At 64.6% G+C, this 55,914-nt stretch carries 50 protein-coding genes and 1 pseudogene (2 of these 51 cut by a window edge); 29 read left to right on the top strand and 22 right to left on the bottom strand.

Annotated elements, in window-relative coordinates; all coding sequences use genetic code 11:
- The 4 genes from LDZ26_RS18880 to LDZ26_RS18865 form a co-directional block, all read right to left on the bottom strand.
- Positions 1 to 641: the beginning of a PAS domain-containing methyl-accepting chemotaxis protein gene (locus LDZ26_RS18880; protein WP_244849655.1), read on the bottom strand. It extends 937 nt beyond the left edge of the window; the window shows 641 of its 1,578 coding nt (coding positions 1-641); the start codon lies at positions 639 to 641; its stop codon lies off the left edge, out of view.
- Between the two features lie 139 nt (positions 642 to 780).
- Positions 781 to 1,572 (bottom strand): 3-hydroxybutyrate dehydrogenase, encoded by a 792-nt coding sequence (locus LDZ26_RS18875; protein ID WP_244849654.1) that lies wholly within the window; start codon positions 1,570 to 1,572, stop codon positions 781 to 783.
- Positions 1,573 to 1,638: 66 nt separating this feature from the next.
- Positions 1,639 to 2,649: a GNAT family N-acetyltransferase gene (locus LDZ26_RS18870; RefSeq protein ID WP_244849653.1), complete on the bottom strand. Its 1,011-nt coding sequence runs from the start codon at positions 2,647 to 2,649 to the stop codon at positions 1,639 to 1,641.
- A 415-nt stretch (positions 2,650 to 3,064) separates the two neighbouring features.
- Positions 3,065 to 4,465: a GntP family permease gene (locus LDZ26_RS18865; RefSeq protein ID WP_244849652.1), complete on the bottom strand. Its 1,401-nt coding sequence runs from the start codon at positions 4,463 to 4,465 to the stop codon at positions 3,065 to 3,067.
- A gap of 275 nt (positions 4,466 to 4,740) precedes the next feature.
- Here LDZ26_RS18865 and LDZ26_RS18860 point away from each other — a divergent pair, with 275 nt between their 5' ends.
- Both LDZ26_RS18860 and LDZ26_RS18855 read left to right on the top strand, forming a co-directional pair.
- Complete coding sequence (locus tag LDZ26_RS18860; RefSeq protein WP_244849651.1) at positions 4,741 to 6,174, top strand: sigma-54-dependent Fis family transcriptional regulator; 1,434 nt, start codon at positions 4,741 to 4,743, stop codon at positions 6,172 to 6,174.
- A gap of 97 nt (positions 6,175 to 6,271) precedes the next feature.
- Positions 6,272 to 6,526 carry a hypothetical protein gene (locus tag LDZ26_RS18855; RefSeq protein ID WP_175940781.1) on the top strand — a complete coding sequence of 85 codons (255 nt, stop codon included), beginning with the start codon at positions 6,272 to 6,274 and terminating at the stop codon, positions 6,524 to 6,526.
- Between the two features lie 12 nt (positions 6,527 to 6,538).
- Here LDZ26_RS18855 and LDZ26_RS18850 read toward each other — a convergent pair whose 3' ends face one another.
- Positions 6,539 to 7,108, bottom strand: a complete 570-nt coding sequence (locus tag LDZ26_RS18850) for a lipocalin family protein (protein WP_244849650.1) — start codon at positions 7,106 to 7,108, stop codon at positions 6,539 to 6,541.
- Positions 7,109 to 7,570: 462 nt separating this feature from the next.
- On the opposite strand from LDZ26_RS18850, the gene LDZ26_RS18845 reads away from it, so the two are divergent.
- Complete coding sequence (locus LDZ26_RS18845) at positions 7,571 to 8,446, top strand: AEC family transporter (protein ID WP_244849649.1); 876 nt, start codon at positions 7,571 to 7,573, stop codon at positions 8,444 to 8,446.
- Positions 8,447 to 9,003: 557 nt separating this feature from the next.
- The gene (locus LDZ26_RS18840; protein WP_244849648.1) at positions 9,004 to 9,555 is read left to right on the top strand and encodes an NADPH-dependent FMN reductase; all 552 of its coding nucleotides are present in this window, start codon (positions 9,004 to 9,006) and stop codon (positions 9,553 to 9,555) included.
- A 71-nt stretch (positions 9,556 to 9,626) separates the two neighbouring features.
- Here the strand turns inward: LDZ26_RS18840 and LDZ26_RS18835 are convergent, their stop codons facing one another.
- Both LDZ26_RS18835 and LDZ26_RS18830 read right to left on the bottom strand, forming a co-directional pair.
- A complete protein-coding gene (locus LDZ26_RS18835; protein ID WP_244849647.1) occupies positions 9,627 to 11,000 on the bottom strand; it encodes a hypothetical protein in 1,374 nt (457 codons plus the stop codon).
- A gap of 92 nt (positions 11,001 to 11,092) precedes the next feature.
- The gene (locus LDZ26_RS18830; protein WP_244849646.1) at positions 11,093 to 13,342 is read right to left on the bottom strand and encodes a hybrid sensor histidine kinase/response regulator; all 2,250 of its coding nucleotides are present in this window, start codon (positions 13,340 to 13,342) and stop codon (positions 11,093 to 11,095) included.
- A 702-nt stretch (positions 13,343 to 14,044) separates the two neighbouring features.
- Here LDZ26_RS18830 and LDZ26_RS18825 point away from each other — a divergent pair.
- The 8 genes from LDZ26_RS18825 (at position 14,045) to LDZ26_RS18790 (ending at position 21,641) form a co-directional block, all read left to right on the top strand.
- Positions 14,045 to 14,413 carry a response regulator gene (locus LDZ26_RS18825; protein WP_244849645.1) on the top strand — a complete coding sequence of 123 codons (369 nt, stop codon included), beginning with the start codon at positions 14,045 to 14,047 and terminating at the stop codon, positions 14,411 to 14,413.
- Positions 14,406 to 15,029, top strand: coding sequence for a chemotaxis protein CheC (locus tag LDZ26_RS18820; protein ID WP_244849644.1), 624 nt, complete (start codon positions 14,406 to 14,408; stop codon positions 15,027 to 15,029). The genes LDZ26_RS18825 and LDZ26_RS18820 overlap by 8 nt, the downstream gene beginning before the upstream one ends.
- A gap of 12 nt (positions 15,030 to 15,041) precedes the next feature.
- A complete protein-coding gene (locus LDZ26_RS18815) occupies positions 15,042 to 15,983 on the top strand; it encodes a GGDEF domain-containing protein (protein ID WP_244849643.1) in 942 nt (313 codons plus the stop codon).
- A gap of 213 nt (positions 15,984 to 16,196) precedes the next feature.
- The gene (gene hpnD / locus LDZ26_RS18810; protein WP_175940772.1) at positions 16,197 to 17,045 is read left to right on the top strand and encodes a presqualene diphosphate synthase HpnD; all 849 of its coding nucleotides are present in this window, start codon (positions 16,197 to 16,199) and stop codon (positions 17,043 to 17,045) included.
- On the top strand, positions 17,045 to 18,340 hold the full coding sequence (gene hpnE / locus LDZ26_RS18805) for a hydroxysqualene dehydroxylase HpnE (protein WP_244849642.1): 1,296 nt from the start codon (positions 17,045 to 17,047) through the stop codon (positions 18,338 to 18,340). Before hpnD ends, hpnE begins: the two co-directional genes overlap by 1 nt.
- Positions 18,340 to 20,319 carry a squalene--hopene cyclase gene (shc, locus tag LDZ26_RS18800; RefSeq protein ID WP_244849641.1) on the top strand — a complete coding sequence of 660 codons (1,980 nt, stop codon included), beginning with the start codon at positions 18,340 to 18,342 and terminating at the stop codon, positions 20,317 to 20,319. Before hpnE ends, shc begins: the two co-directional genes overlap by 1 nt.
- Positions 20,320 to 20,357: 38 nt before the next feature.
- Positions 20,358 to 21,047 carry a phosphorylase gene (locus LDZ26_RS18795; protein WP_244850331.1) on the top strand — a complete coding sequence of 230 codons (690 nt, stop codon included), beginning with the start codon at positions 20,358 to 20,360 and terminating at the stop codon, positions 21,045 to 21,047.
- A gap of 120 nt (positions 21,048 to 21,167) precedes the next feature.
- Positions 21,168 to 21,641 (top strand): acyl-CoA thioesterase, encoded by a 474-nt coding sequence (locus LDZ26_RS18790; RefSeq protein ID WP_244849640.1) that lies wholly within the window; start codon positions 21,168 to 21,170, stop codon positions 21,639 to 21,641.
- A 55-nt stretch (positions 21,642 to 21,696) separates the two neighbouring features.
- Here the strand turns inward: LDZ26_RS18790 and LDZ26_RS18785 are convergent, their stop codons facing one another.
- Both LDZ26_RS18785 and LDZ26_RS18780 read right to left on the bottom strand, forming a co-directional pair.
- Positions 21,697 to 22,656: a VacJ family lipoprotein gene (locus LDZ26_RS18785; protein WP_370650709.1), complete on the bottom strand. Its 960-nt coding sequence runs from the start codon at positions 22,654 to 22,656 to the stop codon at positions 21,697 to 21,699.
- Positions 22,653 to 25,310: an MMPL family transporter gene (locus LDZ26_RS18780; RefSeq protein ID WP_244849639.1), complete on the bottom strand. Its 2,658-nt coding sequence runs from the start codon at positions 25,308 to 25,310 to the stop codon at positions 22,653 to 22,655. Before LDZ26_RS18780 ends, LDZ26_RS18785 begins: the two co-directional genes overlap by 4 nt.
- A 263-nt stretch (positions 25,311 to 25,573) precedes the next feature.
- On the opposite strand from LDZ26_RS18780, the gene LDZ26_RS18775 reads away from it, so the two are divergent.
- Positions 25,574 to 26,191, top strand: a complete 618-nt coding sequence (locus tag LDZ26_RS18775) for a phospholipid-binding protein MlaC (RefSeq protein WP_244849638.1) — start codon at positions 25,574 to 25,576, stop codon at positions 26,189 to 26,191.
- A 1-nt stretch (position 26,192) separates the two neighbouring features.
- Here the strand turns inward: LDZ26_RS18775 and LDZ26_RS18770 are convergent, their stop codons facing one another.
- Positions 26,193 to 26,831 (bottom strand): response regulator transcription factor, encoded by a 639-nt coding sequence (locus LDZ26_RS18770; RefSeq protein WP_244849637.1) that lies wholly within the window; start codon positions 26,829 to 26,831, stop codon positions 26,193 to 26,195.
- Entirely contained in the window at positions 26,821 to 28,233 is a 1,413-nt protein-coding gene (locus tag LDZ26_RS18765) for a cache domain-containing protein (protein ID WP_244849636.1), read from the bottom strand. The genes LDZ26_RS18770 and LDZ26_RS18765 overlap by 11 nt, the downstream gene beginning before the upstream one ends.
- 160 nt (positions 28,234 to 28,393) lie before the next feature.
- Here LDZ26_RS18765 and LDZ26_RS18760 point away from each other — a divergent pair, with 160 nt between their 5' ends.
- The 4 genes from LDZ26_RS18760 to LDZ26_RS18745 all read left to right on the top strand — a co-directional run bounded on the left by LDZ26_RS18760 (position 28,394) and on the right by LDZ26_RS18745 (position 31,472).
- Positions 28,394 to 30,478, top strand: a complete 2,085-nt coding sequence (locus LDZ26_RS18760) for a carbon starvation CstA family protein (protein WP_244849635.1) — start codon at positions 28,394 to 28,396, stop codon at positions 30,476 to 30,478.
- Positions 30,479 to 30,502: 24 nt separating this feature from the next.
- Complete coding sequence (locus LDZ26_RS18755; protein WP_086967065.1) at positions 30,503 to 30,697, top strand: YbdD/YjiX family protein; 195 nt, start codon at positions 30,503 to 30,505, stop codon at positions 30,695 to 30,697.
- Between the two features lie 143 nt (positions 30,698 to 30,840).
- A complete protein-coding gene (locus LDZ26_RS18750; RefSeq protein WP_244850326.1) occupies positions 30,841 to 31,080 on the top strand; it encodes a type II toxin-antitoxin system Phd/YefM family antitoxin in 240 nt (79 codons plus the stop codon).
- Complete coding sequence (locus tag LDZ26_RS18745; protein ID WP_244850324.1) at positions 31,077 to 31,472, top strand: type II toxin-antitoxin system VapC family toxin; 396 nt, start codon at positions 31,077 to 31,079, stop codon at positions 31,470 to 31,472. The genes LDZ26_RS18750 and LDZ26_RS18745 overlap by 4 nt, the downstream gene beginning before the upstream one ends.
- Positions 31,473 to 31,537: 65 nt before the next feature.
- Here the strand turns inward: LDZ26_RS18745 and hpnH are convergent, their stop codons facing one another.
- Both hpnH and ispH read right to left on the bottom strand, forming a co-directional pair.
- Positions 31,538 to 32,692: an adenosyl-hopene transferase HpnH gene (hpnH, locus tag LDZ26_RS18740; RefSeq protein ID WP_175940761.1), complete on the bottom strand. Its 1,155-nt coding sequence runs from the start codon at positions 32,690 to 32,692 to the stop codon at positions 31,538 to 31,540.
- Between the two features lie 13 nt (positions 32,693 to 32,705).
- Positions 32,706 to 33,677 carry a 4-hydroxy-3-methylbut-2-enyl diphosphate reductase gene (gene ispH, locus LDZ26_RS18735; protein WP_244849634.1) on the bottom strand — a complete coding sequence of 324 codons (972 nt, stop codon included), beginning with the start codon at positions 33,675 to 33,677 and terminating at the stop codon, positions 32,706 to 32,708.
- A 455-nt stretch (positions 33,678 to 34,132) separates the two neighbouring features.
- Here ispH and LDZ26_RS18730 point away from each other — a divergent pair, with 455 nt between their 5' ends.
- Positions 34,133 to 35,335, top strand: coding sequence for a glycosyltransferase (locus tag LDZ26_RS18730; RefSeq protein ID WP_244849633.1), 1,203 nt, complete (start codon positions 34,133 to 34,135; stop codon positions 35,333 to 35,335).
- Between the two features lie 19 nt (positions 35,336 to 35,354).
- Here the strand turns inward: LDZ26_RS18730 and LDZ26_RS18725 are convergent, their stop codons facing one another.
- From LDZ26_RS18725 to hpnA, 3 genes are all read right to left on the bottom strand, one after another.
- A complete protein-coding gene (locus LDZ26_RS18725) occupies positions 35,355 to 35,939 on the bottom strand; it encodes a hypothetical protein (RefSeq protein WP_244849632.1) in 585 nt (194 codons plus the stop codon).
- A gap of 221 nt (positions 35,940 to 36,160) precedes the next feature.
- The gene (locus LDZ26_RS18720) at positions 36,161 to 38,407 is read right to left on the bottom strand and encodes an NADP-dependent isocitrate dehydrogenase (RefSeq protein WP_244849631.1); all 2,247 of its coding nucleotides are present in this window, start codon (positions 38,405 to 38,407) and stop codon (positions 36,161 to 36,163) included.
- 275 nt (positions 38,408 to 38,682) lie between these two features.
- Positions 38,683 to 39,693 carry a hopanoid-associated sugar epimerase gene (hpnA, locus tag LDZ26_RS18715; RefSeq protein WP_244849630.1) on the bottom strand — a complete coding sequence of 337 codons (1,011 nt, stop codon included), beginning with the start codon at positions 39,691 to 39,693 and terminating at the stop codon, positions 38,683 to 38,685.
- A gap of 173 nt (positions 39,694 to 39,866) precedes the next feature.
- Here hpnA and LDZ26_RS18710 point away from each other — a divergent pair, with 173 nt between their 5' ends.
- The 5 genes from LDZ26_RS18710 to LDZ26_RS18690 all read left to right on the top strand — a co-directional run bounded on the left by LDZ26_RS18710 (position 39,867) and on the right by LDZ26_RS18690 (position 46,043).
- Complete coding sequence (locus tag LDZ26_RS18710) at positions 39,867 to 43,013, top strand: response regulator (protein WP_244849629.1); 3,147 nt, start codon at positions 39,867 to 39,869, stop codon at positions 43,011 to 43,013.
- Between the two features lie 16 nt (positions 43,014 to 43,029).
- Positions 43,030 to 43,866, top strand: coding sequence for a protein-glutamate O-methyltransferase CheR (locus LDZ26_RS18705; RefSeq protein ID WP_244849628.1), 837 nt, complete (start codon positions 43,030 to 43,032; stop codon positions 43,864 to 43,866).
- Between the two features lie 2 nt (positions 43,867 to 43,868).
- Entirely contained in the window at positions 43,869 to 44,468 is a 600-nt protein-coding gene (locus LDZ26_RS18700; RefSeq protein WP_244849627.1) for a chemotaxis protein CheB, read from the top strand.
- A gap of 39 nt (positions 44,469 to 44,507) precedes the next feature.
- On the top strand, positions 44,508 to 45,647 hold the full coding sequence (locus tag LDZ26_RS18695) for a hybrid sensor histidine kinase/response regulator (RefSeq protein ID WP_244849626.1): 1,140 nt from the start codon (positions 44,508 to 44,510) through the stop codon (positions 45,645 to 45,647).
- Between the two features lie 99 nt (positions 45,648 to 45,746).
- Complete coding sequence (locus LDZ26_RS18690) at positions 45,747 to 46,043, top strand: acylphosphatase (RefSeq protein ID WP_175942315.1); 297 nt, start codon at positions 45,747 to 45,749, stop codon at positions 46,041 to 46,043.
- Positions 46,044 to 46,063: 20 nt separating this feature from the next.
- On the opposite strand, the gene egtD is transcribed toward LDZ26_RS18690, so the two are convergent.
- On the bottom strand, positions 46,064 to 47,032 hold the full coding sequence (egtD, locus tag LDZ26_RS18685; protein ID WP_244849625.1) for an L-histidine N(alpha)-methyltransferase: 969 nt from the start codon (positions 47,030 to 47,032) through the stop codon (positions 46,064 to 46,066).
- Positions 47,033 to 47,318: 286 nt separating this feature from the next.
- Here egtD and rarD point away from each other — a divergent pair, with 286 nt between their 5' ends.
- Entirely contained in the window at positions 47,319 to 48,287 is a 969-nt protein-coding gene (gene rarD, locus LDZ26_RS18680; RefSeq protein WP_244849624.1) for an EamA family transporter RarD, read from the top strand.
- A 23-nt stretch (positions 48,288 to 48,310) separates the two neighbouring features.
- On the opposite strand, the gene LDZ26_RS18675 is transcribed toward rarD, so the two are convergent.
- Positions 48,311 to 49,228 carry a LysR substrate-binding domain-containing protein gene (locus LDZ26_RS18675; RefSeq protein ID WP_244849623.1) on the bottom strand — a complete coding sequence of 306 codons (918 nt, stop codon included), beginning with the start codon at positions 49,226 to 49,228 and terminating at the stop codon, positions 48,311 to 48,313.
- A 149-nt stretch (positions 49,229 to 49,377) separates the two neighbouring features.
- Between LDZ26_RS18675 and LDZ26_RS18670 the strand changes: the two genes are divergently transcribed.
- Both LDZ26_RS18670 and LDZ26_RS18665 read left to right on the top strand, forming a co-directional pair.
- On the top strand, positions 49,378 to 49,620 hold the full coding sequence (locus LDZ26_RS18670) for a hypothetical protein (protein ID WP_244850337.1): 243 nt from the start codon (positions 49,378 to 49,380) through the stop codon (positions 49,618 to 49,620).
- Positions 49,617 to 50,567 (top strand): LysR substrate-binding domain-containing protein, encoded by a 951-nt coding sequence (locus LDZ26_RS18665; RefSeq protein WP_244850323.1) that lies wholly within the window; start codon positions 49,617 to 49,619, stop codon positions 50,565 to 50,567. Before LDZ26_RS18670 ends, LDZ26_RS18665 begins: the two co-directional genes overlap by 4 nt.
- Before the next feature lie 6 nt (positions 50,568 to 50,573).
- Here LDZ26_RS18665 and LDZ26_RS18660 read toward each other — a convergent pair whose 3' ends face one another.
- Both LDZ26_RS18660 and LDZ26_RS18655 read right to left on the bottom strand, forming a co-directional pair.
- Positions 50,574 to 50,933, bottom strand: coding sequence for a hypothetical protein (locus LDZ26_RS18660; protein ID WP_244849622.1), 360 nt, complete (start codon positions 50,931 to 50,933; stop codon positions 50,574 to 50,576).
- Between the two features lie 208 nt (positions 50,934 to 51,141).
- Entirely contained in the window at positions 51,142 to 51,615 is a 474-nt protein-coding gene (locus LDZ26_RS18655; RefSeq protein ID WP_244849621.1) for a hypothetical protein, read from the bottom strand.
- A 360-nt stretch (positions 51,616 to 51,975) separates the two neighbouring features.
- Between LDZ26_RS18655 and LDZ26_RS18650 the strand changes: the two genes are divergently transcribed.
- Entirely contained in the window at positions 51,976 to 52,341 is a 366-nt protein-coding gene (locus LDZ26_RS18650; protein WP_244849620.1) for a hypothetical protein, read from the top strand.
- A 105-nt stretch (positions 52,342 to 52,446) separates the two neighbouring features.
- Positions 52,447 to 52,851 (top strand): hypothetical protein, encoded by a 405-nt coding sequence (locus LDZ26_RS18645; protein ID WP_244849619.1) that lies wholly within the window; start codon positions 52,447 to 52,449, stop codon positions 52,849 to 52,851.
- A 120-nt stretch (positions 52,852 to 52,971) separates the two neighbouring features.
- Here the strand turns inward: LDZ26_RS18645 and LDZ26_RS18640 are convergent, their stop codons facing one another.
- Both LDZ26_RS18640 and LDZ26_RS18635 read right to left on the bottom strand, forming a co-directional pair.
- Positions 52,972 to 53,538, bottom strand: coding sequence for a transglycosylase SLT domain-containing protein (locus tag LDZ26_RS18640; protein ID WP_244849618.1), 567 nt, complete (start codon positions 53,536 to 53,538; stop codon positions 52,972 to 52,974).
- A gap of 104 nt (positions 53,539 to 53,642) precedes the next feature.
- A pseudogene (locus tag LDZ26_RS18635) lies at positions 53,643 to 55,038 on the bottom strand (DHA2 family efflux MFS transporter permease subunit).
- Positions 55,039 to 55,523: 485 nt separating this feature from the next.
- Here LDZ26_RS18635 and LDZ26_RS18630 point away from each other — a divergent pair.
- On the top strand, positions 55,524 to 55,914 hold the 5' portion of the coding sequence (locus tag LDZ26_RS18630) for a type VI secretion system tube protein Hcp (RefSeq protein ID WP_244849616.1). Its footprint extends 98 nt past the window's final position; the window shows 391 of its 489 coding nt (coding positions 1-391); its start codon is at positions 55,524 to 55,526; its stop codon lies beyond the right edge, outside the window.

Here is a 55,914-nt window from a genome sequence, read left to right as displayed (position 1 = left end):
GAAAGCGCGAGCCATCCCGCGAAGCTCGCCGCCGCGCCCGCGCCGAGCGCGATCCAGAACGGCAGCGGCGGCGCGCCACGCCAGGCGACGAGCGCCGCGATAAGCGCAGCGACGGGCGCAGCCGCGAAACCCGCCGCGACGCGCATCGTCACCGGCACGCGCCCGAGCGCCGCCAGCTTGCCCGCGATGCCGCGCCTGATGAGCGCGCCGCGTTCGAGCCGGTATGGCGCATTGCCGGCGCGCATCGTCGCGTACAGAGCTTCCGCTTCTTTGACTTCGGCGCGGCCCGGCTTCACGCGCACGCTCAGATAGCCGATCGCCTTGCCGTGCTCCATCACGGGCGTGACGTTGGCGCGCACCCAGTAGTGGTCGCCGTTCTTGCGGCGGTTCTTGACGAGCGCGGTCCACGAACGGCCGGCACGCACGGTCGACCACAAGTCCGCGAAGGCTTCGCGCGGCATGTCCGGATGCCGGATGATGTTGTGCGGCTGGCCGATCAGTTCTTCCCGCGTGAATCCCGACACGTCGACGAAAGCCGGATTGCAGTACTGAATGTTGCCGGAGAGATCCGTGGCGGAGACCAGCATTTCTGCTGCGGGGAAATCGAATTCTCGCTGGGTGACGGGCTGGTTGTCGCGCATGATGTCCTTTCTGGTTTGCTTCGCGAGGCGCGTTCCGACGTCGAACGCCACCTCGCATTACAAGGACATAACGGCTAATAGCCCTACCGACTTGAGGGATACCGGCGCCGCGCGGATGCGGCGCATTGTCGCTGGATGCTTACTGCGCGCTCCATCCCCCGTCGATCTGCAACGCCGAGCCGCGCATCTCGCTCGCGGCGTCCGAGCACAGAAACACGGCCATGTCGCCGATCTGCTGCGGCGTCACGAACTGCGCGGACGGCTGTTTTTCGCCGAGCAGTTTCGCGCGGGCGGCGTCGGGCGAGAGCGATTCCCGGGCGGCGAGATCGTCGATCTGCTTTTGCACGAGCGGCGTCAGCACGAAGCCGGGGCAAATGGCGTTGACGGTGACGCCCGTGCGCGCGTTTTCGAGCGCCGCCACTTTCGTGAGTCCGAGAATGCCGTGCTTGGCCGCGACATACGCCGACTTGCCCGCAGAGCCGACGAGCCCATGCACCGACGCGATGTTGATGACACGGCCCCAGCCGCGCTCGCGCATGCCGGGCAGCGCGACGCGCATGGTATGGAACGCGGAACTCAGGTTGATCGCGATGATCGCGTCCCAGCGTTCGACCGGAAATTCGTCGATGGTCGCGACGTGCTGGATGCCTGCGTTGTTCACGAGAATGTCCAGCGCGCCGAAGCGTTCAGCCGCGAACGCGATCATGGCTTCGATCTCGGCGGGTTTGGTCATGTCGGCCGCGTGATGCACGGCCTTGGCGCCGGTTGCCTCGATCTGCGCGAGCGCGCCGCTCACGTCGCCGAAGCCGTTCAGCACGAGGTTGGCCCCCGCTTGCGCGAGCGCCGTGGCAATGCCGAGGCCGATACCGCTCGTCGAGCCGGTCACGAGCGCGGTCTTGCCGGCCAGGTTGTTCGATGCGGATTGAGTCATGAGCGGTTTCCTTTTCCTGTAGCGCTGCGGGTACGACTATCTTCGATATTAATCAAAACGGGACAGCTAATCGCTTTCAGGCGTCGCCTGCGCGACCGATTTTCGCACGACGCGATTTACGACGCGCATGGCGCGTTCGCGTGTCTGTTTGACGAATTGCTTCGTCATATAACCGGTTTGTCCCCACGGCGTGGCGAGCACCATGAACGAGGACATCGGATACGACTCGCCGCCGCTCCACGACGTTTTATAGCGTTGCTCGCCGGGACCGAAGTCGAAGTCGAGATGATGTTCGAAAGCCCATTTCACGCACTCATCGACGAGAATGGTGCCCGGTGAGAATTTCTTCAGGTTCATATCGTAAGTAATCGCGATGAGATAGAAGGTATTGCTATTCATCGAAACGATATTCGCCGCGACCGGTTCGCCATTGAAGGTCATGACGAAGAGCCTGAAGATTCCGGAGGCAGCGGCCGGACCGGAAAGAAGCGCTTTCCAGAACTTCAGGCTGGCATCGGAGAATGTCCATAGACTTTCCCCGATTTTCTCGGTCGCCCATTTTCGCTTTTGAACCACGAACCATTCGATAAACGATTCGAGGCGCGGGTCCGAAGGCTCGATCAATTCGACTTTGAACTGTCCTTCCTTCGCGAGCCGCCGTTTGAGGTACTCCGGCTTGGTTTTCTCTCGTCCGGACCGCGAGCGGCTGAAGGCATTCCAGTCCTGAATGCCGCGTAAGGCTGCGTGAGGCGTGAGGTCTTCTTCTTCGCGGCGAATTACCGCCTGGCGCTTCGCGCACGCATAAAGCGGCGAAGTCTTGCGAATGCGCCATAACTCGAAAACGTCGGCGCGCGTGGCTCGCACGGTCTCTTTGTACAGCGCTTCGACGATTTGCTGCGCGTCCTTTTCCGGAGCGACGAGAATATCGCTCGGCGAACGGTTTTGCGGTGTCAGCGGTTCAGCGAATTTCCAGCAATTGCGATAAGACACGAGCAACGGCCACACGGCCACCATCTTTCCGTTGCGCCTCGCGACGACACAATGCGGTTTGCGCCGCGTGCCGACGTGTTCGCTCATCAGGCTGCTATAGCAATATTCGAATGATTGAAAATATTCGCCGTCGATGAGGCGATATAATGCGGTCCATTCCGCTTCGAGAGCGCGAATGCTTTCGGGATCGCGGCAGTGCTCGAATGCCAGCGACCGGTCGGCGGACGCCGGAATAACAGCGCGAGAGACATTTTCTTTTTCAGGAGTCAGATTCACGTAAAAGCCCGCGATTAGATGTTCCAGATTAAGCGTGAGCACATGCTTACGCTGGATGCACTGTCGTCTGGCCATTTTATCAGGCATCAGTTAATCGAGCACAAAACTGGCGCATTAGATACTAAATGACCGACTATCGGGCGGTAATGAGGGTAAACCTGCTCGTTATAATCGGACAAAGAATAGCGAATGGCCGCCGCGCTAAAGCGTGCGGCCATTCGATCCATTACACGATTCCGGTCGCGTAGTACACGCCGATGACGAAAAACACCGCCAGCGTCTTGATAACGGTGACGGCGAAAATGTCGCGATAGGACTCGCGGTGCGTCAGTCCGGTGACCGCGAGCAGCGTGATGACCGCGCCGTTGTGCGGCAGCGTGTCCATGCCGCCGCTCGCCATCGCGACCACGCGGTGCAGGACTTCCAGCGGAATATGCGCGGCTTCCGCGCCCTTGATGAAAAGGTCCGACATGGCGGCAAGCGCGATGCTCATGCCGCCCGACGCGGACCCCGTGATGCCCGCGAGCGAACTCACGGAAATCGCGGCGTTGACGAGCGGATTCGGGATGCTCTTCAGCGCGTCCGAGACGACTAGGAAGCCCGGCAGCGCCGCGATCACGCCGCCGAAGCCGTATTCCGACGCCGTGTTCATCGCGGCGAGCAGCGCCCCCGCCACGGCGGCGCGCGTGCCCGGCGCAAAACGTTCCTTCACGCGGGAAAACGCCGTCAGCAGAACCAGCAGAATGCCGAGCAGCAACGCGCCCTCGACCGCCCAGATCGCGATGACCGGCTTGATGGCCGTGGTCACCGGCGTGTGCACGCCCGGCAGCGCATTGGGCGCGACGGTATAGCTCGCGCCGTACCAAGTCGGAATCCAGCGCGTGAGCGCGAAGTTCGCGACACCGACGAGCACGAGCGGCGCGACCGCGAGCAGCGGATTCGGCATGTTGGTGGATTCGACGCGTTCAGGCTCGTTCACGAGCGAGGTGCCGTAGCCTTCGCCCTTGGCCATGGCCGAGCGCCGGCGCCACTCCAGAAACGAAAGGCCCACGACGATGATGAACACCGAGCCGATCACGCCCAGCCACGGCGCGGCCCAGCCGGTCGTCTTGAAGAACGTCGTCGGGATGATGTTCTGGATCTGCGGCGTGCCGGGCAGTGAATCCATCGTGAATGAGAACGCGCCGAGCGCGATGGCGCCGGGCATCAGCCGCTTCGGGATATTGCTCTGCCGGTACATTTCCGCCGCGAACGGATACACGGCGAACACGACCACGAAGAGCGACACGCCGCCGTAGGTGAGCAACGCGCATACGGCGACGATCACCGCATTGACCCGCGACTTGCCGATGTAGCGGATCGCAGCGGCAACGATCGACTCCGAGAAACCGGAGAGTTCGATCACCTTGCCGAACACCGCGCCGAGCAGGAACACGGGGAAGTAGAGCTTCACGAAGCCGACCATCTTCTCCATGAAGATGCCCGAGAACACCGGCGCGACGGCGGCGGGATCGGTGAGCAGGACGGCCGCGAGCGCGGCGATCGGCGCGAACAGGATGACGCTGTAGCCGCGATAGGCGGCCAGCATCAGGAACGCCAGGGCGGCGAGCACGATGAGGAACGACATTGAGTCTCCGTGAATGGTTGTTCTTTGAACTTCGTCGACGGCTCTTACGGCGGGCCGCCGGCGGCGCGCAATCATGCAGCTTCCGTGCCAATGGTCGGGAGAGCACACCGGCGCACGCGCCAAGGCGGCGCGACCTGCGGGAAGTCGCCCAATTGTCTCCGATAAGAGACGGCACAGCTATCGTCGAGCGTACTTCGGGCGTCTGACAAGGCTGTCGACTGTCTCCGATATGAGATACGCTGTCGCCAATAAGAGAAAAATGGAGACACGCGCCGATGCGCAACGACTGGATCAACGTACCCGCCGACTACAGCGACGTCATGCGGCGCGCCATGGAGTCGCTCTTCAAGACGTTCGAGAATCTGAGCGAAGGCACTTTCATCGTCGATGCGGACGCCCGCGTCGTCTGGATCAACAAGCGTTATGCGGCGCGCTTCGGCTTCTCCGATCCGACCGATGCCATCGGTCTCGACTGCGAAGCGGTCATCCCGAACAGCCTGATGCGCGAAGTCGTCGCGACTGGCAAGCCGATTTTGCTCGACGTGCTCGAGACGGACCGCGAGCCGCTCGTCGTCACGCGCCTGCCGCTGAAGGACGATCAGGGCGCGACCGTCGGCGCAATCGGCTTCGCGCTCTTCGACGAGATGAAGGCGCTCACGCCGCTCTTCGCGCATTACTCGCGCGTCCAGCAGGAATTGATCGCGACGCGGCAGTCGCTCGCGCAGGCGCGGCGGGCCAAGTACACGTTCGCGAGCTTCGTCGGCACGAGCCCGGCGAGTCTCGAAGTGAAGCGGCAGGCGCGGCGCGCGGCGCTCGTCGATTCGCCCGTGCTGCTGCTCGGCGAAACCGGCACCGGCAAGGAACTGCTCGCGCACGCGATCCACGGCGCATCGACGCGGGCGGCCAAGCCGCTCGTCACCGTCAACGTCGCGGCGATTCCGGACACGCTGCTCGAAGTGGAGTTTTTCGGCGCGGCGCCGGGCGCGTACACGGGCGCGGAACGCAAAGGGCGCGTCGGCAAATTCGAGCTGGCAGACGGCGGCACGCTGTTCCTCGACGAAATCGGCGACATGCCGCTGCCGTTGCAGGGCAAGCTCTTGCGCGTGTTGCAGGACAAGGAGTTCGAGCCGCTCGGGTCGAACCGCATCGTGCGCGCGGACGTGCGCATCATCGCGGCGACGTCGGCGGATCTGCCCGCGCTCGTTGCAGCGGGGCGCTTTCGCGCCGACCTGTTCTATCGTCTGAACGTGCTGACGATCCACGCGCCGCCTCTGCGCGAGCGGCTCGGCGATATCGAGGCACTCGCGTACGCGATCCTCGAAGACCTGTCGGGCGAAGCGCGCACGGGCCGCATCCGCCAGTTCGTGCTTCACGACGACGCGCTGCGTCTTTTGACCGCGTGCGCGTGGCCCGGCAACGTGCGCGAGTTGCGCAACACGCTCGAACGGGCGCTGATGCTCTCGGACAGCGAGCATATCGACGCACGCGCTCTCTCTGCCTTCATCGACTCGAAGCCGGCCGCGCCGCTCGAAAAGACACAGATGGAAGCGGCCGTGCCCTACGCGCAGGCGATGAACGACTTCGAGCGCCGCTTTCTCGCCGACGCATTGCGCTCGAGCGGCGGGCGCGTGGCGGAAGCAGCGCAACGCATCGGCATCGGGCGGGCGACGATGTACAAGAAGATCGCGGCACTCGGCATCGAGGTGTGACTCGCGCCGGGCATCGAAAATCGGCGCGAGAGCTGTGCGTGGCATACTCGCGGAACCACGGAATCAAGAATAACGACCTGAAAACAAGGGGTGCGGGATGAAGCTCGGCAAGGCAATCGGCCATATCGTCATGCTCGCTGCGAGCGCGTGGGCGCTCGGCGGATGCAGCAGCGCGCCGCCGCTTTTTTCCGCCGACGGCCGGCCGACGCAACTCGTCACCTGTCCAGCCTATGGCGGCTGGCGTCTGTGTACCGATAACGCGAAGGTGGCGTGTCCCGCCGGCTACGACGTGCTCGATCAGTCGAGCGACAACAACCAGAATTCGCTGCTGCTCGCCTGCAAGGCGAACTGAGCCGGACCGCGCTCAGTCGTGCTGCGTTTCGCGCAGCATCGTGGTGTCGTACCCGAGCGCGGCGGCGCGCACGAGCAGCGTGCGGCGCAATTCGGCCGAAGGGCGGGCCTCGCGCGTGAGAATCCACAGATAGCGGCCCGTCGGCTCGCCGACGATAGACCACGAATAGTCGTCGGCGTGATCGAGAATCCAGTAGTCGCCGACATAGAACGGCCCGAAGAACGAGACCTTGAGCTTCGTTCCGTTCGATCCGGGCACGACCTTCGCGCGTCCTTCCGCCGAGCGGTATCGTCCGGTGAGGCTGCCTTCGCGGCACGCGTTGATGACCGAAATGAGACCGTCCTCGCGCCGCGCATAGTTGGCGGTGACAGCTTCGCAATTGCGCTCGAAGCGGTTTTCGTAGCGGGCGAATTCGAACCAGTGGCCGAGATAGCGGTCGAGGTCCACGGCCTTCGACGGCTCCGGCACGTTCTCGTTACCGCTGCGCTTCGCGCCTTTCAGTCCATAGGCCGCGAGCGCACCGATGCCTCCTATCGCTATCAGCGCCGCGGCGCCATACGCCCAAGGTCGTCGTGATTTCATTGCGTTTGAAGTCCGTTGGAGATCAATCGGATAGCAATGAGCGTTCCGACGCGAGCGGTCCCGGAAAGTCTCACCTTTCGCGCGTGCAGCGTGGTGCGGCGGCCCGGCGGCTATGCCGAAAGACGTTGCGATCATTGGCTTTTGTCCCGCGTGCCGATCATGCGCTAGGCCGCGCTCCGCACCTCCCGAAACGTCTCACCTCAAAGCGCAGCGGCGCGGTGACAGCGAAGGTCGAGCGAGTGCGTCGCCCGCAAGGCGCAAAATCGGCGAAACCCGCGTTCTGTCTGGAATCAACGACTTGCGGCGATTAGTGAAAGCTCTGTCACGCGTGCGCCGAACCGTGAAGTGAGAGCGGTCGGCGCAGCGGTCCTCACCGTCCGGCCGCTCCCGAAACCTCTCACCTGACTATCTGCGAGTATGCTTTCGGCTCTCCCGATTCCGCCCGCGCGCCAGCGTTCTTTCATGTCATCGCCGGTTTCTTCGCCCGCTGCGTTTTTCTCGTCGCTCGTCGGTCCGCTCGTCACCATCGTCTTGCCCGTCTTCGGCCTGATCGCTGCGGGCTACGCGTGCCGCAAGCTCAACAAGCTCGGGCCCACGGCGGCGTCCGAGTTGAACCGCTTCGTCGTTTATCTCGCGCTCCCGGCGCTGCTCTTCGACATCATGGCGAAAACGCCACTGAAGACGCTCGATCAACCGGCGTTCATCGCGGCATTCGGCATCGGATCGGCGGTCGTGTTCGTGCTGACGCTCGGCGTGCGGCTGATGCAAGCCCGCCCGCTCGCCGATGCCAGCATCGACGGGCTGAACGCCGCTTATCCGAACACGGGCTTCGTGGGCTTGCCGCTCTGCCTGCTCGCGTTCGGCAAGCCGAGCCTCGCGCCTGCCGTCATCGCGACGATCATGACCGTGTGCGTGCTCTTCGGCATCGCGATCGTGCTGATCGAACTCGGCTTGCAAGCGGGAAGCGGTATCGGCGCGACGCTGTGGCGCGTGGCGAAGTCGCTCGGCAAGAATCCGCTCTTGATCGCGCCGGTCGCGCTCGGGCTCTTTCTCGGCGCGAACGGCGAAGCCCGCAACGCGCGGACGACGAGCGCACTCGTCGCGCTCAAGCTCCTGGCGCAGCCGCTTCTGACGTGGTGGCTCGCGGTCCAGGTGTTCGCGCTGCCGCCGCTGTGGGCCAAAAGCGCCGTGATTCTCAGCGCGCTGCCGACCGGCACCGGCCCGTTCATGCTCGCCGAGTTCTACCGGCGCGAGGGCAGCGTGACGTCGAGCACGATCCTTTTTTCGACCGTGCTGTCGCTCGTCACGGTCACGCTCTGTCTCGCGCTGATGGTGTGACCGCGCTCCGATTATTGCAAACGGGGCAAATATCACTTTAGTCGAAGCCGCTTTTTCCGCCGTCGTGACGCCGATAAAGTTCGCCTCATCCGATCCGACCGGTCGGTTAACGAACTTAAGCCGAGGCATTCCATGAAGCGCATTCTTTCCATTCTCGCCGCATCCATCGCTCTTTTCGCAGCAGCCGGCGCTGCCCAAGCGGCCGATTCTCAGCCGTCGACGTGTCAGGGCACGGCCGCGCAATGCAACGTCTTTTTCGGTCAATGAAAGGGCCTGCCGTCGCGTTTTGTTTCGTTCCTGAATCGAAAAGCGCGGTCCGCCAGCCGTTTCGCGTACTTATCCACAGTTTCTGTGGATAAACGTGGGGATAGCTGGCCGCAAAGCGAGTGTTCATGCGGCGCGGGCTGGACTGCCCGATTGGTTACAGAAACGGAGCCGCGGACCATTCGCGGCATCCCCGTGACGATCGCCGGGCGATGGGCCTATCATGTGCTCTCGCGTTGACTACAGATGATGTATCGGTGGTTCAATCTCATCCTTTCGACGGGGGAAATGTCATGGCGTACAAGATCGCGGTGGTCGTGGGGAGCCTGCGCAAGGATTCATTTAACCGGCAACTCGCCCACGCGCTCGAATCGCTCGCGCCGAGCGATTTCACTTTCGAGCATCTGGACATCGGCAGCCTGCCCCTCTACAGCCAGGAATACGACAGCGACTTCCCCGAAGCCGCGCGCACGCTCAAGCAGAAGATTTCCGAAGCCGACGGACTGCTTTTCGTCACGCCCGAATACAACCGCTCGATTCCCGGCGTGCTAAAGAACGCGCTCGACTGGGGCTCGCGGCCGTGGGGACAAAGCGCGTGGGGCGGCAAGCCGGGCGCGGTCATCGGCACGTCGGTCGGCGCCATCGGCACGGCGCTCGCGCAGGCGCATCTGCGCAGCGTGTGCGCGTACCTCGACGTCGCGCTGATGGGCCAGCCGGAGATGTACATCAAACACGACGAAAAGCGCATCGACGCGAACGGAAATATCGTGAGCGAAGACACGCGCAAGTTCTTGCAAACCTTCGTGGACAGATACGTCGCGTGGGTGCGGGATTTCGCCGCCTGAGGCTGAGGCGCTTTACAAACGACAACGGCCCGCGCGAGCGGGCCGTCGTCATTTAGAGCGGATATCGCCGGTCACACGTGATGGTGCCCCGTCACGCGATCCCAGCCGTGACGGATCGCCGCCTTGAAGCGATCCCACGTATCGCCTTCGGGATGGCGGCTTTCCCAGTCGCGCCGCATCTCGTACTCCATCTGGTCGTCCCACGCGCGATTGCGGAAACGCTCGTCGTTGCCGAGCGTCGCGCCGTAGCGATACGCGCGCTCATAGTCCTCGTACGGCTCGCCGGTCGTCGCGTACTTCGTGGCGTAGTCGGCGCGAAAGTCTTCTTCGTACTCCATGTACTCGTTCGGCACCGTGCGCGGACCGAGCGGAACCGCAGCCTGCGACGCCGCCGACGTGCCGATCGGATCGCCTGCCGCGCCCATCGCGGGCATCGACTGCGATTGCACCTGATTCTGCATGTTCAATTGCTGCGGCTTGGCGGGCTCGTCCAGCGTGCTCAACGGCTCGATCGTGTCGATGGAGCGCCAGTCCGTGTTCGGATCGACGTGCACGCCGGTCAGCGGATCGGTCTGCGCCTGTCCTTGCGCCTGTCCTTGCGATGCAGTCGCCGGCTTCGTTTCGACTTGTTCGTATTGCGTCGTGGAAGGCTCCGGCGTGCCGCGCTGCGGGCGCGTCGCCGGCATCAGCGGATCGTCGGCGGGGTCGGTCACGTAGTCGCGCGAGGTCAGCGTCGCGGGATCGGTGCGCGTGAAGGCTTCGGCGCCCGTTTCGCTGCCGATTCCGCCGCCCGCCGGCGTGCGCGGCTCGCCGATCGGATCGAGCAGCGGATCGCCGAGCGGGCCGGCGAGCGGGTCGATGAACGGCGGCGCGACCGGATCGGCAACCGGCGCGTCCGAGCGCGGATAAGCGCGCGCGCGCGGCACGTCCGCACGCGGCGGATTCACGGGATCGCGGCCCGGAACGCCGCTGCCGCGACCGAGACCGAGCTCGTCGAGAATGGAGTGATCGCGGTCGTCGGCGGTCGTGGGCGGCGTCGCGGCCGCGCCGTGCGAAAGCGTGGACCAGCTCGCCGCGCGTTCATCGATGTCGATGGCGCCGCAGTCGGTCAGCGTCGTGCGGGCGATGTCGGCTTGCGCCTCGCTCGGCGTATCGACGGCGACGAGCACCGCGCCCCGGCGCACCGCTTCCGAATAATGCGCGACTTCGGGCGGATGATCGCGTCCGCCGAAGAGCATGCTGAAGAACCGCTCGATGTTGGCGAGCACGCCCGGCTGCGCGTGCGTCTCGGCGTCGCTCAAGCTCGACGGCTGCGCGGCATCGTCCCGCTTCGGGTTCGCCTGAAGCTCGATATCGCCGCGCGCGAAGCCGGCCGTGACGAGCGCCGAGCGCGCATCCTCGGCCTGGGCGTAGGTATCGAATACTCCGATGACGGTGTGTCGCATGGTCGTCTCCTCTCGTTGAGCGGAATCCGCGGATCGGCAACGCCGGGTTGCCGCACATGCGTTTGCTCACGCAACAGTCATGCCGGGGTGCGTCAGCGGTCTTCGGAACGCGCGGCGTGTTTCTCGCGGATGCCGCGCAAGAGCGTATCCAGCAGCGCGATGTCGAAGGGCTTGGCGAGCACGCGCGCATCGACCTGGCGCGCGCGGTCGAGTTCTTCGGCATAGCCGGTGACGAGAATGACCGGAATGCGCGGCTCGAATCGCTGCATGCGTTCAGCGAGATCGATGCCGTTGAGTTGCCCGGGCATGTGAATGTCCGAGAGCACGACATCGAACGGGAAGCCCGAGACCGCCATGTTCTCCCGCGCCGCTTCCAGCAGCGTCATCGCGGTATCGGCGTTGAACGCGTACGTCACGCGATGGCCCATCATCGTGAGCAGCGCCTCGGTGCCGGCGGCGACTTCCTCGTTGTCTTCGACGAGCAGCACGCGCAAGCCGTCCGCCTCTTGCGCCGTCGCGGCCGCCTGTTCCGGTTCCGCGTGGGGCGCATCGGTCGCCGTCGCCTGCGGCAGATAGAGACGCACGGAGGTGCCCGCGCCGATGGCGCTGTCGATGGTGGCGAGCCCGCCCGCACGCTCGCAGAACGCGAACACCTGCGGCAGGCCGAGCCCGGTGCCCATGCCCTTCGGCTTCGTCGTGAAAAGCGGCTCGAACGCGCGGGCGAGCACGTCCGCGCTCATGCCGACACCCGTGTCTTCCAGCGAAATCTGCACGAATTCGCCGATGAGCGGAAAGCCGTCCTCGTGGCGAAAGCGCACGTTGTCCGCGCGCACGGTGAAGGTGCCGCCGTTCGGCATCGCGTCGCGCGCGTTCACGGCCACGTTGATGAGCGCGAGTTCCAGCTCGGCCGGGTCGACGCGAATCTTCCACACGTCCGCCGCGACCTCCGAGTGCAGCGCGACCTTCGCTCCGAGCGACGCGCGCAGCAGTTCGCGCTCCGTCGACACCCACTTGCCGATGGCGATGACCTCGCTGCGCAACGGCTGCTTGCGCGCGACGCCGAGCAACTGCCGCGTGAGCGACTGGCCGTTCTTCAACGCGCGCTCTATCGCGGTCAGTTCGCGATCGAGCCCGATGGGGCCGCGCCGCCGCGCAATCTGCACGTTCGTGGACACGATCATGAGCAGATTGTTGAAGTCGTGCGCGACGCTGCCGACGAGATTGCCGAGCGCCTCCATCTTGCGCGCCTGCCGGTACGCGGATTCGATGGAGCGGCGCATCGACGCCTCGGCCTGCCAGCGTTCCCACGCTTCTTCCTCTTTGGCGAGCCGCCGCAGCGACTGCCCGATCACGCCCCACAACACGATGCACGGCGCGAGGATCGACAGCGCGAGCACGGACAGATTCCGGTACCACTGCGCCCAGATCGTTTCGACGGGAAAGCCGCTCGACACATAGAGCGGATAATCGCCGACCCGCCGAAACGCGACGATCTTCAACTCGTTGTCGAGCCCCGAGACCATCTTCATCACGCCGTCGTGCGTGCCGGCGCGATACGCCTCGCGCAACGGCGAACTCGCGGCAAGCGCCATCCGGTTGGGCGGCCGCTCCGGATACCACGCGAGCACTTCGCCGTCGGCGCGGGCAAGACCGAGCGAGACGGTCGAGTTGTCGCCGAGCAGTTCGCGATAGAAGTCGTTGAAATACGACGGACGCAGCGCAATCGACACCATGCCGGCGAATTGTCCGTCCGGCGTCTTGCGCGCGACGGCCGTGTTGAACACGCGCTCGCCGGCGATCTTGCCGAGCATGAGGCGCGAGATCTGCGCAAGCCGGCTGTCGGCGCGCACCCCGGCGAAGTCCTCCCGCCCGCTCGCCGTGACATCAGGCGTCGGCCACGCGCGGCTCGTGGCGAGCAACTGGCCGTCCGGACCGAACACCGAGGCCGCAGCCACCTGATGGTAGCTGCCGATCAACTGGCTCAGGCGCGTGTGGACGACGCCGTCCTGGTGGCGAATCGCGTCCGCGTCGAGATCGTCGAGCAGATCGACGATGCGTTCGTTCAGCGTGACGTTGAGATCGAAAACCTTGAGGGCGTGCTCTTCCGCGATTCTCGCGTTGCGGGCGACTGCTTCGGAGGCGCTCGACACGCGAGCACGGTAGTCGGATATCGCGGTGATGGCGACATACACGCACGGAAGCACGACTGCGGCGACCAACAGCGCGTAGAGCGTCATGCGCTGCGCGGCGAAATTGCGTTCGGGGACGACGGGAAAAGGGGGTTCGTCCTGCCGCGGTGCTGTGGCAGGCCCAGCGTCGTGCTCCTCACGTTGCAGCGTCATTTTGGCAGCGAAGTGGAAAACTTTACTCGACCGTTGGCGCGATCGCCCGTTCGACAAATGGCGTACGGGGCGCGCGGGGCGTAATCGCGTAAAGCAAGCAGCTTTCATGCCTACTACGAAGGCGCCTCATGTCTCCCCGACGAACTAGCACGCCCGTGCGATGCTCACTTAGCGAGAATATCCGTAGCGCAAACGTGCACCGAAGCAGTGGGTATCTGATCGCGTGTTAGACGGAAAAAGGACTTCTCAGTCGCCGCATAAAACGAGAAACAGTTTCCCCGAGCGGCGCGCCGGCGAGTTGCTTTCGCGCGGATCGGGGCCGACAATGCAATCGTCCGATCAATCTGCCCTCAGAGCTGGTGTCGGATACATAGAGTTCGCTAGGCGCGCCGCGCGAGCGAGCAATAAAACAAAAAGGCCAAGGTCCGGCGCGGCTCGCCGCCCGGACGACGCACGGGGCAAGGCAACATGACGCCGAACCAGACGCTCGGGTGCGCGCTCGCCGCGTACCGTTACATCGCGCCGCAGAGCCGCGCCGCTTCGGCGCTGTCTCATTCGCTCACGCCCGCCATCAACGGCCGGGGACGAACGCGCCCCCTGTCTCCCTAAAGATCTCCGCAGCCGCGCCGTAAAAGCATACGAGAGCATGCCGTGTAGGCCGTGCTTCCCGTCAGCCACGAACGCACACCGATTCGACCGACCATGCCTTTGCCGATTGTCATTGCCGATGATTCCCTGCTCGCGCGCAAGGTGTTGACGCGCGCACTGCCTGCGGACTGGGACGTCGACATCTCCTACGCGACGAATGGGCGCGAGGCGCTCGCGTTGTATCGCGCGGGCCGCGCATCCGTCATGTTTCTCGATCTGACGATGCCGGACATGACCGGCTATCAGGTCCTCGACGCGCTTCAGCACGAAGACCTGAACACGTTCGTGATCGTCGTTTCCGCCGACGTGCAACCGCTCGCGCAGGAACGCGTGCGCGCGCTCGGCGCCATTGCGTTCCTGCCGAAGCCCGTGACGCCCGAAGCGCTGCGTCCCGTTTTGAAGGAGTACGGTCTCCATGGTTGAACCCGCCCTCAACGAAGACCAGCGCGACGCGCTGCAGGAAGTCGCCAACATGGCGATGGGTCAGGCCGCCACGCGCCTGTCGAAGCTGCTCGGCACGTTCATCGAACTGTCGGTGCCGCGCGTGCGCGTGGTGAACGTGTCGGAAGCGTCCGCCGCGTTGCGCGAGATGACCGGCATCACCGACGCCGTGACCGCCGTGCGCCAGGGCTTTCGCTCGGACATCAAGGGCGAGGCGATCGTGCTGTGCAAGAGCGGCAGCGTCGATGACCTCTGCGCGCTCGTCGACGATCCGTACACGAAGTCCACCTACGAAGCGACCACGCGCACGGAACTCGTCTTCGACGTGGCGACGGTGCTGATCGGCGCGTGCGTGTCGTGCATTCTGGACCGGCTCGGCCGCGCGCCGATTTTCTCGCCGCCCGGCATGCTCGGCGCGGAACTGGCGCTGGAAGAAGTCTTCCAGCCCGCGATGCTCGCGTGGAAAACGGCGCTTCTGCTCGAAGTCAACTTCGCGCTGGAGGATCACAGCTTCCGCGCGCATCTGGTGATGCTGATGGCCGAAGACGCCATCCAGCACGTAAACGAAGCGCTCGACGCGCTGCTTTCCAGCTTCTGACGCCGCGCCGATATGGAAGAACTGCGCCATGTGCTGAGCGAACTGGTGATCGAGCGCGTGGGCTTCGGCATCTTCGTGCTGGACCGCGATCTGAACGTGCTCATGTGGAACCGCTTCATGGCGGACCACAGCGGCAAGACGGCCGAGCAGGTCACGGGCAAGTCGATTTTCGCGAGCTTTCCCGAACTGCCGCGCGTGTGGCTCACGCGCAAGGTGGAAAGCGTGTTTCAACTCGGCAGCTTCGCGTTCAGTTCGTGGGAACAGCGGCCGTATCTCTTCAAGTTCGATCACGACCGGCCGATTACCGGCGGGGTCGACTTCATGCAGCAGGACTGCACGTTCATGCCGCTCACGCACGAGCGCGAAGTGCGCGCCGTCTGCGTGACCATTTCCGATGCCACGCACGCGAGCATGATGCAGCGCGCCCGCGACGAAGCCGTCGCCAAGCTGCAGGAGTTCGCCGACCGCGACGGCCTGACCGGCATCGCGAACCGGCGCTATTTCGAACTGCGCATTCGCGACGAATTCACGCGCTGGCAGCGCTACGGCGGCGATCTGTCGATGCTGCTGTTCGATCTCGACCACTTCAAGCGCATCAACGACGAACTCGGCCATCTGGTCGGCGACACGGTGTTGCGCGTGATGGCCGAGCGGGTCGCGGCGACCGTGCGCGTGCAGGACGTATTCGGGCGCTTCGGCGGCGAGGAATTCGCGCTGCTTCTGCCGTGCACGAACTTCGACGACGCGATGATCGTCGCGGAGAAAGTGCGCCAGTCGATCTGCGAAACGCCTATCGACGTGCAGGGTGCGCGCGTGCCGGTGACGGCGAGCGTCGGCGTGGCGTGCGCGCGGCGCGAGGTGACGTCGTCGTACGAGGCGCTCATCAACGAAGCCGACGCCGCGCTGTACGTGGCGAAGCGCGAAGGGCGCAACCGTTCGGTCGGCTTCGCCTGATCGGGGCCGCGCGCGCCGCCGCAAGGCGCAATCGGGCCGAATCATTGGTATACTCCTAGCCGCTTCCGGCGCAGTTCGCAGCCGGCGCGCGCCGGCCGTCTCCTTCGGTCATTCCCTCTTCAGCGCCACGTCGTTCCGCGCGCTCGATGGGATCGTCGGAACCGGCGCCCGATCTCTTAATTTGCCCTTGGGGGCGCCACAGCGGAGTCCGTCTTGGCCGTTTCCAATATCATCGCCGACGAATCCACCACCGAGGCCGCGAAGGCATCGTCGGGCAGTTCGTTCTATCTCGCCATGCGCATCCTTCCGGCTGCGCAGCGGGACGCGATGTACCAGATCTACGCCTTCTGCCGCGCGGTGGACGATATCGCCGACGAAGGCGCGTTGCCGCGCCGCGAACGCGCGCTCGCGCTGGAGGGCTGGCGCGAGGACATCGACGCCTGCTATCGCGGCGCGCCGAAGCGCTCCCTCGAAGCGCTCACCCGCCACATCCACGCTTTCCATCTCTCTCGCGACGACTTTCACGCCGTGATCGACGGCATGGCGATGGACGCCGCCGGCGACATCGTCGCGCCCGACGAAGCCACGCTCGACCTGTATTGCGACCGTGTCGCGAGCGCGGTCGGGCGGCTGTCGGTGAGAATCTTCGGGATGCAGGAAGACGCCGGTCGGCGGCTCGCGCATCACCTCGGGCGCGCGCTGCAACTCACCAACATCCTGCGCGATATCGACGAAGACGCCGCCATCGGCCGCGTCTATCTGCCGCGCGAACTGCTGGCGCGCGAAGGCATCGCGACGAGCAATCCGGCGGCGATCGTGGGCGATGCGCGGCTGCCGCGCGTCTGCGCGGTGCTCGCCGAGCGCGCGAAAGGCCACTACGCGCAGTCCGACGCGATCATGGCGGCATCGCCGCGCCACGAAGTGCGCGCGCCGCGCATCATGTCGGCCGCGTATCGCGCCGTGCTCGAGGCGAACCTGAAACGCGGCTTCGACCTGCCGCGCACGCGCGTGCGCACGCCGCGTGCGCGCCTGCTCTGGATCGTCGCGCGCAATCTTCTCTGATGTCCCGGACCGTACACGTCGTCGGGGCCGGGCTCGCCGGTCTCGCCGCCGCGGTGCAGGCGCAGCGGCGCGGAGCGCGCGTCGTGCTCCACGAATCGGCAGCCCGCGCCGGGGGCCGCAGCCGCTCGTACTTCGACGCGAAACTCGGCATGACGGTCGATAACGGCTGTCATCTGCTGCTCTCGGGCGATCACGCCACGCTCGGCTTTCTGCGCGCGATCAGTTCCGCGGATAACGTCGCCGGCCCGACGCAGCCCGACTATCCTTTTTTCGATGCCGCGAGCGGTCAGGCGTGGACCATCCGGATGACGCCGGGACGCTTGCCGCGCTGGATCTTCGACGCGGAGGCGCGTCTGCCCGGCACGCAGCCCGCCGACTATCTGCCCATGCTGCCGCTCTTTTTCGGCAAGCCGGGGCGCACCGTCGAGGAATCGATGCGCGCGCGCGGCCGCGTGTGGGATCGGCTCGCGCGGCCGCTCTTGCGCACGCTGCTCAACGCGGACCCGGCGGAAGCGAGCGCGACGGTCGCCTCGCATCTGCTGCGCGAAACGCTGGCGGCGGGCGGCCAGGCGTGCCGGCCGCTCATCGCGAAGAACGGCGTGGCGCATGCGTTCGTCGAGCCCGCGCTGCGGCTCTTGCAGTACGGCGGCGCGGACATCCGGCTCGGCGCGCGGGCGGCGAACATCGGCTTTTCGGGCACGGATTCGAAGGAACGGGTAAGCTCGCTCGCTTTCGAGGGCGCGGGCGAGCCTGTCGCGCTCGGGCCGGGCGATGGCGTCGTGCTCGCCGTGCCGCCCGACGCGGCGCGCGCGCTGGTGCCGGATGTCGTCGCGCCGGATGAATTCCGCGCGATCGTCACCGTCCACTTTGCGGTGGATGCGCCGATCGGTTCGATCGGTTCGATCGGCGCCGAGCGGCTGACGTTCTTCGTGAACGGCGCGGCGGACTGGCTCTGTGCAGGCGATGGCCGGCTCACGGCGACCATCGTCAGCGCGAACCGGCTGCTTTCGACGCCGCACGAGGACATCGCGGCGGCTGTCTGGCGCGACGTGGCGAAAGCCCTGCGCCTGCCGCCCGTGCCGATGCCGCCGTGGCAGGTCATCGCGGAAGAACGCGCGACCTTCGCGGCGGTGCCCTCGCAGGAAGGCTTGCGGGCCGCGACGCGCACGCGCTGGCCCAATCTCACGCTCGCGGGCGACTGGACGGCAACGGACCTCCCCGCGACGATCGAAGGCGCGATCCGCTCCGGCCAGAAGGCCGCGGACGCGCTGTTGAACCCATCGATGGAACGCTGATGAACGATTTATCCCTGTCGGCCGTGGGCGCGCCGGCGTCGCATGCCGCGCTGGACCACGCCGTCACCCACGCTACGGACGCGCTGCTCGCGGCGCAGTTTCCCGAAGGCTACTGGCTCTACGAACTCGAAGCCGACGCAACGATTCCCGCCGAATACGTGCTGCTCGTCCATTACCTCGGCGAGACGGCTGACGACAAGCTGGAAGCGAAGATCGGCCGCTATCTGCGCCGCATTCAGCGCGAAGACGGCGGCTGGCCGCTTTTCACGGACGGCGCGATGGACGTTTCCGCGACCGTGAAGGCGTACTTCGCGCTGAAGATGATCGGCGATTCGCCCGATGCCGAGCACATGCAGCGCGCGCGCCGCGCGATTCTCGCGGCGGGCGGCGCGGAGAAGGTGAACGTCTTCACGCGCATTTTGCTGGCGCTCTTCGGCGTGGTGTCGTGGCGCGCGGTGCCGATGATGCCCGTCGAAATCATGCGGCTGCCGATGTGGTTTCCGTTCCACCTGTCGAAGGTGTCGTACTGGGCGCGCACGGTGATCGTGCCGCTGCTCGTGCTGAACGCGAAGCGGCCGGTGGCGCGCAATCCGCGCGGCGTGCGCATCGACGAAGTCTTCACCGACGCGCCCGTGAACACCGGCATGCCGGAGCGCGCGGGGCATCAGAGCCGCGGCTGGTTCACCTTCTTCCGCATGGTCGATACCGTGCTGCGCGCAACCGACAGCGCCTTCCCGAAAGCCGGCCGCGAGCGCGCGATCGCCGAGGCGGTGCGCTTCGTCGACGAGCGGCTGAACGGCGAAGACGGCCTCGGCGCGATTTTCCCGGCCATGGCGAACGCCGTGATGATGTACGACGTGCTCGGCTATCCGCCCGAGCATCCGAACCGCGCGATCGCGCGCAAGTCGGTCGACAAGCTGCTCGTCATCGACGAAGCGGACGACGGCGAGGCGTACTGCCAGCCGTGTCTGTCGCCCGTTTGGGACACGTCGCTCGCTGCGCACGCGTTGCTCGAAACCGGCATGCCGAAGGCGCGCGCCGCCGTCGCACGCGGGCTCGAATGGCTGCGGCCGTTGCAGATTCTCGACGTGCGCGGCGACTGGATCTCGCGCCGTCCGAACGTGCGGCCGGGCGGCTGGGCGTTCCAGTTCGCAAACCCGCACTATCCGGATGTCGACGACACCGCCGTCGTCGCGATGGCGATGGAACGCGCGGGCCGCGAGAACGGCACCCCGATGTTCGACGAGGCGATTTCCCGCGCGCGCGAATGGGTCGTCGGCATGCAGAGCAGCGACGGCGGCTGGGGCGCGTTCGAACCGGAAAACACGCAGTATTACCTGAACAACATCCCGTTCTCGGACCACGGCGCGCTGCTCGATCCGCCGACCGTCGACGTATCCGCCCGCTGTCTTTCGATGCTCGCGCAACTCGGCGAAACGGCCGCGAACAGCGAGCCGGCGCGCCGCGCGTTCGACTACATCGTGAGAAATCAGGAGCGCGACGGAAGCTGGTACGGGCGCTGGGGCATGAACTACGTGTACGGCACGTGGTCGGCGCTTTGCGCGCTCAACGCGGCGGGCGTCGCGCCAACGGATTCGCGCATGAAGCGCGGCGCGGAATGGCTCATCGGCGTTCAGAACGCGGACGGCGGCTGGGGCGAGGACGGCGAGAGCTACAAGCTCGACTATCGCGGCTACGAACAGGCGCCGAGCACGGCGTCGCAGACGGCGTGGGCGCTGCTCGGGCTGATGGCGGCGGGGCTCGTCGAACATCCGGCGGTCGCGCGAGGCATCGAGTATCTGATCCGGACGCAGCAGGCGCACGGCCTCTGGGACGAAACGCGCTTCACCGCGACGGGCTTTCCGCGCGTGTTCTATCTGCGCTATCACGGCTATCGCAAGTTCTTCCCGTTGTGGGCGCTCGCGCGCTACCGCAACCTGACGCGCGAAGGCGAAACGCGCGTGACGGCGGGCATGTGAACGCGCGCGACGCACGCTCGGCCGCGCTTTCGCGTCCTATGGTCGGCGCGCCGGTCGTCGCGGTGACGGGCATGGCCTTCGAGGCGAAGATCGTGCGCGGGCGCGGCGTGGATGCCGTGTTCGCCGCGCGCGCCGACTGGCTCGAACGCGCGTTGTCCGATGCCGTGGCGCGCGGCTGCTCGGGCATTATCAGCTTCGGCACGGCGGGCGGGCTCGCGCCGGATCTGGAGCCCGGAACGCTGATCGTCGCAGAGAGCGTGTCGGGGCCGTTCGGCACCTTGCCGACCGATGCCGCGTGGTCCGCGCGCATCGTCGAGGCTTTCGGCGGCTCGCCGCTCGCGCGAATCACACGCTCCGGCCCGATGGCCGCCGTCGCCGCGCCGGTCACGAGCGAGTCCGACAAGCGGTCGCTGCATTCGTCGACGGGCGCGCTCGCCGTCGATATGGAGTCGCATATCGCGGGCGCCATCGCGACGGCGCGCGGCTTGCCGTTCGCGGTGTGCCGCGCGGTGGTCGATCCGGCGTGGCGCACGCTCCCGCCCGCCGCGACCGCCGGCTTGCGCGATGACGGCACGACTGCCATCGGTCCGATCCTGCGCGAACTGGCGCGTCAGCCGTCGCAGATCGGCGTGTTGCTGCGGCTCGCAGGCGATGCGCGCGCCGCCCGCGCGACGCTCGTCCACGCGCGACATGCAATGGAGAAAGCGCGGGCGCTGTCTTTCGACTAGCCGCTATCGCTCCGTCTTGCTTTCTGCGGGTTAACCCTCAGCTTGGTTATAATCAGGGAAAATCCTAGGTTGGCTGCGTGAAGTACGCGGTCATCGCAGGAACGTAAGAGGAAGCGCACCATGAATTTTCACACCCGCAAATGGGTCAAGCCCGAAGACCTCAATCCTAACGGCACGTTGTTCGGCGGCAGCCTGCTGCGCTGGATCGACGAGGAAGCCGCCATCTACGCCATCTCGCAGCTGGGCAACCAGCGCGTCGTGACCAAGTTCATGTCGGAGATCAACTTCGTCAGTTCGGCGCGGCAGGGCGACATCATTGAACTGGGCATTACGGCGACGCATTTCGGACGCACGTCGATCACGCTGCGCGCGGAAGTGCGCAACAAGATCACGCGCAAGAGCATTCTGACCGTCGAGAGGATGGTGTTCGTCAACCTGAACGAACAGGGCGAACCGGCGCCGCACGGCCGCACGCAGATTCGCTATGCGGACGAGTTGTTCGAAGCGTACGGGCGCGACCAACGCGCGGTGGAAGCGCCGAAGGCATCGACGGATGACATCGGCCGCGAAGAAGCCGCCGAAGCGGCGCACTGAGACAGAAACGGGCGCATGAGCGCCCGTTTCCTTTTGCGGCACTGGCCGCGGCGGCTTACTTGCTTTCCGCCGGGTCCTGGTACTGAGGCAGGCCCTGCGACTTGCTCGAACTCGGCGACGGCGTCGTGTTCGACTCGCCCGCGCCCGGCGCCGGCGATTTCGGCCCCACGCCACCCGCAGGCGATGCCGCCGCGCCCGGATCGACGTAATTCGGCAGACCTTGCTCCTCGCTGCTGCTGCCCGGCGCGCTCGCGCCTTCGGGCGCGCTCACGCCTTCGTCGCCGTAGTCGGGCAGCGACGCCGACGAACCGCCCGTCAGCAAATATTGGCGGCGCTGCGTGTAGGCATCGCGCACGAACGCGTATTTGTCCAGCGCGGCTTGCGACAGCAGATCGGTCGCCCCGAGCAAATCGGCGCGCGCGCTCACGAAGTTCACGCCGTACAGCGGCCAGCGAAGCTCCGAGTCCGCATAGCTGACCGGATTCACCCGCCAGTCGACGAGCCATGTCGTCGAATCGCGCACCGAACTCGGGCCGAGCAGCGGCAGCACGACATACGGCCCCGACGGCACGCCGTAATGGCCGAGCGTCAGGCCGAAGTCCTGATGATGCTTGGGCAAGCCCGCAGGCGATGCAATGTCGATCAGCCCGCCGATGCCGAACACCGAATTCATCGCGATGCGCATCAAATCCTGCGTGGCGTCCGTGATCTTCAGTTGCAGCAGGTTGTTCGCGAAGTTGCTGAAATCGCCCAGGTTCGAGAAGAAGTTGCTGACCGCCGTGCGGAACGGGCTCGGCGTCCAGTCCACGTAGAACTGCGCGACCGGACGCGCCACGTAATTGTCGACCGTGTCGTTGAACTTGAAGATGGTCCGGTTCATCGGTTCGAGCGGATCGTGCGGATTGCGGTCCGGACCCGTCGCGCACCCAGCCATCAAAAGCGCGCCCGCGACGGCGAAACTCGTCGCCAGCTTGCGGAGCGCGGCAGCGGCAGGCGCCGCTGGAGCCATTCTCATTCTTCAATTCCTCTTAGATTGTCATGCCGCTGGCTCGCGCGCAGCCTTGCGCGGTCCGCCGCGCGCACCTTGCGCGGTTTGCCCATCAACACGGGCTGAAACACCACGGCGCCGATCAGCGTGCACAGAAGCGACAGCGCCAGCAGCCGCCCCATGCTCGACGTGCCGGGGTGATGCGAGAACCAGAGACTGCCGAAAGCCGTCGCGGTGGTGGCCGCGCTGAACATCACGGCGTGCGTGAGGCTCGACTGGAGAAGGCGCGTCTGCCCTTGCCGCCACGCCATCACGAAGTAGATCTTGAACGCGACGCCGACGCCCAGCATCAGCGGCAGCGCGATGATATTCGCGAAGTTGAGCGGCATGCGGAAGACGACGCACAACTCCAGCGTCACGATCGCCGAAACGAGCAACGGTACCAAAGTTCGCAGAACGTCGCCGAAACGACGCAGCGCGAGCCACAGCAGCACCGTGATGGCGATGAGCGAATACAACGCGGCATGCTCGAACGCGGCGATGATGACCTGAGCCGAATGGCGCACGGAAATCGGTCCGCCGATGGCATTCGGCTCGACGCGCTGCACCGCGTCCGCGAAGTGCGCGAGCAGCGTGTCGTCGCTCGGATCGACGCCCGGAGGCGCTTTCGGCGACACGTTCACGAGCGCCTGACCGCCCGGCGTCACCCACGACTCGACCATCGCGGCCGGAAGCGTCGCGCGGGTGATTTCGGTCGGCTGCAACAGCGCGCGAAGCTGCGCGAGCGCGAGGCGCAGCGGCTCGGCCATCGCGTGCTCGGCGCGGTCGCGCGTGGCGGCGTCGGCTTGCGCGAGCTTCGCGAGCGTCGCCGACAAATGCTTCGCTTCGGGCGCGCCCTGGCCGGGATGCTCGTCGGCGGCGAGCGAAAGCTGATTCGATACCCGCCTGAGCGTCGCGACCCGCACCGCGTCAGTCACCGGCGACGCCACCGGTTGATTCAGCGCGGGCAGCAGTTGATCGGCGGCGGCCTGAATCAGCTTGAGCTTTGCCGGCTGATCAGCGGGAATGAGCGACGACAGCGTGGTCGCGCGTTCCACTTCGGGCAGCTTGTCGAGCTTCGCCGCGATGCGGTCCGCGTCCGCCAGCGACGGCGCGAGCACGGCGACGTCGTTCACCGCGGCTTCGGGCGAGTCCTTGAGCGAGATGAGCGTCGCCATCGACTCGGTGCGCGGGTCTTTGAGATGCAGCGGATTGAAGTCGAAGCGCAAGTGCGTGAGCAGCGGCAGCGCGCCGATCACGACGACGAGCGTGCCGATCAGCACCGGCTTGCGATTCCGGTCGAGGAATTCGTCGACCGGCGCGAGCATCGGGAAACCGGGCGCTTTCGGCTCGCCCGGCGGCGCGAACACTTTGATGAGCGCGGGCAAGAGCGTCATGTTGGTCACGTACGCGACGAACATGCCGACGCCCGCGATCAGCCCGAGTTCCGACACGCCGCGATAGGCCGTCGGCAGGAACGAGAAGAAGCTCGCGGCGGTGGCGGTCGCGGCGAGCGTGAGCGGCACGGCGACATGCCGGGCGGTTTCCGCGAGCGAGACGTCGAGCCGCTTGTGCCGATGCCGCTCCTCCCGATACTTCACGCCGAACTGAATGCCGAAGTCCACGCCGAGCCCGACGAACAGCACCATGAACGCCACCGAGATCATGTTGAGCGCATGGACCATCATGAGGCCGAGCGCCGCCGTCACCGAGAGCCCGACGAAGAGCGTGATGAACACCGCGAGGATCATGCGCTTCGAGCGCAGCGCGACCCAGAGAATCATCAGCACGACGAGGAAAGTGAGGGCGCCGTTGAGCGCCGCGCCGTCCTGCACGGAGGCGAATTCCTCGTCGGCGAGCGGTTGCGCGCCGGTCAGATGCAGCGTCGCGCCGTATCTCTTGTCGAGGCCGATCTTCGCGGCTACCGCGCGGATTTCGTCGGATGTGCCGGCCGCCGCTTTCAGCGCGCTGAAATTGAGTTGCGGCAACACGGTGATAAAGGCGCGGCCGGGCCCGTCGCCGCCCGGACTGGCGACATCGCGCCATGAAAACGCGGCGGGCTGGTTCGCCAGCACGCGGTCCAGCACGGTCGCGCTGCGGCCGAGCAGATTGGCCATTTGGCCGAGATTGACCTGACCGAGCATCAACGGCACATTGAGCGTCGTGTTCAGCGTCTGCGCGAGGCCCGTGAGCGTGGGGTCGTGCGCCAGCGTGTTGATGAGCGGGCGCGCCTGCACGAGCTGCTTCGTGACCTGATCGACCTTGTTTGTCGGCAGATAGAGCAGGCCGTTGCGCGCGAAGAATTCGCCGCCTTCCGGCTGCGAGATCGACTTGAAGCGGTCCGGCTCCTTCGCGAGCGCGGCGGCGAGTTCGTTCGCGGCGGCATCGGCGAATTCGGCGGCGGGCGCTTCGACGACGATCAGCAGCGTGGCGCCGCGCTGCGGAAAGGCTTTTTCGATGGCGTCGCCGCGCGCAGCCCATTCCGGTTCGTTTTCGATCAGCTGGCTGACGTCGGTGCTGATCTTGAAGTGGTGAACGACATAAATCGTGGAGAGGATGCCGAGCAGAATCGAAGCGGCGATAATCCACGCCGGCCGGCGAATGGCGAGCGTGACGAAGCGGGTAATGTTGGACGTCAGCATGAAGACGCTACCTGGTGTGACCTGTTATTTTCGCGGACCGCATAGTGCGAGCCGCGTGATGACGCTGCCGCGTTAGCGCGCCGGCTTTCGCTTCGGCGGCTGAACCGCGAGTCCAACGACGGCGGTGATGCCGCGCAAGTATACCGGTGGAGACGGCGCGGTCGAGACGGCGGTGAACTGTCGGCCCGCTGGTCTGTCGATATACTGGCTCGACGGCCTGACGAGTCCGCGCCGAACAATTGGATCATTAGAGAACGGGTGCCATGAAACGCTATCTGTCTGTCTGCTTCGCTTTTCTCCTCGCCACGCTGTCGTTTTCCGGCGCGGCGGTCGCCCAAACGAGCCCGGAGGCCGTCGTCAAAAGTGCTGTCGAAGGCACTGTCAACGCGATGAAGGCCGACCCGCAAGCGCGCGGCGGCGACATGGCGAAGATCACGCAACTCGTGCAAGCGCGCTTCCTGCCCGCCACGGACTTTCAGCGCACCACGCGCATTGCACTGGGCAAGGCGTGGGCCAGCGCCACGCCCGAGCAGCAAAAGCAGCTTTACGACCAGTTCCAGACGCTGCTCGTGCATACCTACGCGGCGTCGCTCGCGCAACTGCGCGACCAGGACGTGACGTTCCGCTTCGACCCGCCGAACGTCGACGCGAGCGCGAAAGACGCCGTGGTGGAATCGCACGTGGTCTCGACGGGCGGCGACAACCCGGTGCGCTATCGCCTCGGCAAGACGGCGCAGGGCTGGAAAATCTACGACATCGACATGATGGGCGCGTGGCTCATCCAGGTCTATCAGCAGCAGTTCGCCGGGCAGCTTCAGAAGGGGGGCGTGGACGGCCTCATTAAATACCTGGCCGAGCATAACGCGCGTTCGGCCGGCTGACCTAGCCGCGCCGGTTCTCCACGGCGAACTTGATCAGTTCCGCCTGTCCGTCGATGGCGAGCTTGCGCTTCAGATTCAGCCGGTGCGTCTCCACCGTGCGCACCGACAAGCCATGCTGCGTTGCGATCTGCTTGCTCGACAAGCCCTGCGCGAGCGCATCGAGAATGTCGCGTTCGCGCGGCGTCAGACGTTCCAGCGGCGTTTGCATGGCCTGCGCCTGAATCATGCGGGCCGCGAGCCCCGCGCTGAAGAAGGTCTTGCCGGCGAGCACCGCGTCGATCGCCTGAATGATCTCGGCGGCGGGCGAATCCTTGAGCACGTAGCCGCTCGCGCCGGCGCGCACGGCCTGCGTCACGTACTCCACGTTGTCGTGCATCGAGAGCATCAGCACGCGGATAGCGGGGAAGCGCTCGTGAAAAAGCGCGGCCAGTTCGATGCCGCTCATGCCCGCCATGCCGACGTCCATCAGCACGAGATCGGGACGCGTGGCTTCGTCGGCGGCGAGCGCGAGCGCCTCGTGCCCGTTGCCCGCTTCGCCGGTGACAGTGAGACGCGGGACGGCTTCGAGCCGTGCGCGCAGGCCGTCGCGCACGAGCGGATGATCGTCGACGAGCAACAGGCGGGCGGGTTCAGGCGTCATCGGAAAGTCCTTGCAGATTCGGGGCGGAGAGCGGCAACGGCACATGCGCCGTGATCGACGTGCGGCCCAGTTGCGACTGAATGGAAAGCGTGCCGCCGAGCGTGTCCAGCCGCTCGCGCATGTTGCGCAGGCCGAGGCCGCTCGCCGGATCGGCCAGTACGGACTGCGCATCGAAACCGCGGCCGTTGTCGCTGACGACGAGCCGCACGCCGTTCGGCGCGACATCGAGCGCGAGCGTCGCCCGGCTCGCGTGCGCGTGTCGCGCGATGTTGTTCAGCGCTTCCTGTGCGATGCGAAACAGCACGGTGTTCACCGGATCGGGCAACGCGGACGGCTTGCCGTCCGCCGTCCGTTCGAAGCGTACTTCGATGCCGTCCTGCCCGTCCATCTCGCGGGCAAGCTGCTCCAGCGCGGCGGCGAGGCCGAGGTCGTCGAGCATCGTGGGGCGCAGCGCGTGCGAGATGCGACGAACTTCGCGCAAGGTCGCCGCGAGACGCCCGAGACCGGTGGCGAGCGCCGCCTCGGCGGCGGTTTCGCGCGTGGGCGACCGTTCGAAGCGCGCGAGCGCCGATTCCAGCAGCAGCTTGACGGACACCAGCATCTGACTGATGCCGTCGTGCAATTCGCGCGAGAGCCGCGCCCGCTCGTGTTCCTGCGATTCGACCACCTGCCGCGCGAGGCGCTTCAACTTGGCGTCCGCGCTGCGATGCTCGCTGATATTGAGCACCGCGCCGCACAGCGCGATGACGCCGAGCGCCGCCAGCGCGATGCCGCCGATCCACATCACCGTTCTGTCGATGTTCGCGGCCGCCTGACCGTCGATGCGCGTGAGCGCCGTCTCGACATCCTCCAGATAAATGCCGGTGCCGATCATCCAGCCCCAGCGTTCGAGCGGCACCACGTAGCCGAGCTTCGGCGCGAGCTGGCCCGTGGACGGCCGCTGCCACACATAGCGCACGTAGCCGCCGCCCTTGGACGCTTCCCGGATCAACTGCTGGATGGTGAGTTCGCCCGCCGGATCGCGCATGGTCCACAAGTCTCGCCCGACGAGATCCGGCTGGCGTGGATGCATCAGCGATTTGCCGCGCATCGTGTAGACGAAAAAATAGCCGTCCGGCCCGAAGTCCAGACGATGCAGCGTATCGAGCGCGAGACGGCGGCGTTCGTCGTCGCTGCGCCGATCGCCGGGCGGCGCGTCGTAATATGGCGCGATGGCGCTCTGCGCGAGTTCGACGTAATGCCGCAACTCGACTTCCTTGCTCGACATGTACGCCGTTTGCAGCGTCGCGTGCTGCGCGCGGGCGAGCGAGGTCGCCTGATGGCGCACGCCATATTCGATACCGCCGATGGCGAGCGCGAACGGCACGATCGCCAGCACAACAATCTTGGCTTTCAGGTTCATGACGCTGGAACGTTCGATGCTCTACGTAGTTTCGCGTAGCGGGCGTACGTAGTTGTCCGGTTGTGAGGTCCGGGACGAAGGCGAATACTACACGCCCGAGGCGCTCCACGGCGCGAGCCGCGCGGGCGGACATCCAAGACTTACCAAAATAGGAGACACCATGAATCGGGCTTCCGGATTCCTGGTCTGGATCGCGCTCGCGCTCTTGGGCGCGTTCGCTTTCGGCACCATCGCGCTCGCGCACGGCGAGCGAGTCAGCGCACTGTGGATCGTCATCGCGGCGGTCTGCGTCTATCTCATCGCGTATCGATTCTATTCGCGCTTCATCGCCGGCACGGTGTTGAAGCTCGACGGCTTGCGCATGACGCCGGCCGTTCGTCACAACGACGGCCTCGACTACGTGCCGACCAACAAATACGTGCTGTTCGGCCACCATTTCGCGGCGATTGCAGGCGCGGGTCCGCTCGTCGGTCCGGTGCTCGCCGCGCAGATGGGCTACACGCCCGGCATGCTGTGGATCTTGGCGGGCGTCGTGTTCGCGGGCGCGGTGCAGGATTTCGTCGTGCTTTTCATCTCGACGCGCCGCGACGGCCGCTCGCTCGGCGATCTCATCAAGATGGAACTCGGCACCGTGCCCGGCGTGATCGCGCTCTTCGGCGCGTTCCTCATCATGGTGATCATTCTCGCGGTGCTCGCGCTGATCGTCGTGAAGGCGCTGACGAATTCGCCGTGGGGCACATTCACCGTCGCCGCGACCATTCCGATTGCGCTCTTCATGGGCGTCTATTCGCGCTTCATTCGTCCGGGCCGCATCGGTGAAGTGTCGATCATCGGTTTCGTGCTGCTGATGCTCGCGATCACCTACGGCGGACAAGTCGCGCAATCGCCGACGCTCGCGCCGCTCTTCACGTTCACGGGCGTTCAGCTCACGTGGATTCTGATCGGCTACGGCTTTGTCGCGTCGGTGCTGCCGGTGTGGCTGCTGCTCGCGCCGCGCGATTATCTGTCGACGTTCCTCAAGATCGGCACGATCCTCGGCCTCGCGATCGGCATTCTGATCGTCGCGCCCGAACTGAAGATGCCCGCGTTCACAAAGTTCGTCGACGGCTCGGGTCCGGTGTGGGCGGGCAACCTGTTCCCGTTCCTGTTCATCACGATCGCGTGCGGCGCGGTGTCGGGCTTCCACTCGCTGATCTCGTCGGGCACCACGCCCAAGATGATCGACAACGAAGTGAACATGCGCTTCATCGGCTACGGCGCGATGCTGATGGAGTCGTTCGTCGCCATCATGGCGCTCGTCGCCGCCTGCGTGATCGAGCCGGGCGTCTACTTCGCGATGAACAGCCCCGCCGCGCTGCTCGGCACGACGCCGGACGCGGTCGCGCAGACGGTCACGTCGTGGGGCTTCACGCTGACACCGGACATGCTCACCTCGACGGCGAAGGCCGTGGGCGAAACGACCATCGTCGCGCGGGCGGGCGGCGCGCCGACGCTCGCAGTCGGCATGGCGGAGATTCTGCATCGCGTGATCGGCGGCCCGGCGATGATGGCCTTCTGGTATCACTTCGCCATTCTCTTCGAGGCGCTCTTCATTCTGACCGCGGTCGACGCCGGCACGCGCGCCGGGCGCTTCATGCTGCAAGACCTGCTAGGCACGTTCCACCCGGCGCTGCGACGCACGGAATCGCTGGTGGCCAATCTCATCGCGACCGGCTTGTGCGTCGCGGCTTGGGGCTACTTCCTGTATCAGGGCGTGGTCGATCCGTTCGGCGGCATCAATACGCTGTGGCCGCTCTTTGGCATCTCGAATCAGATGCTCGCGGGTATCGCGCTGACGCTCGGCACCGTCGTGCTGTTCAAGATGAAGCGCGAGCGTTTCGCGTGGGTGACGATCGTCCCGACGGTGTGGCTGCTCATCTGCACGCTGACCGCCGGCTGGCAGAAGATCTTCGACGCGAACCCGAAGGTCGGCTTCCTCGCACATGCCGGCAAGCTGCGCGATGCATTCGAGGCAGGCAAGGTGATGGCGCCGGCGAAGTCGTTGCCGGAGATGCAGCGGATCATCTTTAACGATTACGTCGATGCCGCGCTGTCGGGGCTCTTCATGTTCGTCGTGGTGAGCATTGTGGTGTACGGCGTGCTGGCCGTGCTGCGCGCGCGCCGCGAGGCGCGGCCGACGGTGCGCGAAACGCCGTTTGAACCGATGCCCACGGGCGGCGGCGCGGCAGTGCGCTCGGGTCATTGAGCCCCAGAAGCCAGGGAGTCGGCCATGTTCAGCGATCTTCGGCAAGCAGGGCGGTATCTCGGCCAGGCGATGCGCCTGATGGTCGGCATGCCTGATTACGATGCGTACGTCACGCACATGCAAACGACGCATCCCGACAAGCCCGTGATGACGTACGCGGAGTTTTTCCGCGAGCGGCAGGAGGCAAGGTACGGATCGGGAGCGGGGAAGTGTTGTTGATGCGTGACTGATTCCAGCGAGCGGTGACTGACAACGCGACGGCGCGAGCCGTCGCGTTTTTATTTGGACTTCGAAGAATGTCCGTTTTGCCTATTCCATTCGGACGAGGCTAAAATGACTACCGTCACGTGACCAGGGTCGATATCATGTCTCACAAGCGAGTTTCGAAATCGGAGTTCAAGGCGAAGGCGCTTGAATACTTCCGGCTCGTGGAATCGACAGGAGAGAGCATGATCGTGACAGACCATGGAAAGCCCGTGCTCGAGGTGCGGCGGTATGACAACTCGGCGCTCACGCCGCTTCAGGAATTGCGCGGCAGCGTGCTGTTTTGCGAAGACGCGTTCGAGCCGATCGGCGACGAGGATTGGGAGGCGTATCGGTGATCGTGCTGGACACGCATACGCTGCTCTGGTGGGTGAGCGGAGGCGCGCTCAGCAAGCAGGCGCGCGCGGCAATCGAGAAGGAATCGGGCGAACGAGGCGAGATCGTCGTCTCCACCATCTCGGCGTGGGAGATCGCGCTGCTCGTGCGGCGCGGCAAGATTGGACTGTCGATGGATGTCGGCGACTGGATCGAGAAGGTCAGTCGTATCGACGCAGTGCGCTTCATGCCTGTGGATAGCAGCATCGCCATCAGGTCGATCGACTTGCCGGGCGAGTTTCACAACGATCCGGCGGATCGCCTGATCGTCGCGACGGCGCGTGCGCTCGCGGCGCCCATCGTCACGCGGGATCGGTTGATTCGCGAGTACGAGCACGTCAAGACGATCTGGTAGCGCAAAAAAGGGCGAACGGCCCGCAAGCCATCCGCCCTTTGCACATCTTGTCGTTCAACGAAAACTCAGTGCGCCGCCGCAGCCGTCTTCGACGACTTGTTCTTCTGCGCGCGCCCAATCTCTTCCAGCTTGATCTCGACGTGCTTCGAGAATACGTATTCGGCCGGACGCTGCTTGTCGATGGGCAGTTCCTTCGCGTAAGCGCCTTCCGTGCGCGGCCCGCGCATCGACACGCCCAGCGCCTTCAGCGGATGCGCGACCGTATCCATCACGGCGGTCGCCTCGAAGCCACTGTGGACCATGCAGTCCGCGCACTTCTCGTAGTTGCCCGTGCCGTACTTCTCCCACTCGGTGGTTTCCATCAGTTCCTTGAAGGTCTTCGCGTAACCTTCGCCGAGGAGATAGCACGGACGCTGCCAGCCGAACACCGTGCGCGCCGGGTTGCCCCACGGCGTGCACTGATACGTCTGGTTGCCCGCGAGGAAGTCGAGGAACATGGCCGACTGGCTGAACGACCAGTTCTTGCCGTTGTTGCCGCGCTTGAAGATTTCGCGGAAGAGCGTCTTGGTCTTGTCGCGGTTCAGGAAGTGCTGCTGGTCCGGCGCGCGCTCGTAAGCGTAGCCGGGCGACACCGTGATGCCGTCCACGCCCATCGGCCCGAGCGTGTCGAAGAACTTCGCGACGCGTTCCGGATCGGCATCGTTGAACAGCGTGCAGTTGATGTTCACGCGAAAGCCGCGGCGCTTCGCTTCGCGGATCGCTTTGGTGGCCTTCTCATACACGCCGTCCTGCGACACCGAATGGTCGTGCATGGCCTGATCGCCGTCGAGGTGAACGGACCAGACGAAGTACGGGCTCGGCTGGTAATCGTCCATCTTCTTTTCCATCAGGAGCGCATTCGTGCAGAGATAGACGAACTTCTTGCGCGCGATGATGCCCTTCACGATCTGCGGCATTTCCTTATGCAGAAGCGGCTCGCCGCCCGCAATGGAGACGACCGGCGCGCCGCACTCGTCGACGGCGCCGAGGCATTCTTCCAGCGACAGGCGCTGGTTCAGGATCGGGTCCGGATAGTCAATCTTGCCGCAGCCGTTACACGCCAGATTGCAGCGGAACAGCGGTTCCAGCATGAGCGCGAGCGGATAACGCTTGTTGCGCGAAAAATGCTGGCGGGCGATGTACGCGCCAACGCGGACCTTCTGGAGCATCGGAATAGACAATTGCGTCCTCTCCTTATTCTTCGCGAATCGCCGTTGCCGCCGTGGCCGACAGCGCGGCGAGCGGTTGCAGCAACTTCGCGGGGAGTTTGAATTCGACCTTTTCCTCGCGGCCGTTCATCGTCGTGACTTCGACGTGTCCGAAGGCGCGCAGGGCATCGATCACGTGTTCGACCATTTCTTCGGGCGCCGAAGCGCCCGCCGTGATGCCGACCGTCTGCGCATGCGCAAACCATTCGGGCTTGATCTCGGAACCGTCCGCGACGAGATAGCTCGGCACGCCGCTTTCGGTGCCGATCTCCCGCAGGCGGTTCGAATTGGAACTGTTGGTCGCGCCGACCACGAGCAGGACATCGACTTGCGATGACAACTCGCGCACCGCTGCCTGCCGGTTCTGCGTCGCGTAGCAGATGTCGCGCGTGTCCGGCCCGACGATATCGCTGAAGCGGCGCTGCAATGCGTCGATGATGCCGCGCGTGTCGTCCACCGAAAGCGTCGTCTGGGTGACGTAAGCGACGGGCGTATCGGGCGGCAGCGACATGGTGTCGACTTCGGCTTCGCTCTGCACGAGCACCACCTTGCCGGGAATTTGGCCGATGGTGCCTTCCACTTCCGGATGCCCGGCGTGGCCAATCAGAATCAGCGTGCGTCCTTGCGATACATATTGCCGGCCCTGCACGTGGACCTTGGTCACGAGCGGGCACGTGGCGTCCAGCACGTCGAGACCACGCGCCTCGGCATCGCGCTCGACGCTATGCGCCACGCCGTGCGCGCTGAAAATGGCGACCGCGCCTTGCGGCACTTCGTCGAGTTCTTCCACGAAACGCGCGCCCTTGCCACGCAGGTTGTCGACAACGTGCCGGTTATGAACGATCTCATGGCGAACGTAGACCGGGGCGCCATGCCGTTCGAGCGCGCGATCGACGATTTCGATCGCACGGACCACGCCCGCACAAAAACCGCGGGGTTGAGCAAGGATGATACGCATGTTCGAGCGAACTCCGACTAGCGCGGGTTTCGGGTAATAGACGCGCAACTCACGCTTCGAATGATTGACGTTGCATACGCAATGCCTGCAACGTCCTGAAAGCACACCGGCAGAAGGACCCGGTAAGTTTGTCTGCGCGCCGAGGTTGACCGCGTATTCTAACGCGTTCCCTTTTTGAGCGCTCGCCGCGCGGCGCGGGCGAGCGCGTGGGGCGCGACGCCGATACGCCCGCGCGCCAAAGCCATTAAACTGTCGGTCGCCCGGGACGGCGTGAACGCTTGCGGGATCGCGTTTCCCGCGCCGTGTACATCCGCGGCGGCTGGTTTCGGCAGGCCGCTGCCATCCTGATTCGTGTGTCCTCCGTGCAACGCGTGCTTCGCCGTCGAGCGCGGTCGATGCTCGCGCGCCCATGGGTGCGCTGCCCGCCACGCGGGTTCAAGCTAATCGTCAAACTCATGTTACTCATCGCCTGGCTGTCGTTGCTGATCTGGATCGTGCTGCTCGTTGCGCGAGGTGGCTTCTGGCGCGCGCAGCCCGCGCCCGCGCTTTCGGATGCCGCCGTGCACGCCGTCGGCCAAGCGGAGATCGCGCGGCGCGGCGCGTGGCCCGCGCTCGTCGCGGTCGTCCCCGCCCGCAATGAAGCCGACGTGATCGGCCGCGCGGTCGGCTCGTTGCTGAAGCAGGACTATGCGGGCGCGTTCCACGTCGTGGTCGTCGACGATCACAGCACCGACGGCACGGCCGCCGTCGCGCTCGCCGCAGCCCGCGATCTCGGCCTCGAAGACCGCCTGACCGTGCTGACGGGCAAGCCGTTGCCGCCGGGATGGTCGGGCAAGGTCTGGGCGCAGTCGCAGGGCATCAATGCGATCGACACGCTCGGTCTTCCCGCCGAATTCCTGTTGCTCACCGACGCCGACATCTACCATCCGGCCGATGCCGCGACGCAACTGGTCGCGCGTACCATTCTGGAAGATTGCGATCTCGTTTCGCTGATGGTGCGCCTGCGCTGCGACTCGCCGTGGGAGAAGGCGCTGATTCCGGCGTTCGTGTTCTTCTTCGCGAAGCTGTACCCGTTCGCCTGGGTCAACGACCGGCGCAAGATGACCGCGGGCGCGGCGGGCGGCTGCATGCTCGTGCGCCGTTCGGCGCTGGCGGAGGCGGGCGGCATCGAATCGATTCGCGGCGAACTGATCGACGATTGCAGTCTCGCGCTGCGCATCAAGCATCGCGCGGGCAAAGCGGACGCGCGTCCCATTCGCCTCGATCTCGCGGACCGCAGCGAGTCGCTGCGCCCGTACGACGACTGGCGCGAAATCTGGAACATGATCGCGCGCACCGCGTTCACGCAGTTGCGCTATTCGCCGCTGCTGCTGGCCGGCACGGTGCTCGGCATGGCGCTGATCTATCTGGTGCCGCCCGTGTTCGCGCTGACGTGGGGCGCGCGCGCATGGCCCGCGTGCGCGGCCTGGGCGATGATGTGCATCGCCTATGGCCCGATGCTGCGTTACTACCGGCGGTCGTTGTTATGGGCGCCGCTGTTGCCGCTCGTCGCGCTGTTCTATGTCTCGGCGACGATCGGTTCGGCCGTGCGCTACTGGAGCGGCAAGGGCGGACAGTGGAAGGCGCGCGTGCAGGCGCCGACGCAGGAAGGTTCTTGATCGGGCGGCGGCGCGGAACTTAGCGCCGCGTCAGCATCGCGTACAGTTCGACGACCATGTCCGGCGAAAACGTGAACGGCACCCAGCCGTGACCCGTGTGCCGCATGATCAGCAGGCGGTCGCCGTTCGCGTGCTTCTGCACCGCCATCACCGGGTTCTTCGTCGCCGCGAAGCGCCAGCCGGGCGCAACGCCCATCGGCTGTTCCACCGACATCGACGCCCGCACGTTCGACAACTCCTCGATCAGTTCCGACACGCCCTGCGGATTCAGCAGCACGGACTTGCCGCCGATGGTCATCTGAATGGTGTCGCGGTCCGGGCGCGAAACATTGAGCGCAGGCGCCGCGTCGGGTTCGGCGTCGGCGGGCGCTTGCGTCTGAGCGTCGGTGGCTGCGAGCGCGGTTTCATCGGAATCGCTCGCGCGCGGCGGCAGCGGCGCGGGCGGCTCGGCGATATCGTCGGTGGCCGACGCAGCGACAGACGACGCAGCGACAGACGCAGGGACAGACTGAGCGGCAGCGCCGGTAACAGCAGGAACGGTGGCGGCCCGGAGGAGCGCATCGAGGCTCGACTCCAGCGCGCCGAGCTGGTCATGTAGATTCATGCGAAGTTGGATGTCTTGCGAAGCTGGCAGCGAGGGCAAGAATTTTACCTGCTCCCCTTCCTGCGAGCCGGCACACGTTGTAACCAAATGCGTTGAAACGGCGCGGGGTGCAATGCCCCCGGGACTGAACGCCGCGAGCAGGCGTTCGAAAAGAAATCGCGTTGGCGCCGAACGCCAACGCGATGGTGAGCGCGGGCATGCCGCCCGCGCTCCTTGCTGCGTTACTTCGATTGCGCTTGCGCGAGCGCGGCGTTGAGCGTCTGGCTCGGACGCATCACAGCGGTGAGCTTCGCGTCTTCCGGCTTGTAATAGCCGCCGATATCCGCTTCGCTGCCCTGCACGACCGTCAGTTCCTCGACGATCTTCTGCTCGTTCTCAGCCAGGCTCTTTGCGAGCGGCGCGAAGAACTCGGCCAGTTCGCGATCCTCCGTCTGGTTCGCCAGTTCCTGCGCCCAGTACATGGCGAGATAGAACTGGCTGCCGCGGTTGTCGAGCTGGCCGGTCTTCGGCGACGGGCCCTGGTTGTTGTCGAGCAGCTTGCCGGTGGCGGCGTCGAGCGCCTTCGCGACGAGCTTCGCCTTCGCGTTGTTGCTCTTGATGCCGAGCTCTTCCAGCGACACCGCCAGCGCCAGGAACTCGCCGAGGGAATCCCAGCGCAAGTGGTTCTCTTGCACCAGTTGCTGCACGTGCTTCGGCGCCGAGCCGCCCGCGCCCGTTTCATACAGTCCGCCGCCCGCCATCAGCGGAACGATGGACAGCATCTTCGCGCTCGTGCCGAGTTCCATGATCGGGAACAGGTCGGTCAGGTAGTCGCGCAGGATGTTGCCGGTCACCGAAATGGTGTCGAGGCCGCGGATCACGCGTTCGAGCGTGTAACGCATGGCGCGCACTTGCGACATGATCTGAATGTCGAGCCCTTCGGTATCGTGATCCTTCAGGTACGTCTCGACCTTCTTGATGAGCTCGTTCTCGTGCGGACGGTACGGGTCGAGCCAGAACACGGCCGGCATGCCCGAATTGCGCACGCGCGTGACGGCGAGCTTCACCCAGTCGCGGATCGGCGCGTCCTTCACGAGGCACATGCGCCAGATGTCGCCTTGCTCGACTTGCTGCGTGAGCGATTCGATGACCTCGTTCGTCGCGTTATCGACGATACGCGCCGTGCCGTCTTGCGGAATCTCGAAGGTCTTGTCGTGCGAGCCGTACTCTTCGGCCTTCTGCGCCATCAGGCCGACGTTCGGCACCGTGCCCATCGTGCGCGGATCGAATGCGCCGTTGGTCTTGCAGAAGTTGATGATTTCCTGATAGATGCGCGCGAACGTGCTTTCCGGAATCAGACACTTCGTGTCTTGCGGACGGCCATCGGCGCCCCACATCTTGCCGCCGGCGCGAATCATCGCGGGCATCGACGCGTCCACGATCACGTCGTTCGGCGCGTGCAGGTTCGAGATGCCCTTCGCCGAATCCACCATCGCCAGTGCCGGACGGTGCTCGTGGCACGCGTGCATGTCGCGGATGACTTCATCGCGCTGCGATTCCGGCAGCGCCTCGATCTTCGAATACAGATCGACAAGACCGTTGTTGACGTTCACGCCCAGTTCTTCGAAGAGCTTCGCGTGCTTGGCAAACGCGTCCTTGTAGAACACCTTCACGGCGTGGCCGAAGACGATCGGGTGCGAGACCTTCATCATGGTCGCCTTCACGTGCAGCGACAGCATGACGCCGGTCTTGCGCGCGTCTTCCATCTGGTCTTCGTAGAACGCGATCAGCGCCTTCTTGCTCATGAACATGCTGTCGACGATCTCGCCTTCCTGCAGCTTGACCTTCGGCTTCAGCACGATGGTTTCGCCGCGCTTCGTGACGAGTTCCATGCGCACTTCGCGCGCCTTGTCGTTCGTGATGGACTTTTCGCCGTGATAGAAGTCGCCGTGCTTCATGTGCGCGACGTGCGTGCGCGACGCCATGCTCCATTCGCCCATGCTGTGCGGATGCTTCTTCGCGTAGTTCTTGACGGCGAGCGGCGCGCGGCGGTCCGAATTGCCTTCGCGCAGAACCGGGTTCACCGCGCTGCCGAGACACTTCGAGTAACGCTGGGCGATGGCCTTTTCTTCGTCGTTCTTCGGCTCTTCCGGATAGTTGGGCACCTTGTAGCCCTTGCCCTGAAGTTCCTTGATCGCGGCGACGAGCTGCGGCACGGACGCGCTGATGTTCGGCAGCTTGATGATGTTGGTGTCCGGAAGCTGCGTGAGGCGGCCGAGTTCGGCGAGGTTGTCCGGAACGCGCTGCTCTTCGGTCAGGAATTCGGGGAATTCGCCGAGAATGCGCCCGGCGAGCGAAATGTCGCTGGTTTCCACGTTCACGCCGGCCGGCGCGGTGAACGTGCGGATGATCGGCAGAAAGGCGCTGGTCGCGAGCAGCGGAGCTTCGTCGGTCAGGGTGTAGATGATGGTGGGTTGCTGATTACTCATCGCTTGTCTCGACATCCAGAAACGGGTTGAAAAAGGACCGCCGGCTACTGTGGACCTGCGCGGGCGCTCTCGCGCCTGCGGTCGCACGCAACATGGTTGCTCGCGCCTTCCGGCATCAGTCCGCTATTTTGCCTGATTTTGCGGGCGCCGCGTGCGTGAAATTGCTCGCCGAAGCACCGGAAAACGGGCCTTTCTCCGTTGGATCAATGACTTAGAATTTTTGGGTCTTATACAAGAGTGCGTTGCAGGCGATCGGCGGACTGCGCCCGCGCGTCTTACGCGTCGAGATAGCCGTTCGCCCGGAACCAGTCGAGCGCGTCGCGCAAGCCTTCGCGATACGGCCGCGCCCGATAGCCCAGTTCCGCTTCCGCCTTCGCCGACGTGAAGTACATCTTGTTCTTCGACATGCGCAGGCCGTCGACGGTCACGAACGGCTCCTTGCCGCTCACCTTCGCGAACATCTCCGCGCCGATGGCGAGCGGATACAGCGGCCCGCGCGGCAGCTTGATGGTCGGCGGCTTGCGGCCGACGAGTCCGGCGATATCCGCGAGCATCTGCTGCAACGGCAGATTTTCGCCGCCGAGAATGTAGCGCTCGCCGATCTTGCCGCGTTCTAGCGCGAGAAAGTGGCCGTTCGCGACGTCATCCACATGCACGAGATTCAGCCCTGTATCGACGAACGCGGGAATCTTGCCGGTCGCCGCCTCGACGATGATGCGCCCCGTCGGCGTCGGACGCACGTCGCGCGGGCCGATGGGCGTCGACGGATTGACGATGACCGCCGGCAGCGCGTCGTTCCCGACCATCCGTTCCACCGCGCGCTCGGCCAGCACCTTGCTGCGCTTGTATGCGCCGATGGTGCTTGCCGCATCCGACGGCTTCGTTTCGTCGACGATCGCGCCCGAGCTCGTCACCTTCAACGTCGCGACGCTGCTCGTGTAGACGATGCGCTCGACGCCTTCGGCGAGCGCCGCGCGCATCGTGGCCTCGGTGCCTTGCAGGTTCGCGCGCTCGATCTCGCTCGGGTCCGGCGCCCAGATGCGATAGTCCGCCGCGACGTGAAAGAGATAGCGCATGCCCTTGAGCGCCGTGCGCATCGACGCTTCGTCGCGCATGTCGCCGACGACGATTTCCGCGTCGAGCGACTCCACGTTCTTGCGCGGACTCGTCGCGCGCACGAGCAGCCGCACGTCGAAACCGCGGTCGATGGCGAGCCGCGCGAGCGCCGACCCGACGAAACCCGAGGCGCCGGTGATGAGCACGCGAGAGCCGGATATATCTGTCATTCTTACCTCGTGAGATGCGCTCTTCGCGCGATCGTTCGTAACAAGTGCCGCGCCGAAATGGCTGCGCGAATCGCCGCCGGAGCCGATGTGACAAGGCGTTGCGGCTCGTGCTATGGTCCGTGCCTGCTGCGGGGCGCGCGGCCTTCGCAAAACGGACACACTACTGGTCAACGATGCCTCAGGACAACCGCAACCACGCTCTTTGGATCTACATCGCCATCGCAATCTCCCTTGCGGTGCTGTTCGCCATCGATCTGCTGATGCCCATGCGCGTCGCGATCTGGGTGTTCTACGTGTTGCCCGTCGTGCTGTGCATGTGGATCAACCGCCCGGCCGTTCCGATCATTACCGCGGGCGCGGGGTCGGTGCTGATGATTCTCGGCTACGTGCTTTCCACGGGAGACTCCGTCGCCAGCCGCGAAGTGCTGCAACTCAATCGCGCGATGGGCATTTTCGTGCTGCTCGTGCTTTCGATCGTGGCGCACCTGTATATCAAATCGCGGCTCGCGGTACAACGCACCGCCTGGTTGCAGGAAGGCGTCGCGCAAATGAGTCTGCAATTGCGCGGCGAGCAGTCTCCGGCGTCCATCGGCGTCAGCATTTTGCGTTCTCTCATTCCGTATGTGAATGCGAAGGTGGGCGTAGTCTACGTCCTCGAAGGCGAGACGCTCGAACGCATCGCGGCCTGGGCGCTGCCCGACGAAAACGGCGCGCCGCGCCGCATTGCGCGCGGCGAGGGGCTCGTCGGACAGGCGATTGTCGACAAGCGCGTGCTTCAGCTTCGCGATGCGTCCGCGCATTATCTGAAGGCGGGATCGGCGCTCGGCGCGGCGTCGGCATCGCGCGTAATCGTCGCGCCGCTTTACGCCGATGGCGATGTGGCGGGCGCGATCGAAGTCGGTTTCGTCGGCGACGAGGGCCGTTTCGACGACGCCCGCGTGCTGCTGGAACTGGCCGCCGAAGCGATGGGCATGGCGATGCGCTCGGCGCGGTATCGCATGCGGCTTGTCGAACTGCTGGAAGAAACGCAGCGGCAAAGCGAAGAGTTGCAGGTGCAGCAGGAAGAACTGCGCGTGTCGAACGAGGAACTTGAGGAACGCGGCCGCGCGTTGCAAGACTCGCAGGCGCGTCTCGAACAGCAACAGGCCGAGCTCGAACAGACCAACGTGCAGCTCGAAGAGCACGCGCAGCATCTCGAGCGGCAAAAGACCGAACTGCTTCAGGCGCAGCAGGAGTTGACCGCCAACGCGCTGGAAATGGAGCGCGCGAGCCAGTACAAGTCCGAGTTCCTCGCGAACATGTCGCATGAGTTGCGAACGCCGCTCAATAGCTCGCTGATTCTCGCGAAGCTGCTGCAGGACAACAAGCAGGGCAATCTGACGGACGAGCAGGTGCGCTACGCCGCGACGATTCACTCGTCCAATAGCGATCTGCTTTCGCTCATCAACGACATTCTCGATCTGTCGAAGGTCGAAGCCGGCCAGATGGACGTGCAGTTCGCGCCGACGGCCGTGGAGTCGCTGATGCAGGCGCTGCGGCAATCTTTCGCGCCGGTCGCGGAAAGCAAGGGGCTTTCGTTCGTCACCGAAATCGGCGAGAACGTGCCGCAGTACTTCGTCACCGACAGTCAGCGGCTTTTGCAGGTGCTGCGCAATCTGCTGTCCAACGCCTTCAAGTTCACCGAGCGCGGCAGCGTGACCGTCGCCGTTCTGCGCGCGGGCGACGACGCGGTGCGCTTCGAAGTGCGCGATACGGGCATCGGCATTCCGCGCGACAAGCAAGACCTCATCTTCCAGGCGTTCCAGCAGGCGGACGGCACGACGAGCCGCAAGTACGGCGGCAGCGGCCTCGGCCTGTCGATCTCGCGCGAATTCTCGCGGCTCCTCGGCGGCTCGGTCGGCGTATCGAGCGAAGTGGGGCGTGGCAGCGTGTTCTCGGTGACGCTTCCGCTCGACAGCCATGAAGGCACCGTGACCGCGAAGCTCGACACCATCGGCCACATGAAAGAGCCCGAACCGGCTGCGGTCGAGCCGCCGCGCGCCGTGGCGCCTGCGCCCGCGCCCTCGCCCGTTCCACCGCAACCGGTTGCCGCGATGCCCGAGCCACAAGGCATCGCCGATGACCGCGCGAAACGTCAGCGGCCGAATCGCGTGATTCTCGTGATCGAAGACGATCGACGTTTCGCGCATATCCTTTACGACCTCGCGCACGAACTCGACTTCGACTGCGTGCACGCGGCCACGGCCACGCAGGGCGTCGAGCTCGCGCGCTCCATGCAGCCGAACGGCATTCTGCTGGATATCGGCTTGCCCGATCAGTCGGGTCTCACCGTGCTCGAATGGCTCAAGCACGACCCGATGACGCGCCACATCCCGATTCATATCGTGTCCGCCACGGATCACGCCGATGTCGCGCTGCATCTCGGCGCAATCGGCTATACGCTCAAGCCGAGCGCCCGCGACGATCTCGCGCAGGCCATCCGCAAGCTGGAAGCGCGTTCGTCGCAGGGCCCGCGGCGCGTGCTCGTGGTCGAGGACGACCCCGCGCTGCGGCAAAGCATTCACGCGTTGCTGGCGAGCGAGACGGTCGGCATCGTGGAAGCCGGATCGATATCGGAAGCGCTGGAGGAGATGAAGCGCGCGCCGTTCGATTGCGTCGTGATGGACCTGGCGCTGCCCGACGGTTCGGGCTACGAGTTGCTGGAGAAAGTCTCGACGAGCAGCGGCCACGCGTCGCCGCCGGTGATCGTCTATACGGGCCGGCAGATTTCGGCGGAAGAAGAACAGCGTCTGCGGCGTTACTCGAAGTCCATCATCATCAAGGGCGCGAAGTCGCCGGAGCGCTTGCTCGACGAAGTGACGTTGTTTCTGCACAGCGTCGAAAGCGCGCTGCCGCCGGAGCAGCAGCGCATGCTGCGCGCGGCCCGTCAGCGCGACGACGTGTTCGAAGGCCGCAACATCCTTCTCGCGGAAGACGACGTGCGCAATATCTTCGCGCTTTCGCGCGTGATCGAGCCGCTCGGCGCGACGCTCGAAATCGCGCGCAACGGACGCGAGGCGCTGGAAGCGCTGGCGCGCCGCGACGACATCGATCTCGTTCTGATGGACGTGATGATGCCCGAGATGGACGGCCTCACCGCAATGACCGAGATTCGCAAGCACCCCGAGCACGCGCGCCTGCCGATCATCGCGCTGACGGCGAAAGCCATGCAGAGCGATCGCGAGAAATGTCTCGAGGCGGGTGCGGACGACTACATATCGAAGCCCATCGACGTGGATAAGCTCGTGTCGTTATGCCGCGTCTGGCTGCGGCAGCGATGAACCGACATTCGATCCGATGAACGACAGCAAGCACGAGGAAGACGCCACGTTCGACATCGAACTGAAGCTGCTCCTCGAAGCCATTTATCTCAAGTATCAGCACGACTTCCGGCATTACTCGGTGAGTTCGCTGCGGCGCAGGCTCGCGCAGGCCGTGCATGACCTGGAATGCGAAACGCTTTCGCAGTTGCAGGAGCGCATACTGCGCGAACCGGCGCTCTTCGCGCGGCTCTTTCAGTACCTCACGGTGCAGGTCAGCGAAATGTTCCGCGACCCGAGCTATTTCCGCGCGATACGCGAGCAAGTCGTGCCGATTCTGCAGACGTATCCGTCCATCAAGGTATGGGTCGCGGGTTGCAGCAGCGGCGAAGAGTTGTGGTCGCTCGCGGTGCTGTTCGCCGAGGAGAACATCGCGGAGCGCACGCTATTCTATGCGACGGACATCAACGCCGAGGCGTTGCGGCAGGCGGAGAGCGGCATCTATCCGCTGGAGCGCATGGCGGGCTTCAGCCAGAACTACCTCGCGGCGGGCGGCAAACGTTCGTTGTCGGACTACTATCACGCGGCGTACGGCGCGGCGAAGTTCTCGCAGACGCTCAAGTCGCGCGTCGTGTTCGCGGATCACAGCCTCGCCACCGACAGCGTGTTTCTGGAAGCGCACCTCGTTTCGTGCCGCAACGTGCTGATCTATTTCGATCGCGCGTTGCAGGACCGCGCGCTCGGACTGTTCAGCGATTCGCTCGTGCGGCGCGGCTTTCTCGGACTCGGCAGCAAGGAAAGCCTGCGCTTTTCCAGACACACGGACCGCTTCGCGGATTTCAACGCGCGCGAGCGGCTTTATCAGAAGGTATAGCGATGAGCCCCGCAGCCATCCCCGATGCCTTCGACGCCGTGGTGATCGGCGCATCCGCGGGCGGCGTCGAGGCGCTCAACCTGCTGCTGCCCGAGTTGCCGCGCGACTTCGCGGCGCCGGTGCTGATCGTGGTGCATGTGCGGCACGGTCAGCCGAGCCTCTTGCCCGCGCTCTTCGCCGAACGCTGCCGGCTGCGCGTGGTGGAACCGTTCGACAAGGACGAGATCGCGCCTGGCACCGTGTATTTCGCGCCGCCCGGCTATCACATGATGGTCGAGGCCGAAGGCGGCGAGCCGCCTGCTATCGCGCTGTCGGTAGACCCGCCGGTGCGCTTCTCGCGGCCATCGGTGGACGTGCTGTTCGAATCGGCGGCGCATGCGTACGGCAAGCGGCTGCTCGGCATCGTGCTCTCGGGCGCGAACGACGACGGCGCGCGCGGCGCACGCGCGATCCGCGATGCAGGCGGCCTATGCTGGGCGCAGGACCCGAAGACGGCCTCCGCGACCGCGATGCCGCTCGGAGCCATCGCGCAAGGCGCGGTGCAGGACATTCTCACGCTGGACGACATGGTCGTGCGCCTCGCGGGACGCGCGCGCCGATAAGACGTTCGACACGCAACAACGAAGGCAAGGAGTCACCAGATGACGCAACCCATTCATGTGCTGATCGTCGACGACATCCGCAACAACATCACCGCGCTCGAAGCGTCGCTCGCGCGGCCGGATCTGTCGGTGCTGAAGGCGGAATCGGGTCCGGCTGCGCTCGAACTCCTGCTCAAGCACGAAGTCGCGCTCGCCATCCTCGACGTCAACATGCCCGGCATGGATGGCTTCGAGCTGGCGGAATTCATGCGCGGCAGCCCGCGCACCGCGCACGTGCCGATCATCTTTCTGACCGCGACGGCGCAGGACACGAACCGCACGTTTCGCGGCTACGAAGCGGGCGCGGTGGACTTCCTCTACAAGCCGTTCGATTCGCGCATCCTCAATTCGAAGGTCGATGTCTTCATTCAGATCGAACGGCAGAAGCAACAGCTCGCGACGCAACTCGCCACCGTGCAGCAGCTGCTCGATGCGAACGAGATGCTGATGGCCGTGCTCGGCCATGACCTGCGCACGCCGCTGTCGGCGGTAATCGCGTCGGCCGAATATCTGTCGCGCTTCGTGAAGGACGAGAACGTCGCGAATATCGGCACGCGCATCAAGTCGAGCGGCATGCGCATGGTCCGCATGGTCGATCAGTTGCTGAACCTCGCGCGGCTGCGCGGCGGCCGCGTGACGTTGCAGCCGCGAGCGGTCGAACTCAGCACGCTTGCGAAGAATATCGTCGAGGAATACGAGGCGCGCGTCGGCAAGGGACGCATTTTCGTGCTGCGTCAGGGCGATACGCTCCTGCAAGCCGACGGCGATCTGCTCTCGCAAGTGTTCTCGAATCTGATCGGCAATGCGCTGCAGCACGGGCTGGAAGGCGCGGCGATACAGGTGCGGCTCGAAGGCGGCGCGCAGAACGTCAGCATCATCGTGCAGAACGCGGGCGAGATCCCGCCCGACGTGGTGCCGAACATCTTCGCGCCGTATCGGTCGGGGCGGCGTCAGCATGAATCGGGCGGGCTTGGCCTCGGCCTTTACATCACGCGGGAAATCGCGCGGATGCACGGCGGCGATGTGAAAGTGCGCTCGTCCGCGGAGACGGGCACCATTTTCGAAGTCACGCTGCCTCGCGTGGCGCGTCCCACTGCGGGCGATCGGGACGATAACGTGCAGACGTTTCGTCTAGGCTGAACGCGCAAGTCCGGACGCGCAAGTTCGAACGCGCGGTCTACGCGGATTCGCGCGCGTGACTACAATGCGGCGTATGAATCAGTCACGAGGAATTGCATGATGTCCGGCCCGGATCTCGATACGAGGATCGAAACCTATTACGTGCGTGTGAAAGGCGTGGTGCAGGGCGTCGGGTTTCGCCATCACACCGTGCGGCGCGCGCATGCGCTCGGCGTGCGCGGCTATGTCGCGAATCTCAACGACGGCTCGGTGGAAGCCGTCATTCAGGGCGCGGCGAATCAAGTCGATCTAATGCTGGAATGGCTGCGACGCGGGCCGCCGCATGCCCGCGTCACCGATTTCTTCAGCGAAGAGCGGTACGTCGAAAAGCGCTACGAACGCTTCGAGCAGCACTGAGCAGCACTGAGCGGCACGCGTTAGCGCGCGACCAGCAGGCTCTCCGCGAAGTGCCATTCGTCGTCGCGCCATTGGTGCGTGCATTCGAAGCCCGCATCGATGGCGATTGGCGCGACTTCTTCGGCTGCGTACTTGTGGCTGCTTTCCGTCCAGATGGTTTCGCCTTCGCGGAAGTCGACGTGCAAGCCGGCATCGCGCACGCGCGCCGTCAACGGACGCTTCGCGCGCAGGTGCATTTCGATGCTGCGCGCGTCGGGATTGAAGCGCGCGACGTGTTCGAACGCGTCGAGCGGAAAGTCGCCGTGCAACTCGCGGTTGATGCGCGCGAGCAGATTCAGATTGAACGCCGCCGTCACGCCGATGGGATCGTCGTAGGCCGCGATCAGCACGGGCAAGGGCTTGATCAGATCGGTGCCGAGCAGAAGCGCATCGCCGGGTTCCAGCATGCTGCGGATCGACTGGAGGAACTTGGTGGCCGCAAGGCGCGCGAAGTTGCCGATGGTGCTGCCGAGAAATAGCACGAGCAGCCGCTCGCCCTTGTTACGCCGGGCGCTTACTTCGGACAGGCCGGCCAGATAGTCGCGTTCGTAGCCGACGATCGAAATGCGCTCGATATCGCCCAGTTCGCGACGGCATAGTTGCAAAGCCGTGCGCGAGATTTCGATGGGGTAGTAGGCGGTCGGCTGCTTTTTACACAGTGCTTCTAGAATGCGGCGTGTCTTGCGTCCGCTTCCGCTGCCGAGTTCCGCGACTTTCACGTTGCCGGGCAGCGCGGCCACGATGTCGGCGGCATGCGCCTTCAGCACGCGTTCTTCGGCGCGCGTCACGCCGTATTCCGGCAGCGCAGTGATCACTTCGAAGAGGGCAGAGCCGACTTCGTCATACAGATACATCGAAGGCAGTTCTTTCTGCGGGCGCTTGGACAAGCCGGCATGAACGGCTTCGGCAAAGGCACTGGAAAAGCGGGGCGACGGGGCAGCTTGAGTCATGACGTCTCCATCGATGCGGCGTTTTCTTCGCGTGCTTGTGTGAATCGGGCACGGCGTTCGGATGCGGCTGATGCAATGACGTGAGCGGCGGCTTCGCGCGGTGCTCGACTTTCTGTGGACTTCTGGATTGCCCGTGGGCATAGACGGTTTAAGACAACGTCCCGGTGCAGCGAGTTCAGGCCTATTCGCGGTTCATGCGCCGGTGCTCGCGCGATACGACGTTAGAATGCGCAGTTCTTCCGCTTCGCCGGCCAACGCAACCACTCGGCGCCTCGCGCTTCTTTCGATGAATCAGCATGTCCTCGGACGCGGCATTGCGCTTTCCGTCGCCGCTTCCGCTTTGTTCGCGCTCCTGTCGGGCTATACGAAATGGCTTGCGCCGCTCGACGGACTCGACATTTTTGCATGGCGCATTGTCTGGACGTTGCCGGGTGCGCTGCTGCTGGTGGCGCTCTCCAAACGATGGCCGCAATTATGCGCGCTCGTGGCGAACCTCGCCAGAAACGTGCGCCTGCTCGCGGCTTTCGTTGTCTGCACAGCGCTCCTCGGCGTGCAGCTATGGATATTCTTGTGGGCGCCGCTGCATGGACGCGCGCTTGAAGTGTCGCTCGGCTATTTTCTTTTGCCGCTCGCGATGGTTCTCATCGGGCGCCTCTACTACCGCGAACCGCTCGACGCGCTGCAATGGGCGGGCGTGGCAGCGGCTGCGCTCGGCGTGGCGCACGAGTTCTTCATAACGCGTGCGTTCGCTTGGCCCACGCTCGTCGTGTCGCTCGGCTATCCGCCTTATTTCATGCTGCGGCGGCGGCTGAACGTCGATCCGCTCGTGGCGTTCGCCATCGAAATGATGATGCTGGCTCCAGTCTGCGTGATCGCGCTCATCGTGCGCGGTTCGTTCGCCGTCGTCGCGGACTCGCCGCTTCTATGGAGCGTCTTGCTGCCGGGCCTCGGCGCGTTGAGCACGATTGCGCTCGGCTCTTATCTGCGGGCAAGCCGCTATTTGCCGCTCGTGCTGTTCGGCATTCTCGGCTATGTCGAACCGGTGTTGCTGGTGGCTGTCGCGGTCTTGCTGCTCGGCGAACCGTTCACCGCGAGTCAGTTAGGAACGTATGGGCCGATATGGATCGCAGTCGCGCTGACCGCTGTGCATAGCGCGCGGCTCTTGCTGCGCGAGCGCGCGTTAAGGGCTGCGTCGGCGGTGAGCCAGCATCGCGCGGGCGTCGAACATGAGACGGGTGGCGAGCGCGTCCATTGAGCAGTTCGTTATAGACTGCTGCCTCACTCTCGTCCGCACACATCCGAGCCGAGCGTATGCAGATGCGCATCGAGCGCTTCGACGAAGCGGCGCGCCAGCAAAGACGGAGCCGCGTGCAAGGGCATGGCCATGCGCACGGCGACGTCGATAGACGGCATGAGCGGCCTGATCGACAACTTCTCGGCGAACGTGTTGGCGACGTATGGGTTCACGATGCCTACGCCGTTGCCGGCTGCCACCAGCGCGCAGATCGTGATCGACGAAGTGGTCTGAATCGAGAACTCGGCTGGCATGCCGTGCGCGAGAAGCAGGTTCTCGATGTCGATCGTGAGGTCGTCCATCTCACCAAGCGAAAGCAACGGCTCGGACCGCAGCATCTCAACGCGTACCACCGGTTCGCTTTCGAGCCGATGGCCCGGCGGCAGCACGCATACGGCCGGCATCGTCTTCACGACCGTCGTCCCGAAGTCCTGCTCGTCGAGCTTGCCCGTGGTCAGAATGAGATCGAACAGATCCTGGCGCAGCAAGTCGGTCAGTTGCGTCGTGGCGAGCGTCTGAATGTTGATGTAGGTTTCCGGAAACTGCGTTCTGAACGCCCGAACGACCTGCGGCAGCAGCCCGACTCCCAGCGTGGGCGTGCAGCCGAGGCACAGCGCGCCCGTGCCCGACTTGCGCAGCAGCGATACCACGGACTCGATTTTCTCGAGTCCGTCGAAGTGCTTCTGAATGGTCTTGTACAGCAGCTTCCCTTCGCTTGTCGGTCTCAACCTGCCCTGATGCACTTCAAACAGTTTGAGGCCCGAGAATCTTTGCAACTCGGAGAGGCGGCGGCTGATGGAAGGCTGCGTCGTGTTGAGCATCGCTGCTGCGCCGGTGGTGGTGCCTTGCTGCACGACGGCGCGAAATGACTGGATGAGCTGAAAATTCAACGGTCGGGTCATGTGTTTCGTAATCTGTCGAACGAAGATGCACCGCGCGTCGCGCCGACGCAGCGTATATCGAAAGTGAATAGCCTCGCGACAAATTCGAATTTTATTAGTGCGAGTCGCAGCGATATCCTTACGTCAAACTTTCGTCAAGGACCTCGCCGATGCGTTTGCTTCACTCCATTCGGATTGCCGCGACGGTGACCGCGCCGAATGGCCGCTACGCGCTATGCGCCGACTACAGGCGTCTCTTCGTCACGCACGAAACCATCGGCTACAGCGTGCACGAGGGGCCGCTCACCATACTGCGCGCGCCCGCCACTGACGGCATATATCGGATGAATCTCGCGACGGGGAAGGCGACGCTTTCGTGCGGGCCGGGATCGCCAGCTTGCCGCTCGGCATGAAGATCCACCAGCTTCGCGCGCTCGTCGCTGTCGCCGATACAGGCAGCGTGCGTGGCGCCGCGCGGCTGCTCCATGCGTCGCCGGCCGCGATCACGCAAAGCCTCCAACAGCTCGAAGGCGATCTCAGGCTCCGTCTCGTCGCACGCACGCCGTCCGGAGTCACGCTCACGTCAGACGGGCGGACCCTTCTCGAACACGCACGCCTGATCGTCGGACAGATCGAGCGCGCGCACCAGGCTGTCAACGCGATGCGGGGCGAGGCGCGCGGACGGCTTTCAATTGCGGTGACGGCGTGGGTCGCGATGACGTTCCTGCCCGAAGCCGTGTTGCGGTTTCGACGGATCATGCCCCACGTGCAGCTGGAATTTTTCGAGGGATTGCTGGCGATTGCGAATCCGCGCCTGCGCGACGGCAGTCTCGATATCCACATCGGGCGTCAGGCGCCGGGCGAGATTGCGTCGGAGTTCGCGTTCAAGCCGCTTTTCCTGACGACGCTCGCGGTCGTCGCGCGGCAAGGTCATCCTCGCGGTGAGACCCGGTCGCTTGCCGATCTTCTCGATGCCGACTGGCTCGTCGCACTCGATCCGGAGACCGAGGGGCTCGCGCCATACACGATGTTCGCGAAACACGGCTTGCCGGCGCCACACAGCGTTCATTTCCTGCATTCGCTGACGGTTGCGGTGTCGTTGCTAAAAAGAACGGATATGGTCAGCATCTTTCCGTGGCCGCTCGTCGAACGCTGCGCGGCACGCGAATCGCTCTGCGCGATACCTTTGCGCGAGCAACTCGACGACTCGATCGTCGGGGTGATCACGCGAACGGGACAGCCGCGCAGCGCGGCGGCCGAGTGCTTTGTCGATTGCTTGATCGACGCCATTCGCGATCCAGCGTGGATCAGCACGCCGGAGATACAGAGAGCAATGCACTCGGTCGATGTCCTCATCTAGCGCGCTTCACGGAAGCGGTTGCAGCGCGGTCCATGCAGACCAGCCCGTGTCGCTATCGGGCTTCGCGACACGCAGTGCGCGCGAGCCGTCGCCGAAAATCAGCGACTCGGTACGACAGGCGTTGATGTCGGGAATCCTGGACGTTCCGACGTAGCCCAGTTCATGAGTGAACTGCAGATTGCCTTCCCGCAACACGCCAAGGTAAGAGTCGAAGTCTTCATCACTCGAATGATTAGCACAACGATTCAAAAACGTCGCGACGAATTGTGCATCGAACATGGTGGTCTCCCGATTTTCGTCATCTCCGCAGGCGCTGTTATCGCCTGCATTTTCTGCGGCGAGCCCGGCAACAGGCGGACGAGTCATCTCCGTTCGCGCCCGCCAGCGTCAATGCCTGGGCCCTGGACGCCTTCGAGCCAACGCATGAGTGAATTGAAGCGATTCGAAGGCTTCATCGAATCGGTTCAAGCAAGCGCCAAAGAAAAAGCGAGCCCGCAGGCTCGCCAGATGTCACAACGCACGGGACGCTTATGCCGACGCGCCCCAAAGCGCGATGCGATAACGCCGGCCTCCCTTACTTCTTTGCCGCGTCGACCTTCGCATCGGCAGCCGCCTTGTTTGCGTCGCTTTGTGCCTCGACTTTCTCTTTGTCGGCTTTGGCTTGCGCCACCTTGGCATCTTGCGCTGCGTCCTGCTTCTTCTTGTCCGCCTTGGACTGCGCAGCGTGCTTCTTCTTGTCGGCTTTCGCCTGTGCCTTGGCGGCATCACCGCGGGCGTCGGAGGCTTGCTCCGGCGTGGTCGCCTGCGCTACTTTCGCGGCTTCCTTGTTGGCATCGTCCTGAGCGGATGCCTTGTCCTTGTTGGCGGATGCCTGCGCCTTGGCGGCATCGTGTTGAGCATCGGTCTTCTTGTGGTTGGCAGTGGCCTGAGCTTCGGCCTTTTCATGATCAGCTTTGACTTGCGCCTTGGCGGCGTCGGATGCGGCCGTTTGCGCGAAGACAGTGCTTACGAGCAGCGTGGATGCGAGAGCAGCGACGATTTTCTTCATGATGTTCGACTCCTATGATCCTGCGTTCTTTGGACACGCCATGATCGGCATGTGACGATGAAAACGCCGCGTGGTCGCGCGCCGTTGACCTTGCTTTCGTGACAAACCGTAACCGGTGCGAGCAAATGCAACGTCGGGAGTGCAGATTCCAGCAAGCGTGCGCAAGGGGTTCGAAGTCAAGAGAGCCTTTGTAACGAGACGGCAAATCTACCCGAGCTTGTCACGTGGTATGCTTCGGAATCCGAAGCAAACCGAATTTGTAATCGTTGAAATGCACCGTTACCAACTGCTGCAGTTATTTCCAAAGCGCCTGCTTAAGATGCGTCCATACACCCGGCATTCGGGAACGGAGAAGAAGTCATGAAACGCGCAGCGCTTGTCTTGTTGATGATCGGTAGTTTGTCCGTGGCGGGTCAGGCATCTGCACACGGTCACGGCGGCGGTCATGGCCATGGTGGAGGGGATGGCGGCGCCATCGTCGGCGCATTGATCGGCGGCGCGGTGCTGGGCGCATTGGTCACGTCGGTCGCGAATGCCCAGCCCGCCTACTCGGAGCCGGTGTACGCACAGCCGGCATATGCGCAACCGGCTTATGCGCAACCGGCTTATGCGCAACCGGCTTATGCGGAACCAGCTTATGCGCAGCCCGCGCCGCCGGCCGGCTATTGCTACGACGGCTACCGGCGCGCTTATGTCCCGTGCGCGCCTGCGGGCTACGGCTATTGAAGCGCCGCGAGCCGGGCGGATGCGGCACGTTGCTTGCGCTTGATGAATGCGGCCGTTGTGGCGAGTTGCTGCATCGGCCGGCACGCTAACTCTTGGAGACTTGCAATGAAAGCGATCAGGACGAAGCTGGTGGTTTCAGCGCTGGTGTTGGGCTTGTCGGGCGGCGTCTATGCGCAGGCGGGCGGCGGCGGTGGCGGTGCAGGCGGCGGCGGTAGCGCAGGCGGTGGCGGCGGCGCGGGCGCGGCAGGCGGAATGGGCGCGGGCGGCAATGGCTCGGCCGGAGCGGGCTCGAGCGCGTCGGGCAAGGGCGGCGGCGTCGGCATGGGCGGCACCGGCATGGGCGGTTCGAGCGACGGCACGAGCGGTACCGGCGTGAACAGCGGCATGGGCAACAACGGCGCGAACAACGGCATGGGCCAAGGCACCATGCAACGCAGTGGCCCCGGCAGCACGGGTAGCTCGAGCAGCAAAAGCCCCGGCGGCATGGGGCACGGCAACAACTCGCAGTAACAGCAGTTGAACAACATCGAAGCGGCTAATGCCGCATCTCAGCGCGCAAGCGGGTTTTATCGCCGTGGAGTTTGCGGCATCCGCCACGCGGCGGCGCGCAAGAAAAACAACAAGAAGCTATTACTGAGCAGGCGCGGACGCTGAATAAACAGCCGCCACAGGCTCGAACGTCTTGGCTCGCAGACTCACTTTTTCCGCATAAGCACGCGAACCGCCGTAGTTCTTGAGCGCGGCGTCGACATCGCCTTGCGCGGATTTCAGATAGCCGTGCAGGATGGACGAGCCGATTTCGATATTCGTCTCCGGCTCCGTCAGGTCCACATTGCGCACGAGCTTCTTGTGCGCGGACGGCACCACTTGCATGAGCCCGGTTGCGTTATTCGCGCCGACTGCCGTTTCCTTGAAACGCGATTCGATTGAAATAATGGCGAGCAGCAGCGCCGGCGGCAGCGAGTATTTCGACGCGGACGCCATGACCGCGCTCGCTATCGTTTGCGCTTTTTCGCGCGCGACGCCGAACTTGCGCGTGATGACTTCGGAGATTTTGTGGCGCGCCGCGTCGAGGCGGGAGTCCTGCTGCACGACTTCTTGCGGGTTCGTGGCGCTGGCGGCGAGCGGGTCTGCCTGAGCGAAGGCGGTGTTCGCGAAGGTCAGAACGAGGGCGAAGAGTAAGAATGTGCGGCGCATCGGTCTAGCGAGGTAAGCGGTGCCGCATTATATCGTCACAAAATGTCCTTTGTGATCAGTCACTTGTCTTAAATACGACGAATCGTTTCGATAGCCGGAAGAATTTACTTCGCCGAGGAAGCCGAGATGCCTTCGCCGGCGTCGTCCGAGAGTCGCGCGAACATCGGCAACGAGGCGAGGACGAGCAGCGCCGTCGCGATGAATCCGCAAGCGAGCTGCCACCGTTCGGTCTGCGCGCTGCCGGAGACGAGCATCCGTGGCCTGAATGGTGCCCGCCGCGACGGTCACGCCGAGCGCCTTCATCAATTGCTGCGCGGTGCCCTGGAACGAAGTCGCCGCGGCGAGGCGCGACTTGGGAACGTCGGCGAACGCGAGCGCGCCCATCGTCGCGAAACTGAGCGAGCGGCCAAGACCGCCGACGAGCAGCAGCGCGAAAATCGCACTGGCGGGCCACGCTTGAGACATCGTCGAACAGACGTCGAGCACGGCGGCGAACGAGACGCTGCCCGCGCACAGCACCGTGCGTACGGAAAAGTGCTGCAGCGCGAGCGCGGTCATCGGCCGCATGCAAAACGAGCCGAGCGCGCTCGCAAAGGTCACGAGTCCGCTCGCCGACGCGCTATAGCCGAACCCCGTCTGCAACGTCAGCGGCACGAGAAACGGCAATGCGCCGGCACCCGCGCGCGAGAGACTGCCCGCCACGGTCGCGGCGTGGAACGTCGGAATGGAAAGCAGCGAGAAGTCGATGGCCGGATTCGGCGTCTTTCGGCAATGCACGACCGTCGCCCTGAAAAGCAGCACGCCGATGACGACGCATACCCACGGCACGCCGTCCGGCAGCACGTGGCGGCCCGCGCTTTCTATCCCGACCATGAAAAGACTGAGCGATGCGCCCGAGAGCGCCATGCCCCGCAGGTCCGGCGGCGTGCGCGCTTCGGGCGGCGAAGGCGGCAAGAGCCGCCACGTCAGCAGCAGGCCGGCCAACCCGACCGGCACGTTGACCCAGAAGATGCTGCGCCATGAGAGCGCGTCGGTGAGGAAGCCGCCGAGCGGCGGACCGAGAAGCGGACCGACGAGCGCGGGCATCGTCAGCCATGTTGTCGCCTGAAGCAATTCTTCGCGCTTGACGCCGCGAAACAGAATGAGGCGGCCGACGGGGACCATCATGGCGCCGCCGAGTCCTTGAACAACGCGCGCCGCGAGCAGCTGCGGCAGGTTCATCGCGGCGGCGCAGGCAATGGAAGCCAGAGTGAACGTGGCGATGGCCCACATGAAGACGCGTCGAGCGCCGAAGCGGTCGGCCACCCAGCCGCTTGCGGGAATAAAGACGGTCAGCGCGACAAGATACGCGGTAATGGCGCTGCTCAGATGGACGGCATCGACGTGGAGATCGCGGGCCATTGTCGGGATGGCGGTCGCGACGATCGTGCCGTCCATGTTTTGCATGAAGAGCGCGCTGGCGACGACGGCGGCGGTGATGCGGAAGTTGCCGCCGTTCATTTGGAGGGTCCAAGGCCTTGGAATCTTTGCATGCTTTCATTCTAGCGGTAATGGAGTCGGCCCCGGGGGTCATGGAAGGCGGCAGCTTCCGCATTGCTTGGCGCTCATGCCGCGGTGGCCGACCGATTCGACCTCAGGATGCAAGCTGTTGCGCGTCTCATGAACCGGCGTTTCGGCTGCGTGGCCAACGACCGTTACCCCCAGGGTTGATTGACCGCGTAAGCAGAGCCATATATAGCCCACTGACCGCGCGCGTGGTAGAGGCGCTCCAGTATCTTCGTACGCACGTGGACCGCGTGGCCGTCGATGGCGAGGACGGGGCGCGGGTATGGCCCGGGAGGAATCGATAAAAGGAAGGTGTCCTGAATTCAACGGACGGCAGGTAGTGTCACGTCAAATTGTGTGGTGGTGCGTTCATTAAGGTTTGGATGGACCACACTGTGAACGTCGCTCCGACGTTTTTTGACAACCGGCAGAGGTAGTTGATGGCAGGTAGCAATATCTATATCAAGATTGACGGCATCACCGGAGAGTCGACCGTATTCGGCCATGAGGGTGAGATCGAGGTCGTGAGCTGGGATTGGGAGTTGTTTCGCAATTCGCGCGACCAGTCGCCCCACAAGAGAACGTCGGTCGGACACCTCTCATTTGTCCATGAGGTGAGTCTAGCGTCCTCTGGACTATTGAACTATCTTGTGCTGAACAAGGTGGCAAACAAAGCTGTGCTGAGGGCCAACAAGCCGACCGCACAGCCGCAAGCGGCAGGCATCGTCGGCAAGCTTCTTCCGCCTCAGCCCTTCCTTAGCCTGACGCTACAGAACGTCATGGTCATGAGTATCAAGCCATACGGCTGCATGGCTGGACACTACGAACAGG

This window comes from Caballeronia sp. SL2Y3, assembly GCF_022879575.1.
GTDB lineage: Bacteria > Pseudomonadota > Gammaproteobacteria > Burkholderiales > Burkholderiaceae > Caballeronia.
Note: the sequence above shows the minus strand (reverse complement) of the source record. Positions and strands in the feature narration are given on the sequence as shown.

What these genes read in the sequence shown, in the direction of transcription:
- LDZ26_RS18875 (WP_244849654.1), bottom strand. Translation starts at nt 1,572, where the DNA reads ATGACTCAATCCGCATCGAACAACCTGGCCGGCAAGACCGCGCTCGTG.
- LDZ26_RS18870 (WP_244849653.1), bottom strand. Translation starts at nt 2,649, where the DNA reads ATGAGCGAACACGTCGGCACGCGGCGCAAACCGCATTGTGTCGTCGCG.
- LDZ26_RS18865 (WP_244849652.1), bottom strand. Translation starts at nt 4,465, where the DNA reads ATGTCGTTCCTCATCGTGCTCGCCGCCCTGGCGTTCCTGATGCTGGCC.
- LDZ26_RS18860 (WP_244849651.1), top strand. Translation starts at nt 4,741, where the DNA reads ATGCGCAACGACTGGATCAACGTACCCGCCGACTACAGCGACGTCATG.
- LDZ26_RS18855 (WP_175940781.1), top strand. Translation starts at nt 6,272, where the DNA reads ATGAAGCTCGGCAAGGCAATCGGCCATATCGTCATGCTCGCTGCGAGC.
- LDZ26_RS18850 (WP_244849650.1), bottom strand. Translation starts at nt 7,108, where the DNA reads ATGAAATCACGACGACCTTGGGCGTATGGCGCCGCGGCGCTGATAGCG.
- LDZ26_RS18845 (WP_244849649.1), top strand. Translation starts at nt 7,571, where the DNA reads ATGTCATCGCCGGTTTCTTCGCCCGCTGCGTTTTTCTCGTCGCTCGTC.
- LDZ26_RS18840 (WP_244849648.1), top strand. Translation starts at nt 9,004, where the DNA reads ATGGCGTACAAGATCGCGGTGGTCGTGGGGAGCCTGCGCAAGGATTCA.
- LDZ26_RS18835 (WP_244849647.1), bottom strand. Translation starts at nt 11,000, where the DNA reads ATGCGACACACCGTCATCGGAGTATTCGATACCTACGCCCAGGCCGAG.
- LDZ26_RS18830 (WP_244849646.1), bottom strand. Translation starts at nt 13,342, where the DNA reads ATGACGCTGCAACGTGAGGAGCACGACGCTGGGCCTGCCACAGCACCG.
- LDZ26_RS18825 (WP_244849645.1), top strand. Translation starts at nt 14,045, where the DNA reads ATGCCTTTGCCGATTGTCATTGCCGATGATTCCCTGCTCGCGCGCAAG.
- LDZ26_RS18820 (WP_244849644.1), top strand. Translation starts at nt 14,406, where the DNA reads ATGGTTGAACCCGCCCTCAACGAAGACCAGCGCGACGCGCTGCAGGAA.
- LDZ26_RS18815 (WP_244849643.1), top strand. Translation starts at nt 15,042, where the DNA reads ATGGAAGAACTGCGCCATGTGCTGAGCGAACTGGTGATCGAGCGCGTG.
- hpnE (WP_244849642.1), top strand. Translation starts at nt 17,045, where the DNA reads ATGTCCCGGACCGTACACGTCGTCGGGGCCGGGCTCGCCGGTCTCGCC.
- shc (WP_244849641.1), top strand. Translation starts at nt 18,340, where the DNA reads ATGAACGATTTATCCCTGTCGGCCGTGGGCGCGCCGGCGTCGCATGCC.
- LDZ26_RS18795 (WP_244850331.1), top strand. Translation starts at nt 20,358, where the DNA reads ATGGTCGGCGCGCCGGTCGTCGCGGTGACGGGCATGGCCTTCGAGGCG.
- LDZ26_RS18790 (WP_244849640.1), top strand. Translation starts at nt 21,168, where the DNA reads ATGAATTTTCACACCCGCAAATGGGTCAAGCCCGAAGACCTCAATCCT.
- LDZ26_RS18785 (WP_370650709.1), bottom strand. Translation starts at nt 22,656, where the DNA reads ATGAGAATGGCTCCAGCGGCGCCTGCCGCTGCCGCGCTCCGCAAGCTG.
- LDZ26_RS18780 (WP_244849639.1), bottom strand. Translation starts at nt 25,310, where the DNA reads ATGCTGACGTCCAACATTACCCGCTTCGTCACGCTCGCCATTCGCCGG.
- LDZ26_RS18775 (WP_244849638.1), top strand. Translation starts at nt 25,574, where the DNA reads ATGAAACGCTATCTGTCTGTCTGCTTCGCTTTTCTCCTCGCCACGCTG.
- LDZ26_RS18770 (WP_244849637.1), bottom strand. Translation starts at nt 26,831, where the DNA reads ATGACGCCTGAACCCGCCCGCCTGTTGCTCGTCGACGATCATCCGCTC.
- LDZ26_RS18765 (WP_244849636.1), bottom strand. Translation starts at nt 28,233, where the DNA reads ATGAACCTGAAAGCCAAGATTGTTGTGCTGGCGATCGTGCCGTTCGCG.
- LDZ26_RS18760 (WP_244849635.1), top strand. Translation starts at nt 28,394, where the DNA reads ATGAATCGGGCTTCCGGATTCCTGGTCTGGATCGCGCTCGCGCTCTTG.
- LDZ26_RS18755 (WP_086967065.1), top strand. Translation starts at nt 30,503, where the DNA reads ATGTTCAGCGATCTTCGGCAAGCAGGGCGGTATCTCGGCCAGGCGATG.
- ispH (WP_244849634.1), bottom strand. Translation starts at nt 33,677, where the DNA reads ATGCGTATCATCCTTGCTCAACCCCGCGGTTTTTGTGCGGGCGTGGTC.
- LDZ26_RS18730 (WP_244849633.1), top strand. Translation starts at nt 34,133, where the DNA reads ATGTTACTCATCGCCTGGCTGTCGTTGCTGATCTGGATCGTGCTGCTC.
- LDZ26_RS18725 (WP_244849632.1), bottom strand. Translation starts at nt 35,939, where the DNA reads ATGAATCTACATGACCAGCTCGGCGCGCTGGAGTCGAGCCTCGATGCG.
- LDZ26_RS18720 (WP_244849631.1), bottom strand. Translation starts at nt 38,407, where the DNA reads ATGAGTAATCAGCAACCCACCATCATCTACACCCTGACCGACGAAGCT.
- hpnA (WP_244849630.1), bottom strand. Translation starts at nt 39,693, where the DNA reads ATGACAGATATATCCGGCTCTCGCGTGCTCATCACCGGCGCCTCGGGT.
- LDZ26_RS18710 (WP_244849629.1), top strand. Translation starts at nt 39,867, where the DNA reads ATGCCTCAGGACAACCGCAACCACGCTCTTTGGATCTACATCGCCATC.
- LDZ26_RS18705 (WP_244849628.1), top strand. Translation starts at nt 43,030, where the DNA reads ATGAACGACAGCAAGCACGAGGAAGACGCCACGTTCGACATCGAACTG.
- LDZ26_RS18700 (WP_244849627.1), top strand. Translation starts at nt 43,869, where the DNA reads ATGAGCCCCGCAGCCATCCCCGATGCCTTCGACGCCGTGGTGATCGGC.
- LDZ26_RS18695 (WP_244849626.1), top strand. Translation starts at nt 44,508, where the DNA reads ATGACGCAACCCATTCATGTGCTGATCGTCGACGACATCCGCAACAAC.
- LDZ26_RS18690 (WP_175942315.1), top strand. Translation starts at nt 45,747, where the DNA reads ATGTCCGGCCCGGATCTCGATACGAGGATCGAAACCTATTACGTGCGT.
- egtD (WP_244849625.1), bottom strand. Translation starts at nt 47,032, where the DNA reads ATGACTCAAGCTGCCCCGTCGCCCCGCTTTTCCAGTGCCTTTGCCGAA.
- rarD (WP_244849624.1), top strand. Translation starts at nt 47,319, where the DNA reads ATGAATCAGCATGTCCTCGGACGCGGCATTGCGCTTTCCGTCGCCGCT.
- LDZ26_RS18675 (WP_244849623.1), bottom strand. Translation starts at nt 49,228, where the DNA reads ATGACCCGACCGTTGAATTTTCAGCTCATCCAGTCATTTCGCGCCGTC.
- LDZ26_RS18670 (WP_244850337.1), top strand. Translation starts at nt 49,378, where the DNA reads ATGCGTTTGCTTCACTCCATTCGGATTGCCGCGACGGTGACCGCGCCG.
- LDZ26_RS18665 (WP_244850323.1), top strand. Translation starts at nt 49,617, where the DNA reads ATGAAGATCCACCAGCTTCGCGCGCTCGTCGCTGTCGCCGATACAGGC.
- LDZ26_RS18660 (WP_244849622.1), bottom strand. Translation starts at nt 50,933, where the DNA reads ATGACTCGTCCGCCTGTTGCCGGGCTCGCCGCAGAAAATGCAGGCGAT.
- LDZ26_RS18655 (WP_244849621.1), bottom strand. Translation starts at nt 51,615, where the DNA reads ATGAAGAAAATCGTCGCTGCTCTCGCATCCACGCTGCTCGTAAGCACT.
- LDZ26_RS18650 (WP_244849620.1), top strand. Translation starts at nt 51,976, where the DNA reads ATGAAACGCGCAGCGCTTGTCTTGTTGATGATCGGTAGTTTGTCCGTG.
- LDZ26_RS18645 (WP_244849619.1), top strand. Translation starts at nt 52,447, where the DNA reads ATGAAAGCGATCAGGACGAAGCTGGTGGTTTCAGCGCTGGTGTTGGGC.
- LDZ26_RS18640 (WP_244849618.1), bottom strand. Translation starts at nt 53,538, where the DNA reads ATGCGCCGCACATTCTTACTCTTCGCCCTCGTTCTGACCTTCGCGAAC.